Raw genomic sequence first — 57,671 nt, 5'->3', positions numbered from 1 at the left:
CAGATGATTGATCATGCCGGAAATAGAGGCAACCTTGGAGCCTTCTTTGTCGATATGGTCGTGAAGACCTTTAATCGGCGGAAGCAGAGGATTGGATCCTGTGGCGTTGACGATGATATTCGGGTGCAGAGCCTTGATCATCGGCAGTGTGGCTTCCTGTCCCTTGAAAATAAACAGGTTGTTTAATTTAGAAGCTCTTACCTGAAGGTAGTGAGGGAAATCAGCCAGACGTTTCTTGTCAGGAATCTTAGAGATTTCTACAGAAAGTCCTCCCAAATGATCTTCTTTTTCCAATAAGAATGTTGTACATCCTACTTCCGCAGCCGTACATGCGGCTTCCAGACCGGCAGTACCGCCTCCGATCACGACAACGTTGCATGGTTTGTTGATTTTATGCTTTTTATAATCGGCACCGTCGTTTACTGTAGGATTGATCGTACAGCGGATCGGACGGTTGACACCGATACGGTTTCCTGCGCATCCGATGTTGCAGGAGATGCATTTTCTTAATTCATCTTCGTGCCCTGTGGCAACCTTTTTCACCCAGCACGGATCTGCGATGAGACCGCGTCCCATACCGATGATGTCAGCGTCTCCGCGGGCAAGAATATCGTCAGCAACACGAGGATCACGAATATTACCCATCGTCACACACGGTTTTCCGTATTTTTCTTTGACGGCCTTTGCCATATAAGATCTCCAGCCGTCCTCTAAGTAATTGGCATCGATCTGATACTGGATGGAACCGTTTAATCCCGCAGAAACATCGAAAACATCGGCTTCTTCCTGGAAATACTGGAGGTAGTCCAAAGTATCATCCAGGGTATTTCCATGTTCCATAAACTCGTCGGCACTTAAGCGTACGAAAATCGGGAACATCGGTCCAACCTGTTTTCTGACTTCCTCTAAGACCAGTCTTGCGAATCTGGCTCTGTTTTCCGGAGAACCTCCGAATTCATCGGTTCTGACGTTTGTCGTAGGAGATAAGAACTGACTGATCAGGTAGGAATGTCCCGCATGAATCTCAATGCAGTCAAATCCTGAAGCCTGTGCGCGTGCAGCGGCCTCTCCATATTTTTTAACAATCGCGTAAATCTCATCTTTTGTGAGCGGACGAGGAATTTCTCCGCCTGCCTTAGACGGAATATCTGAAGCAGACACCGGCTGCATATTCGTACGCTTAGACTGAGCGGACGCACCTGCATGGTTTAGCTGTAATCCGATACATGCACCGTGAGAATGAACGGTCTCACAGAGCTTAAAGAAGCGGGGCATGTAATTGTCATGGTCGATTCTGATCTGAGTTGTACCGTTTGAGCCGAGAGGGGAATCTACGCTGGCATTTTCCACCATAATAAGGCCGACACCGCCTTTTGCCCTCTGTTCGTAATAATTGATATGGAGAAAACTCATCTCTCCGGTCTGTTCTCCATAGTTAGTTCCCATCGGTGTCATCATGATGCGGTTTTTCATCGTCATGTTTTTGATTGTCAGCGGACTGAAAATATTTTTATAATTGCACTTCATTGTGTACCCTCCAAAAGATTATCGATTTCTAATTAGGGTTGTTATCATTGCATTTGGGTGATCTGTAATGATAAGTTCATTATAAAGCAAAGATAATTATTTAACAAATTGATATTTTTTAAAGAATTAATAGCTTTTGTCTATTGTTTTTTTTACGAAGCCGATAAATTTCTCTACCGCAGGAATCATAATGTTATTTTTCAGGTACGCCATGTAGACGGTGTGATAAGGTTTGACGTTGCTTAAGTGAAGAATTTCCACGTCATATTCCCTCAGCGATTCCACATGGGCCACAAAGCCGACACCGAAGTTTTCGGCTACGAGAGCAGCAATGGCATTTTCGTCGGAGGTTTCAAATGCAATCTCAGGTTCCATCCGGTTCTGCCGGTAGATGGAATTTGTATACTGCCCCAGACCGGAGGTGCGGTCATATCCTATAACAGGATAGGACAGAAGATCTTCCAGCAGAACTTCTTTTTTATGCTTCAAGGGGTGCTCCAGCGGCGTGATGACAACCATCTCCTGATTAATGACCGGGACGAATTCGATCTCAGGCTCATTGGATACGTACGAGCCGAAGATGACGTCATATTTTTCGGATTTCAGATCACGGAGCATTTTGTTGGTGATTTCCTGCGTCATAGAAAAGGTGATATTGCTGGAATCTTCCGAATCCAGGAAACTGCGTACGAGGTGGGGAATATACGATTTGGCGAGGGGAAACACGTAGGCCAGGTCGATGTGGCCTCCTTTGGCGTTGGCCAGAGCCTTCATTTTGTCCTCGGCAATCTTTACTTCTTCGAGTATTTTATTAACATGTTCTAAAAAGATCTTGCCGTACTTGGTCAGCTCGATGTTTCTTCCGTTTTTCCGAAAGAGAGGAAGCCCCAGTTCCTCTTCTAAATTGGCGATGGAGCGGCTCAGACTGGGCTGGGATACATTCAATTCTCTGGCTGCCTGGTGATAATGCTGCAGGGTTGCGATTTTTTGAAAATATGAAAGCTGGTTTAGATTCATAGAGATTACCTCATTTCTGTGGAAAGTGCAGTGCTATTTATATAAGGAAGCATAACATGAATGATAGCAAAATACTATTAAAAAGTATTAAAAGATGTATTAGAAGTATCAATAAGATCCGTGTATAATAGTTTTTGTAAGGTTGTTAAAAAATTAACTTTTGGGTGAAGAAACAACAGGGTAAGTAAAAAAGGAGAATGACACATGGCAGAGAGAATTACAGGACATACAGAATTGATCGGGCTGATGGCATATCCGATCAGACATTCCAGCTCACCGGCAATGCACAATGAAGCATTTGCCACATTAGGACTTGACTATGCATATTTGGCGTTTGAAGTTGACAATGACACATTAGAGGATGCGGTAAAAGGACTGCGCGCCTTGAAACTGAAAGGTTCCAACGTTTCTATGCCGAACAAGACAGTCGTAGGCAAATACTTAGATAAGCTTTCACCGGCAGCAGAAATGGCCGGAGCAGTCAACACGATCGTCAATGAAGACGGAGTTTTGACAGGACATATCACCGACGGAATCGGCTACATGCAGTCATTGAAAGACAATGACATCGATGTGATCGGTAAAAAAATGACAATCACAGGGGCAGGCGGAGCAGCAACGGCAATCGAAATCCAGGCGGCATTAGACGGTGTCAAAGAAATGTCAATCTTTAATATTAAAGATAAGTTCTGGGAGAACGCGGAGAAAACTGTTGAGAAGATCCGTGCAAACACAGACTGCATCGTAAATCTTTACGACCTTGATGATAAAGATAAATTAAAAGAAGAGATCGCAGACAGCTATCTGTTCGCACAGGCAACAGGTGTGGGAATGAAACCTTTAGAGGGACAATCAGTAATTCCTGACGCGTCATTCTTACGTCCGGACTTGATTGTCACTGATACAATTTATGCACCGAGAGAGACTGCACTTTTAAAGATGGCAAAAGAAGCCGGATGCAAGACAATGAACGGTCTTGGTATGATGCTGTTCCAGGGAGACGCTGCATTCCACCTGTGGACCGGAAAACATATGCCGATCGATCACATGAAAGAAGTATTGGATATTAAATACGACTAAACTTAGAGAGGAAATTTGAGAGGAATCAATTATGAACAAAAAATATTATCCCAGTGCGTTTATCTTATATTTAAATTATTTTATCCATGGTATCGGAGCATCTGTCTTAGGACAGGTGGCAGTAAAAGAAACCCTGGTAAAACAGTGGGGAGCATCAGACATCGGTCTTGTTACAATGGTAGCTGCCGCATTAGGATTGGGAAGGCTGATTGCCCTTCCGTTTGCAGGACCTCTTTCTGATAAGCTGGGAAGAAAAGTTGCATCCATTATCGGCGCAGGCTCCTATGCGATCTTTTTCTTAGGACTTGCCATGTCACCGAATATGACCGTTGCATATATCGCGGCAATTCTGGGAGGTATCGCAAACTCTTTCCTTGACACAGGCGTTATTCCGGCATGTGTTGAGATTCTCGCACCGAGATCCAGTATGGCAACGATGCTTACCAAGTTTTCAATCTCCTGTTCACAGCTGTTAATGCCGTTTATGATCGGTGCTATCGTTGGAGCAAACCTTTCCTTAAATGTATTATTATACGTATGCGGTGCTGCCATCGCTATCATCGGAGTGCTCGTTTTATTCGCGCCTCTTCCGAAAATGGAAACAGCAGGCGGAGCAAAATCTTCTCTGATCCAGGATATCAAACACGCAAACTTCTCACTGGAAAGCATTGCGCTGATCATCATCGGATTTACAGGAACAGCAACATTCCAGCTCTGGCTGAACTGTGCTCAGGATTTCGCGAAGGAATATGCAAAGATTGGTGATCCTTCTGTCATGCAGACTTACTACAGCACAGGATCTCTCGTAGCTATTGTCGTTACAACTGTTTTAGTTAATAAGATAAAAGGGGTAAGATTCTTATTTGTATATCCTCTGATCGCAACGATTATGATTGCGCTTGTTTATCTGCTGAGAACTCCTTCTATCTGCTACATCGGATCAGCAGTTGTCGGATATTCCGCAGGAGCCGTTGTACTTCAGCTTGTGACAGCGACCGCCAACGATCTGTTCCCGAAAATCAAAGGAACCATCACGAGTATCGTTATGATCGCGTCCAGCTTATCGAACTATACAATCCTTTCTCTGGCTGGTACAATGGATAAAGCAGACATTTTATTAATGAACATTGGAATCACTGTTGTCGGAGTATTGTTGGCTCTGTTTGTCAATGTGAGATACAAGGCAATGGAAGAGAAAGCTTAATAAGGAGTAAAGAATGAATCCAGTAAAAGTTAGAAATGTAGAGATTGGAACGGGTGTTCCCAAGATTTGTGTGCCGATTGTCGGCGTGACAAAGGAAGAGATCATCGCCGAGGCAAAGTCTTTCGGGGAGATCCCGATAGATGTTGTGGAATGGCGCGTGGACTGGTTTGAGGGAGTCTTCGATTTTGCCAAAGTAGAAGATGTGTTAAAAGATCTGAGAGAAGCTCTCGGGGAGACACCGATTCTCTTTACCTTCCGTACATCCAAAGAAGGCGGAGAGAAAGCCATCGAAGCGGGTCCATATGCAGAACTGAATAAAAACGCAGCGAAAAGCGGATATGTAGATCTTGTAGATGTGGAAGTATTTACGGGAGATGATATCGTAAAAGATATCGTGGCGGCAGCGCACGAGTGCGGTGTGAAGGTTGTAGCTTCCAATCACGATTTTGACAAGACTCCGGCAAAAGAAGAGATTGTCAGCAGGCTTGTCAAAATGCAGGAATTAGGAGCTGATATTCCTAAGATTGCTGTGATGCCGACCTGCAGAAGAGATGTGCTTACATTGCTCTCGGCTACGGAAGAAATGTATACAGATCATGCAGACCGTCCGATCATCACCATGTCAATGGCCGGAACAGGACTGATCAGCCGTCTCTGCGGAGAAGTCTTTGGTTCAGCGCTCACATTCGGCGCAGCGAAAAAAGCGTCCGCTCCGGGTCAGGCAGCAGTCAATGAATTAAATGATATGCTTCAGTTCCTCCACGCAAATCAGGGACTGTAGAATTATAAAAACAAAACGACAGTAAGATAAAAGCGGATAATCTGAAACCAGGTTATCTGCTTTTTATGTGGGAGAATTGCGGCTGATTCACAACTGCAGGGCATTTGGGTTCAAAGAAAATCTGCAAAATTGATAGATAAAAATTATTAATTCTATTTGAAAAATCTATTTGTGGAATCAATTATTTCCATGTATAATATAGTGGATTGGTTGTTAAAAAATTAACTTTTGGATGCTGTAATAATTACAGGCGGGGAAGCATGTTCAAATAGATAGAATTATGCTGAGAACAGCAGGGCTCCGCTTACAAAAGAGAGGTATGAAGATGCTAAAGTGGTTAGATGAGAATTTAGAAGAGTTTTTAATGGGAGTTTTCCTGGTGGGAATGGTCCTGATCATGGGTATTCAGGTTTTGGCGCGTTATGTTCTGGGAGCATCCCTTTCCTGGTCGGAGGAGATCACAAGATACCTGTTCATCTGGTCGGGATTTATCAGTGTCAGCTACTGCACAAAAAAGTGTATTTCCATTAAAATTGAACAGTTTGTGGCAATGTTTCCTAAAAGGGGAAGGGCCATCTTTAAAGTGGTGAACCATACCATTGAACTGGCGTTGTTCCTGTATCTGATCCCGTACTCTGTCCTGTATTTAAAAAGTGCATTTGAGAGCGGACAAGTCAGCCCTGCATGCCATATTCCAATGTACTACATACAGGCAGCACCGCTGGTGAGTTTCCTGCTGGTGACAATCCGTATTTTACAGAGATGGCTGATTGAGTTTAAAATCGCAGTTGGAAAGGATCAGGAGGTGTAGGTATGTCAGCGTTATCAGTTTTTATTATTTTCTTTTTGTGTTTGATCATCGCGATCCCGATTTCCATTGGACTCGGTATTGTGTCAGTACTTCCGGGAATTTTTGATTCTTCTTTTACCGCAAGCGGTCAGTTTGTCATCCGATCTATGCTTGGGGGAATCGACAGTTTTCCGCTGCTGGCGGTGCCGATGTTTGTATTATCAGGCATGGTGATGGCAAAGGGCGGAATTTCAAAAAAGATTTTTGATGTTTTTGTATATTTTATTGGAAAATTTACAGCGGGAATGCCATGTGCAGTTATTGTTACGTGTCTTTTTTATGGAGCAATTTCAGGTTCAGCGCCGGCGACGGTGGCTGCAGTGGGCAGTATGACGATCCCGATTTTAATTAAGCTCGGTTATGATAAAAAATTTGCCACAGCGATCGTTGCGGTTTCAGGAGGACTGGGTGTCATTATCCCTCCAAGTATTCCTTTTATTATGTACGGAATGGCATCCGGACAGTCTGTCAGTGACCTGTTTATCGCCGGGATTCTTCCCGGGATTTCTATCGGTCTGCTGCTGATGGTATATGCTGTTTTTTACTGCAGAAAACATGGGGAAGATAAAGAAAAGATACGAAAAGAAGTACAGGCGCTTCATGACAAAGGTCTGCTTACTGTGCTGAAAGACAGTTTTTTTGCGCTGCTCAGTCCGGTTATTATCCTCGGCTGTATTTATACTGGTGTGGCTTCCCCTACAGAAGCGGCGGTGATTTCTGTTTTTTATTCTGTATTCGTAAGCTTATTTGTCTACAAGAGTATCCATATAAAAGATTTATGGGGAGTAATGATCGAGGGAATCCGTACCTACGCGCCTATCTTATTTATACTTGCAGCATCCGTCGCATTTTCAAGAGTCCTGACTCTGATGCAGGTTCCTCAGACAGTCAGCGAGTGGATTCTCGGAACATTCCACAATGAAATTGTCATTCTGCTGGTAATCAACGTCTTCTTACTGCTTGTGGGTATGGTTATGGATACGACACCGGCTATTTTGATTCTGACACCGATTCTGATGCCGATTGCAGTAGGCGTTGGAATGAATCCAATTCATTTCGGTGTGATGATGGTGGTCAATCTGGCGATCGGTTTTGTTACCCCGCCGATTGGAGTGAATCTGTTTGTGGCTTCTTCACTGACACAGATTCCTGTAGTGGATATTGCCAAAAAAGCCATGCCTCTGATTGCATGTTTCCTGGTGGCTCTGTTACTGATTACATTTATACCGCAGATCAGCCTTGCGCTGTTATAGGAGGGGGATACAGATGAAAAGACTTAGAAGATTTACCATTGCAGCATTATGTATCATCTCTGCGTTTGTGCTGGGAGGATGCGGGAAAAAAAGTTCCGATGGAGTGCAGCGGTATGCCTGGCCGCTGGGGACCTCCAGTCCTGAGGACACAGTGACTCAGCTTTATTCACAAAAGTTTGCCGATGAGGTGAACCGGCTGAGCAAAGGAAAAATGAAGATTGAAGTTTATCCCAACAGTACGCTGGGAGGAGACAGAGAACTGCTTGAGAGCTGTTCTGACGGTGATATTCCTTTCGTCGTGCAGAATACAGCACCGCAGGTTACTTTTATGCCGGATACCGCTGTCTTTGACCTGCCAAGTGCCTTTGCTACGATTGCCGAGGCAAGAGCTGCCGTGGACAATCCTGTATTTTATAAGAAGATGGAAAAGGTCTATGAAAAAGGCGGATTTAAGCTGCTCGGTTATGCGGACCAGGGATTCCGTGTCATGTCTACCAACAAAGAGGTGAAGTCAATCGATGACTTTAAAGGACAGAAAATCCGTACCATGGAAAACAGCTATCATATGGATTTCTGGAAGGCACTGAAAGCCAATCCGACACCGATGACATTCAGTGAGGTATATATCGGTCTCCAGCAGAAGACGATAGACGCACAGGAAAATCCATACGAGGTCATTGTGTCAAGCAAACTTTATGAACAGCAGGATTATGTGGTGGAAACAAATCACCTGCCCCATTATATTTCTCTGATTGTAAGTGATGAATTTTATAAAGACCTTCCGAAAGATCAGCAGAAGATTATTTCTGAGGCGGCAGAGACAGCAAAGGAATATGCAAGGAAAGCTTCGGATGAACGGATCGAAGACCGGATGAAGGTCATAAAAGACAGTGGTACGAAGATTGTGAGGCTGGATAAGAAAACTCAGGAGGACGTAAGGAAAGCGTCTTCCGACATATATAAAAGCATTGAGGAAAATGTATCAAAAGATGTTTTTGATGCATATTTGAACCAGAAGTAAGATCAGCAGGCACTTTTATTGGAAAACAGTAAAAGTGCCTGTTCTTTATTGCTTAAGAAAATTTAAAACACAGGATAATTTATGAAAAAAGCAAAATACCTGCTTGAAAATCGCGACAGAGTTCCTATTCTCAGATGTAAGGACGAAAAATGGACAAGATAGTTCAGCAGAAGTGAAATATCGATGCTTTTAGGATCAGCTTATTTTGACTATAATGATATCATATTCAGAAATGATAGGAGGATATTATGGCAGAAAGAATTACAGGACATACGGAATTGATCGGGCTGATGGCGTATCCGATCAGACACTCCAGTTCGCCGGCAATGCACAACGAGGCATTTGCACAGCTGGGACTTGATTATGCGTATCTTGCATTTGAGGTGACCAATGAGACCCTTGAAGATGCAGTAAAAGGGATCCGTGCTCTGCAGCTGAAGGGCTCCAATGTTTCCATGCCGAATAAAACGGTAGTAGGACAATATTTGGATGAACTTTCACCCGCAGCTAAACTTTGCGGTGCGGTAAACACCATTGTGAACGAGAATGGAAAGCTGACCGGACATATAACGGACGGAATAGGCTATATGGCATCATTAAAGGACAACGGAATTGACGTCATCGGAAAGAAAATGACCATTGCCGGAGCCGGTGGTGCTGCCACAGCTATTGAGATCCAGGCCGCGCTGGACGGAGTAAAAGAAATGTCGATCTTTAATATCAAAGATAAGTTTTGGGAAAACGCTGAGAAGACCATTGAAAAGATTCGAGCAAATACAGACTGTGTGGTAAATCTCTATGATCTGGATGACAAAGATAAGCTGAAGGAAGAAATCGCTGACAGCTATCTTTTCGCACAGGCAACAGGGGTGGGAATGAAACCTCTGGAGGGACAGTCTGTAATACCAGACACCTCATTTTTGAGACCGGATCTGATTGTGACAGATACTGTATATGCACCGCGGCAGACAAAGCTCTTGGAGCAGGCAGAAGAAGCCGGATGCAAATGTATGAACGGACTGGGAATGATGCTGTTCCAAGGGGACGCAGCTTTTCATCTATGGACAGGAAAACATATGCCGTTAGAACATATGAAAAAAGTTTTGGATATTCAGTATTAAATACAAGAGTTTAGAAAAGAGCATCTCAAGATGAGGTGCTCTTTTTGTGCTGATACAGTTCCCGGAATTTGAGCGGCGGATACTGCATTCTCTTCTGGAAGAGTTTTGAAAAATGATTGGTGTTCTCGTAGCCGATTTTTTTTGCAATGGAGACCAGAGAATCGGAAGTGTTGATCAGCATCCATTTTGCCTCATTCAGTCTGCGGTCAATCACATAATTAATCGGTGAGATTCCATATACCTTAGAAAATTCATGACTGATATGATCTGTGCTGATGTGAAATTGTTCAGCCAGTTTTTTCAAAGTGATTTGTGAGGCGTAATTTTCGTTGATATAAATTAAAATATCACGGGCAAAAGAGGAATCTTTATGACGCTCCGTTTTCGGATCGGCAAGGAAAAGTTCAAAATAAATGCTTGCCAGTGAAACGGCTAAGGCGTCACAGGCTGCCATATGAGTATCGGAAGAAAATTTTCTCAGCAAGTCTAATTCCTCAAACAGACGGTGGATATAGTTTTCATGGATACCGGAATCCATGGCAGGGCATACATTGGCAGGAAGCATAAATCCGTGATCGGACCGGCAGCATAATTTGTAATCTGAAATGGCACAGGTCCAGCAGTTCAGGGGATCATGTTCATCAGAAAAAAGGGAATGGATGGCACCCTGTTCTACAATGAGAATCATTCCTTTCTTCAGCTGATAGGAATTGGTATTGATGACATAAGTCCCGCTTCCTTTTGAAATATAGACCAGTTCGGTCTCGTTTTTATGTAAATGGTACTGGTAATTCCAGGTGGGATTATTATAGCTGTGTGATAAACGGCAGATTTTTGGAGAATGATCCGGCTCAAATATTGGCCTCCGTACTTTCTCGCGATATTCCTCTAAGAACATAATGGCACTCCTTTGACTACAAGATAATTATTACATAATACAAGATAGTTGACTAAAAAATAAGAAAATCTGAAATAATCATACAGAATATTGGATAGAAAAGCAAGATAATTTTTATAATCTACAATTTACGTTGTAGAAAAATACAGGATAATTGATATAATTTCTGTAGTAAGTTATGCAGATGAATTACTGACAGTTTTGTGAAAAAAATAACATGTAATAGTTTTCAGGAGGAGAAAAATGAAACAGGAAAAACGTTATAAGCATTTGTACCCAACAGCATTTATGCTGTACGTTACATTCTTTGTCCATGGTTTTGGAGCAGCGATCATAGGACAGAATGTAACTTCCCTTCAGCAGCAGTGGGGGACCACAGCGGCCGGAGTTGTTGCCGTGACATCAGCGCTTGGAATCGGACGTCTGATTACATATCCATTTTCAGGAGCATTGTCTGACCGGTTCGGAAGAAGACCAATCACTTTGATCGGAAGTTTTGTCTACGTCTTGTTCTTTGCCGGAATCCTTGTATCTCCGAATGCTCAGGTCGGCTACTTTGTTGCAATGCTCTGCGGTGTTGCCAATGGATTTTTAGACTCCGGCGTTATTCCGGGAGCGATGGAAATCCTGGAGGATTCAGGACTTGCAAGTATTCTTACGAAGCTGGTCATCTCCATTGCTCAGTATATTCTGCCAATGATGATTGCCTATCTGCTGGCAAATGACATGTGGTATGGCTGGACATTTGTCTTTTGTATTATTATCCTGATCGTCAATGCACTGCTGCTGACAAGAGCCAAATTTGCGCCGCAGCCGAAAGTAGAGACAGAAAACGGAGAGAAAGTAAAAGGTTTCGTGGGAGTTTCCAAGGCATCAAAATTTGCAGTGGAAGGAATTGCACTGATCGTTATCGGTTATACCTGTACAGCAACATTCCAGATCTTTTTGGCTGTAAATAAAAGTTATGGAATGGACGTGCTGGGAATGACAGAAGGGGCTGCCGGGCAGATTCAGTCTATGTATTCTTTAGGTTCTATCCTTATGGTCGTAGCTACAACATTTCTGCTGAAATGGATCAAACCTGTCAAATTTATTTTGATCTGCCCGATCATCGCAGGAGCGACAGAATTTTTAATGTTTGTTTCGAGAAATACGACGCTGGCAGTGGCAGGCGGTTTCATTGTCGGCGCAACGGCAGCAGGGGGTGTGCTTCAGCTGGTGACAGCTACAATGACAGACCTGTTTCCGGCTTCCAAGGCGAAATGTGTCAGCGCAGTTATGATTGCAGGAGCTCTTTCCCAGTTTTCAGCGACGGTAATGGCAAGTAAACTGGCTGAAATGTTCGGTATGGAATATTCCCTGCTGGTAGCTGTAGGATTTACCGTTTTAGGAATTGTTTTGGCGGTTGTTGTAAATATCCGCTATTCAATCATTGAAAAGTCTTTGGCAGCAGAGGGAAAGAGTCTGTAATCAATATGATAAACAAAAAGTATTATTTCAACAGGAGGTCTGAGTATGCGTAAGCCAGAAAAGAAAGGTACAAAAGTGCAGATAATGACTGCAAGAGAGGCCGTAGAATTAATAGATGACGGAGATACTCTGGCGGTTTGCGGAGCCGGAGGAGGCATTGTAGATCCGTCTTCATTGGTCGAAGCTCTGAAAGACAGATATGTGGAGACAAAGGAGCCCAAAAATTTGACGCTGTGGCATTCCAGCGGATTGGGAGACCGTGGGGACCGCGGAATGTCACCACTGGCTCAAAAAGGCATGGTGAAGCGTGCGATCGGAGGACACTGGGGGCAGTCACCGCGTCTGGCTGAGATGGCAGAGAGAAATGAGATCGAAGCCTATAATTTTCCGCAGGGAGTCATGGCGCAGCTGGTCAGAAGCGCAGCCGCCGGCCATCCCGGTATTTTATCTCATGTGGGGCTTGGAACCTTTGTGGATCCTAGAAACGAAGGCGGTAAATTAAATGACGTGACACAAGAAGATCTCATCCGTCTGATGGAGATAGAAGGGAAGGAGTGGCTGTTTTATCCGGCAGTTCCTTTGGATGTATGTTTTATACGTGCTACAACTGTGGACACAGAAGGATATGCTTCTCTGGAAGATGAGATCACTTATATGGATATTCTGGCAACGGCCCAGGCAGTCCATAACAACGGAGGTCTTGTGATTCTGCAGGCAAAACGTGTCGTAAAAGCCGGGAGCATCCATCCGAAAAAAGTGACCATTCCCGGATATCTTGTAGATGTTGTCGTTGTAAATCCGGAGCAGGAACAGCTTTACAATGGCTCTGACCGGTTCTTTTCCGGAGACTATACTGCAGAGGATGGAGAAGCAGAACCTCTTGTGCTGGACCAGAGGAAAGTTGTTGCACGGCGTGCTCTGATGGAGATCGCACCGGGCAACGTGGGCAATGTAGGTGTAGGAATCGCCGATGGTATCGGAACAGTTGCAAGAGAAGAAGGTGTAGGAGATAAATTTACACTGACCGTAGAGACCGGCCCGGTGGGAGGTGCTACTGCCCAGGGGATTTTCTTTGGAGCAAGTATCAATTCAAAGGCGCTGATGTCGATGCCGGCACAGTTCGACTTCTATGACGGAGGCGGACTGGAGGTAGCGTTCTTAAGCTTTGCTGAGCTGGATGCGAAAGGAAATGTCAACGTACATAAATTTAACGGAAAGATCATGGGAACCGGAGGGTTTGTAAACATTTGTGCGGGTTCTAAAAAAGTGGTACTGTGCGGAACCCTGCGTGCCGGAGGACTGAAGACAGAAGTCGGTGACGGAAAAATACAGATCAAACAGGAAGGAAAATTTGAAAAAATGGTTCCTGAATGTTCCGAGATTACGTTCAGCGGAGAACAGGCATTAAAACAGGGGCAGGAAGTCGTATTTATTACAGAACGGGCCGTATTCACTCTCACAGAAGAAGGTGTGGTTCTTACAGAGGCTGCTCCGGGTGTGGATGTCAAAAAAGATATCATCGATCAGATGGGATTTGAACCAATTATTTCAGAAAATCTGAAACAGATGGATCAAAGAATCTTCACCGATGGAGTCATGGGGATCTATGATGAATTTATGAAAGGTTCTTTTTAGAAAAACAGTAGTTAAAGAAACAATCAAGTACATATAAAAAAGGAGATTATGATGAGTAAAATTGCAAAAGTTGAAATTCCACTGCACGTTGGCGATACAGCAGAATTTACAAAGACAGTGACAGAAACCGATGTTTATTTATTTGGCGGTATTACAGCAGATTACAGCCAGATGCATTTCAATGAAGAATATATGAAAAAGACAATGTACGGAACAAGGATTGTTCATGGAATCCTTACATTTGCCATTGGCTGTACGGCATCTACGAAAATACAGGAACAGGTAAAATCACCAGTGCCGAGTGCTTCCTATGGATATGACAGACTCCGTTTTATCAAACCGGTATTTTTTGGTGATACCTTGACATGCAGATATACAGTCGATAGAGTGGAAGAAGAGACAAATAAAACATTCTCTAAACTGGAGATATTTAACCAGCACGGCGAGATCGTCGTTGCCGCGGTACATATTCTTAAGTTCTTCCCGCTGGAAGACGACAAATAATTATATTTACAAGAAAAGGAGAATATCAATGAAAATTTGTATGTTGGGAACCGGTTCTCTTGGAAGCACAATTGGAGGCACTTTAGCACAGGGCGGGTCTGAAGTTTATTTTGTGGACCAGTGGAAGGAACACATAGATAAGATCAATGAAAACGGTCTGAAAATGACAGATGAAAAGGAAGAATGGTTTGTAAAGGTGGATGCCCGGACTTCAGCGGAAGGGATAGGACCAGTGGATCTGGTAATCGTACTTGTAAAATCATTTGCAACCAAAGAAGCAGTGGCACAGCTGAAAAAGACGAATGTGATCGGATCAGAGACTCTTGTTATGTCCCTTCAGAACGGTCTGGGCAATGAGGAGACGATTGCAGAAGTCGTTGGGGAAGACAATGTCATCAGCGGAAAAACTTATGTAGGAGGACGCCTGCTGGAACCTGGATATGTCAGTGCGGGAGTGAAAGGCAAATATACTTATATAGGTGAGCTGACAGGAAAGATCACAGACAGAATTCAGGCAGTATGTGAGGAATTTAATAAAGCCGGACTGCTGTGTGAAGTCAGTGACAATATCAAAGGTCTGATTTGGGATAAGCTGCTGATCAATGTGGCTGCCGGGGCTCTCTGCGGCATTACCAGACTTCCTTACGGGCCATTATATGAAGAAGATTATATAAAGGATACAGCGGTCGAAGCCATCCAGGAAGGAATTAACGTGGCCAAAGCCGCCGGAGTAAAATTAAAATCCGAAGATCCTGAATACGCATGGTATGCTGCCAGTGAGGGACTTCCCGGAACATTCAAGACTTCCATTTTACAGAGCCTTGAAATGAAACGCCCGACCGAAATTGATTTCATTAACGGATCTGTTGTAGAGTGGGGTAAAAAATTCGGTATTGCTACACCAGTAAACAAAACCCTTGTGACATGCGTCAAAGGAATTGAGAAATTTTTGCTGGAATACGAACCGAGTCTGAAAAAATAGGAGGATCATATGGCTTCATATTTAGAACACATGGCTCTCCGCGTAAAAGATCTGGACTGGCATATCCGTTTTTTTGAAGATGTATTTGATATGCCTGTGCGCATGGAACTGGGAGAGGCGCCTAACAGAAAAGTATGGCTGCATGCCGGAATACAGCTCAATGAGGCGGTCGACTATGAAGGACCGGAAGGACGCGCGGATCATATGGGGATTATGACCGAAGATGTGGATGCGGTTTTGGAAAAGGCTTATCGTTTAGGAGTAAAAGAACTGCCGCAGGGACACAACTGGTTTGAACTTCCGAGCGGACTGTGTATTGAGGTGATTGCCGGAAAAACAGATGTATTGAAAGAAATAATAGAGAAAAAGCCCTGGATAGAATAACGGAGGAATTTGAAAATGAAAAAAGTAATGATGCTTCACTGTGTCAATCACAATATGTATGGAAAACGTGACCCAAAACAGTATGGAACGATCACTTTGGATGAGATTAATGAGCTGATTGAAAAAACCGCAAAAGAGACCGGGATTCAGGTGGACACGTTTCAAAGCAATCATGAAGGTGAAATGGTAGACAAGATTCACCAGGTATTCTACGAAAAATATGACGGTGTCATCATCAATCCGGGCGCATGGACTCATTATAACTATGCCATCCATGATGCGCTGGAAATATTAGAGTGCCCGATTCTTGAGGTTCATATGTCAAATATCTTTAACAGAGAAGATTTTCGTTCCCACTCCGTCATAGCTCCTGTTGCGGCAGGGATGATAGCAGGTATGGGCGAATCTGCTTATACTCTTGCAGTAAAAGCCTTTGCTGAAATGTTTGAAAGATCAAGTAAATAAAACTTGACCACAGCAGGCGGTCAGCCTGATTCCCCTGAAAGAGAAGCGCTTTAAGTCAAGAAACTTGCACCTGCTGGAGTTATACTATATAATAAAAGAAAATATTGCCTGCAAAATCATTGGCAAATGCTGGTCAGGGGGAGTATATACCAGATGATGAATAAAAAGTGCAAAGCGGCTGTTTTACTTCTGCTGTGTGTCTTGTTTCTGGCCTCGTGCAGGGGAAACCGTGACAAGGACAAAAAACAGATAAAAGAAGAGTCATATACAGTGATAAAAGATTCCACCGGGCGAAAAGTAAAGATAAAAAAGGAACCGAAAAAAGTAGTAGCGTTATCGGCGTCCCTGTCGGATGTATGGCTGCTCTCCGGAGGGGAATTATGCGGAGCTACTGCAGATGTGCTGGAAGAAGAGGTAGTCCACGAAAATCTTAACAAAAAAAAGATTAAAAATGTTGGTTCTGTCAAACATCCGGATCTGGATGCTGTTCTTTCCCTGAAACCGGATTTGGTTCTGATTTCAGGAAATATTGAGGAGCAGATGGATACAGCTGAGACTCTAAAGAAAGAAGATATTCCATATTATATCGTCAGGATGAATACTCTGGACGATTTCCTGACCGTTTTAAAACAAATGACGGAAGTAACCGGAGAAGAAGATAATTATGAGGAGTATGGAGAGAAAGCAAGGAAGGAAGCGGATTACCTGCTGAAGCAAGTACCAAAAGGAAGGAAAACGACTGCACTGGTGCTCAGAGCTTATTCTGCAGACATCAAGGTAAAGACAGAGGAAAATGTCGTCTGCAATATCCTGCAGGACATCGGAGTAAAAAATGCAGCCGCGAACAATACAAATCTTTCGGAAAATAAAACTCCTTCACTGGAGGCCATATCAGAGAGTGATCCGGATTATATTTTTGTCACAACCATGGGAGACAGAAAGCTTGCCCTGAAAAAACTTCATGATACTCTGGAAACGGGATCCGGCTGGGAAGATCTGAAGGCTGTGAAGCAGAAGCATATTGTTATTCTTCCGAAAGAATTGTATCAGTATAAGCCAAACAGCCGGTGGAGCGAAGCCTATGAGTATATTCTGTCGATTGTATATCCTGATACTTTTCATTCGTCAGTGGAAGAGAGCAAATAAACAATAAAAAGATTGTACATTTAAGAGAAAACAAAAGAAAGAGACCCCATTGGAATCAATGCTTTTAACATGTTCCAATGGGGTCGTTTTTATTTTGTGAATGTTTGAATGATTACTTTCAGGGCATCCGGATTTTCTTGTATCCAGTCAGAATATGAATTGTGTTTTTCCTGCACTGCATGTCCGATTTCTATTAAGAAGTCCGGAATATCTGCTTCAAGAATGGTTCCGGCATCCTCACCGAACTGTGCATTGCCCTGCGTTTCCTCTCCGCCGATATACAGCTGGAAGGCTGGAAGAGGTTTTTTGTCAATAACCTTTGTGGCTCCGCGAAAGCCAAGCGTCCCAATCTGGTGAGTTCCGCAGGAAGACGGACAGCCGGAGATATGAATCTTTGGGAGCACGCCATCCGCAAAATCTAAAGGCCGGATCTTGTCCATAATGGTGTTATATAATTTCTGGGAATCTCTGAGACCTACCTGGCAGATTCCGCTTCCAATACACGCTACCGAAGTCTCAAATAAATTGGAGGCACTGTCTTTTGTAAGCTCCAGAAGTTCGAGGGCTTCGTCCTTATTGCAGTTTATAAAGTACAGGCTCTCATCTGGAGAGATTCTTAAAACCACCTGGTCCATCTTCTGGACAGCTTTATTGATCGGTGCGATCAGCTCCGGCGGGATATTGCCTCCAAACGGATGATACAAAACGCTGTAAAGACCGTCCTGTTTCTGGGCGGTGATGCGGAAGTTTTCCTCGAGGTAGCCGCAGCCCTCTTTTATTATAGGAACTTCCTGTACATTGAGGTCCAGGGAATCTTCAGCCATTACCTTGCTGAGATTCTCAAGGAAAGCAGTCCTGTAGCCTTCCGGGCCCAAAGTGTCCTGCATATACCGTGTTCTGGCCTTTCCGCGGTTTTCGTAGTTGCCATACTGTACAAATGTCAGAATCATGGCTTTAATATAGTACAGTACTTTCGAGGGATCTATTCCTTCGTCTACGAGTACACCCATTTTAGGGTTGTTTCCAAGGCCGCCGGCGCTGTAAACGTCGAAGGTGTGATCCCTGCGGGCAACAAATCCAAGATCACGGAAGGTGGCGTGCGTCACATTCTTTGGAGAATTAGAGAAACAGACCTTCAGCTTTCTGGGCATTTTCACCTGTTTAATGAAAGTCAGGAGAAAATCGGCGGCTTCCCTTGCATATGGAAGCACGTCAAAGTACTCTTCTTTTTCTACTCCGGAGAGAGGGGAAACCATGACATTTCTGGGAAAGTCACCGCCGCCTCCTCTGGTGATAATATCATGCTCAAACGCTTCCTCGATAAGAGAGGAGACGGTAACATCACTTAGATTGTGTACCTGTACGGTTTGACAGGTGGTCAGATGGAGTTTGTCAATCTTATACTTTTCAACACTGTCTGCAATAAACTGAAGTTTGTCTTTCGTGATTTCTCCGCCGGTAAACCGAAGTCTCAGCATACTGGAACCGCCGCCTCTCTGTGCGTAGCTTCCAAAGCCTCCTGAAAAACCTTTGTATTCTTTCACGCTGATTTCTTTTTGATAAAACTTTCTTGTCATTAAATGAAATTCGGCCAGATCGGCCTGAAATTCTTTTTTTAGTTCCTGATCCATGTGATTCTCCTTTGCCATGTAGTTTGCATTGCTATAATTATAGCATTTCTTCTAGTGCACGTCCATATTCAGAGGAATTTGGATTTTTTTTAGTTATATGCTAGAATAGGACAAAAGAAAAATAAAGGATGGATACACAGAAGATGTTTGAGAAATTTTACCCGAATGAATATATGGACAGTACTTATTCCATTGACTTTAAAGCATATTATGACAGAGGATACCGGGGGATTTTATTTGATGTAGATAATACCCTGGTGCCTCACAATGCACCTGCAGATGACCGGGCAGTCCGTTTTTTCAGGGAACTGAAGGACATCGGCTTTGATTTTTGTTTTATGTCCAATAACAAGGAACCCAGAGTGAAGAAGTTTTGTGAGGCAGTGGAGGGGACTCATTATATTTACAAAGCAAATAAACCCATGGTTGGAAGCTATGAAAAAGGTATGAGATTAATGGGGACGGACCGGACCAATACATTGTTTGTGGGGGATCAGCTGTTTACGGATGTCTATGGTGCCAATCGCGCGAAAGTTTACAGTATTCTCGTAAAACCTATGAATCCTAAAGAAGAGATACAGATTGTACTAAAAAGATATATTGAGAAGATTGTCCTGCATTTTTACAAGAAAAAATAAGAGGCATAGATTATGAAATATGAGAAATTGTCAAAGAGGGCATTGTATTGCATGTATGCTGCGGGTGCGGCGGTTGGAGCAGCTGCGCTGGCGGTAATTGGGGCGGTGAATTACTTCTGGCTCTTTCCGGCTGACATCGGGACTGGAAAACTGATATCATTAATTTTGGTGATCCTGACCTTGTTTGACATGCTGCTCAGCCCGGTATTCAGATTTTACAGATACCGTTACAGCATCAATGAGGAATGTATTGACATTAAGGAAGGGTATCTGTTTGTAAAGAGAGATATCGTTCCCATTGAAAGGCTGCATAAACTCCAGACGGCAAAGGGCCCGATTGATCAGATCTTTAAGGTGGCAAAGGTCGTCGTGACAACGGCAGGCGGTGATGTGACGATCCGGTTTCTGGATGAGGAGAAAGCAGAACAGATTGCAGAGAGCCTTAGAAACCGTATTAATGAAATTGTGACAGAGCAAAGGGAAGAGGTGTATGGAGAATAAGATCAGGTTCCGCAATCATATTTCAATTGTGGCAGAGCGGATGGGAAGCATATTCCTCTTTTTGTTTTTTGCCCTTATGGGCGGATTTGCCCAGAATCTGAAGACGATTGCAAAAAAAGATATCAGGCTGGATGCAGACTTTGCAGAAGTACTGCTGCCGATGCTTGGAGTTCTGGCCGTCATTGGGCTGATCATTGTCTGGCAGGTGGTGGTCTGGTCTAAAACATATATATCGATTGCAGAAAATACCATTGTTATAGAGCGGAATACACTGAACCGCCGGAAAAACACCATAGGAATTAAAAATATTTCTAATGTAAATATAGAGCAGAACCTGTTTGAGATGCTTATGGGAACCTGTAAGGTGAAGCTTGACACCAATAGTCTGTCTACGGCGGACAAGACGGATGTCAAGATCGTACTGAAGAAGGCTGATGCGGAAAATTTCCGCCGAACAGTCATGATGCTTCTGCACCAGACGGAAACAGGAGAAGCAGATGAACCGGCGGCTGTGTATGATCTGGAACAAGCCATGGAGTACGATATGACGGCGGGATTGGGTGACATGCTGGTCCACGGACTTTTTTCTGTCAATATCATCTCTGTTCTTGTGCTGCTTGGCTGTATTGTCGGAGCGGCAGATCTGTTCGTCCAGACGTTTGGTTCGGGAATGGCCGGAAAGAGTATAATAGCTGTGCTGGGGAGCGTGACTGTTATCATCTTTGTCTTTTTTTCTTCGCTGTGGGATATCGCTAAGGGGTTTATACAATATTATGATTTCAAGGCGAAGCGGCAGGGAAACAAAATATACTTGAGCTACGGCCTCTTTAAAAAAGTTCATTACACGATACCTGTAGAGAAAATTAATGCAGTGAAACTGACCCAGTCTCTGCAGGCAAGAATTACAGGAAGATATATGGCTGAGGTAATCAATGTGGGGATGGGAGATGACGGAACCGACCAGAAAGCATTTTTAGTTCTTTATTCGTCCAGGAACAGTATGCAGAATTATCTTCAGATGCTCCTGCCTGAGTTTTCTGATATTCTTGCTGCTCCTGCAGAGAAACAGTCCAGGGTGGTATGGGCCGCATGGCTGATTCCTTTTTCAGGATATCTTGTGGCGATTGCGGCAGGACTTTTGACTGTGCTGGAATTCAGGCCTGATTTTTTAAAGCAAACAGTCATTGCTGCCGCAGGAATGACACTATTGTTTTTGCTCTCTGCTGTCTGCAGATTTTTTACTGCCGGGGTATCCGTGAAAGAAGATTATCTGATACTCGTGCGTGGATACATGAGACGTTCTGTTATCTGTGTCAGCTACGATAAGATTCAGCATATAAATACCAAACAGAATTTTATAGCCCAAAAAACGGGCATTCAGAAAGGGAACCTACACCTGCTGGCCTCTGCGCTGAATATGACGCAGTCTGTCCCATATTTCAGAGAAGAGGAATTGGATGTTATCAAAAGCAGGATGCTGAAAACATCTCATGCGCAGTAACCACTGATTTGATTATGCGGGGAAACAAGAATAAAAAGACCTTAGGGGAAGCTATGATAGCTTGTTCCTAAGGTCTTTTACAGTCTGAGGGGATATTTATCAGTTGTTTTTTACAAGAAGTGATGTCTCTCCAGTGCAATCAGGATATCACGTCCCTCTTTGACACCTTCGATCATACGCCTGGTCTTTGCACTGTCACCGATGTTGAGAACTTCAATGCCCTCATCCACAAAATGGTCATACAGAGCCTGCAGAGCCGGTGTGGCAGACTGCATTCCGAGGCAGATAAATCCATAGTCAAAGTCTAATTCCAGATCCTTATAGTCATGGCGTACAATGAAAGATTTTTCTTTCACTTCCAAAAGGTTTGCATTCGGATACTGAGTTACTTTGTATTTTTCCATCAGTTCATTGGCGCCGGTTCTCGTGATCAGATCCAGATCTTCGCCAAAATGAGGTTTTTTCTCTACAATGGTCACATCGGCCTTTCTTGGAGCGAAAAATTCAACGACATCAAGGCCGACATTTCCGCCGCCGATGACAACTACTTTTTTACCGGCGAGATCTGTTTGTTCATATGATTTTACATTGTCAACCAAATCGAAGATGGTAGAGACATTGCCTTTCTCAAGATTTTCTTTGAGACCTTTGATATCCGGAAGCAGAGCATTGGAGCCGGTGGCATTGACTACAATATCCGGCTTGAATCCGTCAACGAACTCAGCGGTAGCTTCTACATTCTTGCAGATAAACAGGTTTTTGAGAGCCATAGCTCTTTTTTCCTGATATGCAGGGAAGTAACCGAGGCGTTTTTTGTTCGGCATACTGCCCACACGTCTGGCCAAACCACCCAGCTGATTGGTCTTTTCAATAAGAACTGTGGAGCACCCTACCTCTGCAGCAGTACATGCTGCTTCAAGGCCAGCAGTCCCGCCGCCGATGACAACGACATTGCAGGGTTTCTTAATGCGTTCTTTTTTATAGTTTTCTCCGCTTACTACAAATGGATTGACGGTACAGCGCATCGGCTTGTTGCTGAGCGTCGCAGTACATCCGTTGTTGCAGGAGATACATTTGTTGATATCATCCGTATTTCCGAACTGAACTTTGTTGACCCATTCAGGATCTGCGATGAGTCCGCGTCCGATACCGATCAGGTCAGACTGGCCGCTTTTCAGGATCTCATTGGCAATCTCAGGTTCACGGATATTTCCTTCTGCTGTACATGGTTTTCCTGTTTTCTTCTTAACAGCTTTTGACATATAAGATTTCCATCCGTCAGGGAGATAATCTGCGTCATGCTGATACTGAATCGTACAGGTAAGACCTGCGGATACGGCAAAGACGTCTACATACTCCTGGAAATATTCTACGATCTCCAAAGTGTCATTCAGTGAGTTACCGCCCTCTGTGAGCTCATCTGCACTGATTCTTAAAAAGATCGGAATGTTTTCGCCTACGACTTCACGGACAGCTTTTAATACAAGAGTCGTGAACCTTGCGCGGTTTTCCTTGGAACCGCCGAACTCATCTGTCCTGTCATTGGTCAGGGGAGATAAGAACTGGTTCAGAAGATAGCCGTGTCCTGCCTGGATCTCAACGGCATCAAAACCGGCTGTGACCGCACGTTTCGCGGCGTCTGCAAACTTCTGGACAATGCCGTGAATCTCTTCAATGGCAAGAGGTCTCGGAATATCTCCGCCTGCTTTTGACGGAATATCGGAAGCAGAAACAGGCTGGATGTTCGTCTCCGCGCCGTCGGAATCGGCACCGCCGTGGTTGAGCAGGATAGAAGCCTTGGAGCCATACTCATGGATAGCTTCACAGAGCTTGTACAGGCCATGGATATAATTGTCATGGTCAATTCTTAACTGGTTGGTGCTTAAAGAGCCCTGAGGGGATGCAACACTGGCACCTTCCACTGTGATGAGGCCAATGCCTCCTTTTGCGTGCTGTTTATAATATGCAATCAGCTTGTCGCTGACTTCTCCTGTTCGCTCAGCAAAATTTGTTCCAATCGGCGTCATGACGATACGGTTTTTCAATGTCATAGACTTTACGGTAAAGGGTTCAAATATATTGCGGAAATTCTTTGCTGCCATAGTTAGTTCCTCCATTTTTCTTTCTTTTTCACTGCAATAATTATATCAAACTGTGTATACAAATGCAATGAATATTATACCCACGGGGCACACCGTATTGAAAATCCTTCGGATGGGCGTGCCCCGCAGGGTAAAGTATGGTATACTCATAACTAAGAAAACCAATTCCGGAGGGATCATATGAATCTGAATCATCTGTATTATTTCAGAACACTGGCGAAAGAACAGCACTACACCAGGGCTGCCCACATTTTAAATATCACGCAGCCCAGTCTGAGTCATGCCATCAATGCTCTGGAAAAGGAGTTAAATGTCAAACTGTTTGAAAAAATCGGAAGGAATGCCAGGCTTACCAAAGAGGGTGAGCTTTTTTGCCGTTATGTGATACAGTCACTGGATATGCTGGATGAAGGAAGACGCGTGGTCGGTGAAGTATCCGGAATGGCCGGCGGATATATCGACATCGGATATATTTATACTCTGGGAAGTCATTTTATTCCGCAGAATATGAGTGACTACATGAAAGAGAATGAGGGCAAGAATATCCGGTTTTCTTTTGGACAGGGGACTACAGAGCAGATGATCGAGGAATTGAAGAAGGGCACCTATGATCTTGTATTTTCATCTTATAAAGAGGGTGAAGACCGGCTGAATTTCACCCCTGTTGTGGAAGAAGAGCTTGTGCTGATCACGCCAAAAGGACATCCTCTGGCAGAGAAAGAGGCCGTTGACCTGGCAAAGACAACGGATTATCCTTATATTATGTTTTCGCGCAAAAGCGGTCTGAGGCCGTTTATCAATAAACTTTTTGCTGAGGTAAAAGCCCAGCCTTTCATCGCATATGAGGGGGAGGAGGACTCCTCTGTTGCAGGCCTTGTGGCCGCCGGGCTCGGGATTTCGATTGTGCCGAGGATTCCCATTCTGGAAACTATGGAGGTGGTGACGATCCCTATTAAGAGGCCTGAAATTAAGAGATATATCTATCTCGTCACACAGAAGGATAAATACCTCTCACCGATTGTTGAAGATTTTATAGGGTTTATTAAATCCCGGCACCAGATGTAAAACGATCTGGTACGGCTGAGCACAATATTGAAAGAAATGCCGGATTATGGTATACTGAACCACATTAGACTACGATTGAAGAAAAGCGAGGAACACAATGGGAAAGTTAGAAGAGATCAGAGAAAGACTGGAAGTCTGTGACAAACAGATTGTGTCGGTTCTGGAAGACCGGATGGACATTATCAAAGAGATTATGGAGTACAAAAAGGAGAACGGACTCCCGATTCTGCAGCCGGAACAGGAAAAGCGGCAGCGCAAAATGCTGAAAGAGCATGTAAAAGAAAATACATACAAAGAAGAGATTCTTGATATTTTTACGTATATTGTAGAAAACAGCCGCAGAATCCAGGCGAGGACATTGTTTACGCACAATATCTTCCTGATTGGATTTATGGGTGTGGGAAAGAGTACAGTATCCGACTATTTAAGCAAGATCCTTGCGTCGCCACAGGTGGAGATGGATCAGGTGATCGTCAATAAAGAACACATGTCGATCAACAAAATTTTCGAAGAGTACGGCGAGGAATATTTCAGAAACTGTGAGACAAACCTTCTGATCGAACTTCAGAAAAAGAATAATCAAATTGTCTCCTGCGGAGGCGGAGTGGCGATGAGGGAGATCAATGTCCGGGAGATGAAGAAGAACGGCAGGGTCGTTCTCCTGACTGCTTCACCGGAGACGATCCTTGAGCGTGTCAAAGACAGTGACGAACGTCCGCTGCTCAGAGGGCGCAAGAATACGGAGTATATTTCGGAACTGATGGAGATCCGGAGACCGAAGTACCGCGCGGCGGCAGATATCATTGTAGATACAGATCATAAAAATGTCGAAGAGATCGCGGAAGAGATTGTTGGAAAATTAACCCATCTATAAACTAGGAGGAATGAAGATGCAGGCATTTACCCATTACACACCGACAGAGATTGTTTTTGGAAAAGCTTCAGAGGACAAAGTGGCAGAACTGGCGAAGAAATATCACGGCTCCAGAGTGTTCGTTGTCTACGGAGGAGGCAGTGTCGTAAAGAGCGGGCTGCTTGAAAGAGTGACCGGGACACTGGAAGCGGCAGGGCTTAAGGTGGAGACCATCGGCGGAGTAAAACCGAATCCAAGACTTGATTTTGCCAGAGAAGCCGTTAAGAAAGCCATTGAATTCCAGGCAGATCTGATTCTTGCTGTGGGAGGCGGAAGTGTGATCGATACCGCGAAGGCAGTTTCCCACGGAGCCGCAAATCCGGATACGGATATCTGGGAGTTCTGGTCACGGAAAAAGAAAGTGGAGAAAACTCTGCCGGTAGGTGTGATTCTGACCCTTGCAGCCGCTGGAAGTGAGACCAGTGATTCAGCTGTCCTCACCAATACGGAGATTCAGGTAAAGAGAGGGCTCAGTACAGATCTGAACCGCCCTGAGTTTGCCATCATGAATCCGGAACTTACGTATACGCTTCCCAAGTATCAGGTGGGCTGCGGTATTGTCGACATTATGATGCATACACTGGACCGTTACTTTACGAAGACAAAGGGCAATCAGCTGACCGACGAGATCGCCGAAGGACTGCTTCGGACCGTGATCGCCAACGGAAGGATTGCGATCCAGGACTCTCATAATTACGAGAGCATGAGCGAGATCATGTGGTGCGGAAGTATTTCACATAACGGCCTGACCGGTCTTGGCGCTGAGAAAGATTTTGCTCCGCACCAGCTGGGACATGAACTGAGCGCCAAATTTGATATCGCCCACGGAGCCAGCCTTTCCGCCGTTTGGGGAGCCTGGGCAGAGTATTCCTGCATGGAAGATGTAGACCGGTTTGTGCGCTTTGCCGATAAGGTATGGGGAATTTCCGGGGACAATAAAGAAGAAGTGGCGCAAAAAGCGATCAACGCCACCGTAAATTACTTTAAGTCACTGGACATGCCGACCTGCTTTTCAGAAGCCAAAGAAATCGGCATTAAGACAGAGGACGAACTGTGGGCTATGGCCGACGGATGCTCCTACAAAGATACGAGGACCATAGGGGCTTTCCGTGTCTTAAATAAAGAAGATATCTTTAATGTATACAAATTGGCAAATAAATAGTTGATAAGAAGTACCATTTATTATAGAATGTTATAGAACAAAATGATTAAGGAGGAAATTACGATATGGTATCCGCAGGAGATTTTAAGAATGGGCTGACCATCGAATACGAAGGCAATATTTATCAGATTATTGAATTTCAGCATGTAAAGCCTGGAAAGGGAGCAGCCTTCGTACGCGCGAAGTTAAAAAATATCAAGAGTGGGGGAGCGATTGAAAAGTCTTTCCGTCCATCAGAGAAGTTTGAGAATGCTCACATCGAACGTAAAGAAATGCAGTATTTATATACAGACGGTGAATTATTCCATTTCATGGATCCGGAGACTTTTGATCAGATCGCATTGGACCCGGACACCATCGGAGATTCATTAAAGTTTGTAAAAGAAAATATGAACGTTACCCTCGTTTCACACAACGGGACTGTTTTCCAGGTGGAGGCTCCTCTGCATGTAGAACTTCTTGTTACCGAGTGTGAACCGGGAGAAAAAGGAAACACAGCTCAGGGCGCTACGAAGCCTTGTACGGTAGAGACGGGTGCGAATGTCAATGTCCCTCTGTTTGTCAACCAGGGTGATACATTGAAGATTGATACAAGAACCGGGGAATATTTATCCAGGGTATAAGCTTGTCAAAAAACCAGAAGATCCGGGGGATCATCTGCATTGTCCTGTCGGCGTTCTGCTTTGCATGGATGAATGCGTTTGTAAAGCTTTCCGGAGATCTTCCGTCGATTGAAAAGAGCTTTTTCAGGAATCTGGTAGCCCTGATCTTTGCATTTGTGATGATCAAAAGAAGCGGCGCCGGATTCCGTTTTCAGATGAAGAATTTACACTGGTTTATCCTAAGGTCCTTAGCAGGGACCTTAGGTATTTTTTGCAATTTTTATGCGGTGGATCATCTGGTGCTTTCGGATGCGTCTACGCTTAATAAATTGTCGCCGTTTTTTGTCATTGTATTTTCTTATCTGATTCTGAGAGAAAAAATTACCGTATTCCAGTTGACTTGTATCACATCCGCATTTATCGGCAGTATGTTTATTGTAAAGCCAAGCTTTGCAGCTGTTTCTGTCCTGCCGGCTTTGATCGGCTTTTTAGGAGGCATGTTTGCAGGCTGTGCCTATGCATGTGTCAGAAAGCTTGGCACAAGAGGGGAGAGGGGACCGTTCATCGTCTTTTTCTTCTCCACATTTTCCTGCATCAGCTGTATCCCCTTTATGATCGGGAATTTTCACCCGATCTCAGGACTTCAGCTTGTTTACCTGCTGCTTGCGGGACTTGCAGCAGCGGGAGGACAGTTTGCCATCACGGCAGCCTACACCTATGCGCCGGGAAAAGAGATATCCATCTATGATTACACCCAGATTATCTTTTCAACTCTGCTGGGGCTTTTTCTGTTCGGGCAGATGCCAGACGGGTTCAGTATCCTTGGATATGTGATCATTATCACGGCAGCCGTTGTCATGTTTTTCTACAACAACCGCAGGAACAAAACAGAATAATATCATATTTTGAAGGGAAGTTCTCCGATTTTGGGAGGCTTCCTTTTTTCTATTCTAAATGACTTGTCTTCCTCATATATTAGGGTTATACAGCTTTACGAAGAAGGGGGAGTCCTATGGAAAATACAAGTGAGATCTATCACATACTCCCGAAGTCTGTCCGGGGTCTGATGCAGAAAAGCGGTCTTAAGCCGAGAGAACTTCAGGAGATCAGACTGCGCATTCATCAGCCTGTGATCGTCCGCTATGAAAATAAAGAATATTTTTTGTCTACGGAAGGGAAGCTGACGGCCAGCCATCATTTTGTACATGTTCTCACGAGAGATGAACTGAAACAGATGATGGAATATATCAGCAATTATTCTCTTTATGCCTATGAAGACCAGTTAAGACAGGGTTTTCTGACCGTGAAAGGGGGACACCGGGTAGGGATCGCAGGAAAAGTGTCCATAGAAGACGGCGAGATCAGGACGATGAAGCATATCACTTTTTTGAACATCCGTGTGGCTCATGAGGTCATCGGCTGTGCAGAGGGGATATTTGAACACTGCACGAAAGATGGACAGCTTCTCCCGGTGCTGATAATTTCGCCTCCGGGGAGAGGAAAAACAACGCTTTTAAGGGATATGATCCGCATCGCTTCCGACGGCGGCGAGACTGTGGGTGTGGTGGATGAGCGCAGTGAGATCGCGGCTTCTTATATGGGAGTCCCCCAGAACAAAGTGGGTATCCGCACGGATGTGATGGACGGGTGTCCGAAGTCGGAAGGAATGATGATGCTTGTGCGCTCTATGGCTCCAAATGTGATAGCAGTAGATGAAATTGGGAAAAAAGAGGACGTGGACGCTATGCTGTACAGTGCTTACTGCGGATGTACTTTGATGGCGACGATCCACGGCAAAGATATGGAGGAATTAAAAAAAGTGCCGTATGTTGGGGAAATGATGGAAAGAAAAGTTTTTAAACGCTATGTTGTTCTGAGTGAACAGGGAAAAGCGGGGACTGTCAAGGAAATTTTAAATGAGGAGGGGGTGAGGCTCTATGGTTAAACTGCTGGGTGCGGCTATTGTCATTATTTCCGGCGGTGTTCTGGGATTTTACCGGGCGTCGAGGGAAAGAAAGAGACTGGAGCAGGGGATTGAATTGAAAAGACTTCTATATCTTCTCCAGGGCGAGATCCGGTACGGACTGACGCCTCTTCCCGATGCCATCGGCACAATAGCAGGGAAGATGAATGCCGAGTTTTCGGTCTTTCTCTCCGACGTGTCAAAAAAACTTTCTTCTTATCAGGAAGAAACATTTTCCCAAGTGTGGAAGAATTCTGTGGAGAAGGATCTCACACCGTATGTCCTGGAGAAAAAGATGCTGGAGCCATTGATCACCATGGGAGATACGATTGGTTATCTGGACAAGGATATGCAGGTGAAGACCATTGATTTTACGATCGAGCAGATCGAGGAGAGAATGTATCAGATTAAAGATCAGGTGATCAAGAACTGTAAACTATATCAGAGCCTTGGATTGTCCTTTGGACTTCTCGTTGTGATTATTTTATTGTAAGGAGGATCTTATGAGCGTAAACATTATCTTTCGGATTGCGGCTGTGGGAATTCTGGTCACGATCCTGGTGCAGGTACTGAAACACTCGGGCAGGGACGAACAGGCGTTTTTGATTACCCTTGCGGGGCTGATCCTTGTACTGTCATGGGTGATCCCTTATATCTATGATCTTTTCGAGAGTGTGCAGACACTGTTCACCATTTCTTAGGAGGCGGGCCTATGGTTAAGATTGCACTTTTTGGCATCATAGCCAGTATACTGACGCTGAAGATTAAATCCATCAGGCCGGAGTACAGCCTGGTGATCGGTCTCGTATCCAGCTTATTTCTGGCAATCTACGCATTGGACGAGATGGGGAAGATCATAGACTTATTTGGCTCTATCGAGTCTTATTCAGGAATCCCGGGAACTTACATACAAATTCTTTTAAAGCTGGTCGGGATTTCTTTTCTGTGTGAGTTTGCCTCAAATATATGCAAAGACGCGGGACAGGCAACCATGGCAAAACAGGTGGAGATGGCGGGAAAGCTGTCCATACTGGTTGTCAGTCTGCCGATCTTTCAATCTCTGCTGACGACGTTAGAAAGGCTGATGGGATGAGAAAACGTATCATGCTGCTGGCATTTATCTTTGTCCTGATGTTCGCGGCAAAGGTGTCGGCGAAGGAAGAGGAAGACTTGAGCGAATATTCGTTTGAACAGGTGGAAAAAACACTGGAGAAGGCAAAAATCAGTTTCTCTTATGAGGAACTGGTGAAAAAGCTTATAACAGGAAATATCAAAGGGGCTTTTTCTATGGTCAGACAGAGCGTTGGGGATCAGCTGTTTTCAATTCTTTCGGAAAACAGGAACTTTATGAGACAGCTGATCGCAGTGGCGATCATTGCGGCAGTGTTCAAAAATTTTTCCGATGCGTTTTTCCAGGGGAATACCGGGGATACGGCCTTTTATGTCACATATATGATTCTGATCGGTCTCATGGCGAATTCTTTTTTCTTTTTGAATTCCATCACGGATCAGGTGATTTCTACGCTCATTGATTTCATGAAAGGACTGATCACAGCCTACTCGATCGCAGTGGTGGCAACTACGGGGGTATCCACATCGGTGGCCCTGTATGAGATGTATCTGTTTGTGATCTATATCATTTCTCTTCTGGTCCAGAGTGTGATCTTTCCGGCGGTAAAGATCCTGTTTGTGCTAAAGATCGTCAATCACATTTCACTGGAGGAGAAACTTTCCAGGCTCTGCGATACACTGGAATGGGCCGTGAGAGCCCTGTTAAAGGCACTGCTGGCCGTGGTTCTGGGAATCCAGATGATTCAGGCCATGCTTCTGCCGGCAGTAGATTCCGTAAAAGACGGTATTTTTAAAAAAGGTGTGTCCATGATCCCCGGAGTGGGACAGGGCGTCAGCACGGTGACAACGACTCTGATCGGATCAGCTGTTGTGATCAAAAACAGTATCGGAGTGGCGGGGATTTTTGTTCTCTGTGTTATCATCCTTGTTCCGCTGATGCAGATCGGCGGAATCCTTCTGTCTTATATTGGAACAGGGATTCTGCTTCAGCCGGTCTCAGACAAACGGATCACAGGATCTCTGGATGCGGTGATCAAGAGCGGAAAACTGCTGCTTCGGACCGTGTTTACTCTGAGCATTTTGTTTATTCTGTCCATTGCCATCGTAGCCTTTTCCACAAATATTAATTACTATACGGGGTGACGGCATATGCAGTATATTAAAGCGATTGTTTTTTTTCTGATTCTTATGACACTGGTAAGCCAGCTTTGTCAGGGGGATAAATACAAGCCCTACATCCGGCTGGTGACCGGATTTATGCTGCTGGCCCTGATGATGAGGCCGATTGCCTATGTTATGAATATAGGGCCGGAAGACCTCACAGTATTTTCTAATGTGAATACGGACAGCACAGAATCTTCTTTCAGGAGCCAGGCTCTTGAAACTTATAAAAACCGCGAAGAGAAGAAAATAAAAAAAATCCTTCAGTCCTATAAGATTCAGGCGAAAGAAGTGGAAGTGGATACGGATGATACAAAGGATGATCCGGAGATCGATGAGATTTCTGTGAAGGTTGAAGATGAAGAATCTGAAGCAAAGAAAGTAAAAACAATACTTTTGAACTTCTATAATGTAGATGAGAGTCATATCAATATAAGTGAGTAGGAAATGTATGATGGACAAAAAGGAACTGATCCAAAAAATTGAATCTCTGGGCACAAAGAAAATTGTTTTGATTTTTGTTCTTGGGATTGCCTTGATCGTATTTTCTTTTCCTTCATCAGGGAAGAAAACGGCCAAAAGCACCAAAGACTCAGAAAGCAGTGAGGATGTGTCATCCACGGATGCCTATGTCAAAAAGCAGGAACAACGGCTTGTAGCCGCGTTGAAAAATGTGGAAGGCGTGGGAAAAGTAAAAGTGATGATCACTCTGAAATCTTCAAAGGAGTCAGTCGTCAACAAGGATACACCTTATGAAGAGAGTACAAAAAAGGACGAAAAAGCGGTGAAGGAAGATGAGGAGACCGTTTTAATTGATAAAAACGGGGAGAAGGTCCCTTACATAGTGAAAGAAGTAGAACCTGAAGTGGAAGGAGTTGTAGTGGTCGCACAAGGCGGAGGAAGCGATATTGTCAACCAGAATATCGTCGATGCGGTGAGTGTGTTGTTTCACATTTCATCTTATAAAATAAAGGTGTTAAAAATGGAGGACTAGGAAATGAAGAAAATCGTGAAAAAAAATCAGTTAATCATCACAACTCTGGCTGTTATTATAGCGGTCGCGGGCTATGTAAATTATACGGGTCAGTACATCACTACAACGAAGGACAAAGCAAAGACGGTCAGCAATACGGCAAAAAATGCCTCTCAGAGCCAGGCAAAAGATGACATCACAGATGTGGGGGAAGCGGTGCTCACGAATGCCCAGGTGGGAAATTATGTGGCAAAGGCGAAGCTTGAGAGAGAACAGACCCACAGCAAGGCAAAGGACACTTTGGAAGAAATCATCAAAGACAAAACAGTCAAAGACAGTGTAAAACAGGATGCAGTAGATAAGCTTGCTACGCTGGCAGAGCAGATGGAGATGGAGACAGCTACCGAAAACCTGCTGGGCGCCAAGGGATTTTTGAATTCCATCGTGACCATTCAAAATGGAAACGTGGATGTCCTGGTGAACCTGAAAGATGTCTCCAAAGTGGAGAGAAGCCAGATTGAAGATATTGTCACGAGAAAGACCGGATGCAAGCTGGAAAATGTCGTGATCACATCCATAAAAACAGAAGATTAAAGGTTTTGTGTGTAAATTCCGGGGACAGGGATTTGCACACTTTCTTTTTTCTTGCATAACATCGATAACTTTTGGTATAATTAACATACTGTATATGAAGAATCATAAAACAGAAGAAAAAGTTTTTAGAAGCAATCAGCAGGAGGCTTTTTATGGAAAATAAAAGTAGTGGTTATAAGATTCACGAAAAAGGGATGCTCGGAGAAGTAAAGATCGCAGATGAAGTGATCGCGATCATCGCAGGGCTTGCAGCGACAGAAGTCAAAGGCGTGGCAGGTATGTGCGGCAATATAACGAATGAGCTTGTGAGCAAACTCGGTATGAAGAACCTTTCCAAGGGTGTGCGTGTTATCGTTGAGGGAAGTCATGTCAGTGTTGATCTGGCCATCGAACTGGACTATGGAGTCAGCATTGCACAGATTTCAAAGAAAGTACAGGAAAAGGTTAAGACAGCCATAGAGAATATGACAGGCCTGACCATCGACGAAGTCAACGTAAGAATTGCCGGCGTAGCGCTGGAAGAAGAATAATCAAAAGATGCGGAGCTGTGAAAAGCAGTTCCGTTCTTACTGTGTAGAGAAAGGACCGTAAGATGACAAGGAGTAAATTAAGAGAGCAGATGTTCCGTCTGTGCTTTTCCATCGATTTTCACACAAGCGAGGAGTTTGAAGCGCAGGCAGACCTGTATTTTTCAAATAATGATTTTTTCAGGAACAAAGAGAAAGACTACATAAAGACAAGGACTCTCGATATGCTTTCCCGTCTTGAAGAAATCGATCAAAAGATCAATGAAAACAGCAAAGGCTGGGATATTAAGAGACTGGGAAAGGCAGAGCTTACGATCTTAAGAATTGCAGTCTATGAAATAATGTTTGATGAGGATATCCCGGATAAAGTGGCGATCAACGAGGCAGTAGAACTTTCAAAGACTTACTGCAATGAAAAGGCTGCCTCATTTATCAATGGGATCTTAGGAAAGATTGGTTAAATGAACAAAGTATTTTCAGTGGCGCAGATCAATGCGTATATCAAAAGAATCTTTCAGAGCGATTATGCCCTGAACCGGATTTATATCAAGGGAGAAGTCTCAAACTGCAAATACCATTCTTCCGGTCATATCTATTTTTCATTAAAGGATGATAAAAGCCAGATTTCCTGTGTGATGTTTGCCAATCAGAGGATCAGCGGGCTGGATTTTGAGATGGAAAACGGACAGACGGTCATTGTTTCGGGAAGCATCAGTGTGTTTGAGAGAAACGGAACCTATCAGCTTTATGCCAACGAAATCTCTCTGGACGGCATCGGACGGCTCTATGTGGAGTTTGAGAAGCTGAAGGAGAAACTTTACAGGGAAGGTTTATTCGATCACGAAAAGAAAAAGCCGATTCCCCAAAATCCGAAAACCATCGGCATCGTGACGGCGAAGACAGGAGCCGCCATCCACGATATTATGAGTGTTGCAAAGCGGAGAAACCCGTATATACAGCTGGTGCTGTATCCGGCACAGGTTCAGGGTGACGGGGCGGCAGAGACGATTGTGAGAGGTATTGAGACACTGGACCGCTATGGAGTTGATACGATCATCATTGGCCGCGGAGGCGGATCGATTGAGGATCTCTGGGCATTCAACGAAGAGAAGGTTGCCAGGGCCATTTATGCAGCCAAAACGCCGATCATCTCCGGGACAGGCCATGAGGTGGATACGACCATCGCAGACTATGCGGCAGATTTAAGGGCAGCCACACCCACGGCGGCGTGTGAACTTGCAGTTCCGGATCTTCGGGAGACACTGGATGCGATTGACGCAAGGAAAAGAAGCCTTTCTGTACAGATCCGCCACATTCTGCGGAATTATGAACTTCGTCTGGAACAGTACAGCGGAAAACTGCGCAGGTTTGATCCCAAGCTTCAATTACAGGAGCAGAGAATGACGCTCGCGGAACTGGAAGACCGCCTGACAAAGAGGATGGATTATCTGCGGAACCGTTATCAGCATCGGCTGGAACTATATGCACAGCGCCTGCACGGACTTTCCCCTACGGCAAAACTGATTGGAGGATATGGATATCTGTCGGATCAGTCCGGACAACCGGTAGTGTCGGCGAAACATATTGCCAAAGGGGATGAAATACAGATTACGATTTCAGATGGATCGCTGAAAACAAAAGTATCGGAAGTTACTTTAAATAAAAAATAAATACAAATGCTGCAGCTGGAGAGATAAATTTATCCGGCTGCAATTTTTTTATTTCGTAGTGAAGGTCTACGGCCCTATATTTCGGGAAAAACCTTGTCACGTTTGTCTGTTTTGTACATAATTTATCTGGAACAAATATTGTATAAAATGTAAAAATATGATATTATAATAAAATACAAAATCGCCAACTATAATATACTTCTCAGGGAAGTCGGCAGGCGGCCAAGCCATCCGTTCCGAGCCTTACGGAAAGGGGTGGTGTTTATGAGTACATATGAGGAATTTATGGTTATCATAAATATGGCGCTTTTGATAGTAGCCATCCTTTCATTCACACATAAAAAATAGTCGCCCTGCTCCCTGGAAAGTGTAGGACGACTATCGTTTGAACTCGCCGGGACGGATGGACTTTAACCATCGTGCCGACTTCCTCGATAAGTATATTATAATCAATTACAGAAAATTTGTAAAGCCGAAAAAACCGGTCAAAATGGACATAAATTCCACTTGAAAAATTCATTGAACAAAAGGTGCCAATCAACGACAGTTTTTTACTGCCATTGGAGGAGCGCATTTCAAAGCGCGACGGAAATGGCAGTAAAAAACTCATGGGTTTCATTTCAAATTAAATATGATATAATGAAGAAAATATTTTTGGAAAGGAAATCAGGTTGTAACTTATGGCAAAAAAGAAGTTTAGTATTGATGAGGGATTCAGCCAGTTAGACGATATATTAAAGAATTTAGAGCAGGAGGACATAAAGCTTGCCGATGCGGTAGAACTTTATACAAAAGGAGTCTCCACTCTAAAAGAATGCAAGGATTCTCTGGACCAGGTGGAAAAAGAGCTGATTATATTAGAACAAAACGGAGAGAACAATGAATGAGTTTGATCAGGAACTTAAAAAGCGCATAAGTCATATTGAGGAAATTCTGGATCATTATCTTCCGAAACCGGAAGGTTTTCAGAAAACAGTGCTGAAGGCGATGAACACAACGGTAAAAGCCGGAGGAAAACGGCTGAGACCGATGCTGATGGAAGAAACCTACAAGATGTTTGGGGGAAAAGAAAAAGTGATTGAGCCCTTTATGGCTGCGATCGAGATGATCCATACCTATTCCCTGATCCATGACGACCTTCCTGCTCTGGACAACGACGATTACAGAAGAGGGCAGAAGACGTGTCATATCGTCTATGGAGAAGACATGGCAATTCTCGCCGGAGATGCTCTACTGAACTACGCATTTGAGACTGCTTCCTCCGCGTTTGCTTTAGAGGATGCAGATCTTCCCAAGGTGGCAGAAGCCATTCGGATTCTTGCCCGGAAACCGGGTATCTACGGAATGATCGGAGGACAGGCGGCAGACGTGGAACTGGAGGGCACTGTGCTTTCGATGGAGCAGATCATGTTTATCCACCACAACAAAACGTCTGCTTTGATTGAAGCGTGCATGATGATCGGGGCGGTGCTTGCCGGTGCATCACCAGAAGACGTAAAAGCCATGGAAGAATGCGGGCGAAAGATCGGTCTTGCCTTTCAGATCCAGGATGACATCCTCGATATCACAGGACAGGAGGAAGTCATCGGAAAACCGGTGGGAAGCGATGAGAAAAATCAGAAGACCACATATGTTTCGATCAAAGGACTGGAGCAGGCTGGGAAAGATGTTGAGAGGATCTCACTGGAGGCAGTGGAGATTCTGAGAACCTATGATACATCCGACGGTTATCTCACAGGTCTGGCAGAATACCTGATTCACAGAACCTGCTAGACTGCAAGGAGTATGTATAAAAAGGACTGCCAAAGGAGTAGACATGTTAGAACAGATCAATCATCCCAATGATATAAAAAAAATAGAAAGAAAAGATTACCGGCTTTTAGCCAAAGAGATTCGGAAATTTCTGCTGATGAATGTCAGCAGAACAGGAGGCCACCTGGCTTCTAACCTGGGGGCAGTGGAGCTTACAATGGCACTTCACACGGTTCTGGATTTTCCGAAAGATCAGCTGGTGTTTGATGTGGGACATCAGTCGTATGTCCACAAGATTTTGACAGGAAGAAAAGACGGCTTTGCATCACTGAGGCAGTTCCACGGCATGAGCGGGTTTCCGAAACCCACGGAGAGTGACTGTGATGCGTTCCACAGCGGACACAGTTCAACCTCCATCGGCGTTGCCCTGGGACTGGCACAGGCCAGGGATTTAAAAGGAACAGATGAAACAATCGTGGCAGTGCTTGGCGACGGAGCGCTTTCAGGAGGCATGGCCTATGAAGCGCTGAATAACATGGCAAGGCTTCGGGAAGAAAAGAGAAAACTAATCGTCATTCTCAATGACAACAAGATGTCTATCTCAGAAAATGTAGGAGGTATGTCCGGCTATCTGAATAAAGTTCGGTCCAAAAAAGAATATGTAGATTTTAAGGGAAACGTAGAGAAATCACTGATGCAGATCCCGGTCGTCGGAGAGCCGATCGCCAAAGGACTGAAACGTTCCAAAGATTCCATCAAGCAGCTGTTCGTTCCGGGCATGATGTTTGAGGACATGGGAATCACTTATATCGGCCCTATCGACGGGCATAATACTCCTCTTCTGATCGATACCTTTGAGAGGGCAAAACAGCTGGATGAGCCGATCATTATTCATGTTGTCACGAAGAAGGGAAAGGGTTACCGCTATGCGGAAAAGGAACCGGCCAGATTTCATGGGGTCGGGCCTTTCTCTGTGCGCACGGGGAAAAATCTGCCCGCGCAGTCTTCCGGGGGGCCTTCCTACACAGATATATTTGCAGATACTGTGACGGAACTTGCAAAAAAAGATGAAACGATCACGGCAGTCACGGCTGCGATGCCGGAGGGAACCGGGCTTGAACGATTTAAGGAACAGTTTCCGGAGCGGTTCTTTGACGTGGGTATTGCAGAACAGCATGCTATAGCGTTCTGTGCGGGAATGGCGGCCAAAGGTCTCAAACCGGCAGCAGCTGTTTATTCCACATTTCTTCAGAGAGCTTATGACCAGATTCTTCATGATGCGGCGATCGGAAGACTGACGATGCTGATCGGAGTAGACCGTTCCGGGCTCGTAGGAGCCGACGGAGAGACACATCAGGGTATTTTTGATGTGTCCTATCTGTCGTCGATACCCAATGTCACGGTCATGGCACCGGTCAACGGCAGAGAGTTAAAAGAAATGGTGACCTATGCCCTCACAAAAGGAGAAGGGCCCATGGCGGTAAAATATGCAAGAGGAACTGCTTCCACACTGTTTGAAGACGAATTTACGCCGATTTTGAGGGGAAAAGGCAGTATTCTCAGACAAGGCAGTGAGATCGCGCTCCTCCCCCTTGGCAATCTGATGGAAGAAGGGGCGGCTGTCTGTGAAAATCTCGTAAAGGAAGGATATAAACCGACACTCGTGAATCCTAGATTTGTGAAGCCTCTGGATGAAGAACTGATCTGTTCTCTTATGAAAAACCACCGCCTGATCGTTACGATGGAAGAGGGCGTGTTAAACGGCGGATTCGGACAGCAGGTAACACAGATTCTGGCAAATCATGATTATAAGGGCAGGGTCCGGAATATCGGAATTGACGACCGGTTTGTGGAACACGGTTCTGTTAAACAGCTGAGGAAGATGCTTGGCATCGACAGTGATTCGATGACAGAAAAAATCAAAGCTTGGATTGGAGATAAAGGATGAAAGAACGATTAGATGTCCTGCTGGTGAAAAAGGGGCTGGCGGCATCCAGGGAAAAGGCGAAGGCGATCATCATGTCAGGTGTGGTTTTTGTAGACGGACAGAGGGAAGACAAGGCCGGTACTATGGTCAAAGAAGAACTTCCCATCGAAATAAAAGGAAAGACCTTAAAGTATGTCAGCCGGGGAGGGCTGAAGCTCGAAAAGGCAATGAAACAGTTCAATATTCAGCTTACGGACAGGGTATGCATGGATGTTGGAGCGTCCACTGGAGGTTTTACCCACTGCATGCTCTTAAACGGTGCCAAAAAGGTATATTCTGTTGACGTGGGGCATGGACAGCTGGACTGGGGCCTGAGGAATGATGAGAGGGTCGTGTGCATGGAGAGAACAAATATGCGCTACGTGACACCGGAAGACATAGAGGAGCCAGCGGGTTTTGTTTCCATCGACGTGTCTTTTATCTCTCTGACCAAAATTCTTCCGGCCGTCTATGGAATTTTGGAAAAAGGCGGGGAGGTAACCGCCCTGATCAAACCGCAGTTTGAAGCAGGCAGAGAAAAGGTCGGGAAAAAAGGCGTTGTGAGAGATCCGTCCGTTCACGGGGAAGTCATAGAAAAAATCACGGATTTTGCAAGCAGCAATGGATTTGAATTGTTACATCTTGATTACTCTCCGATCAAAGGTCCGGAGGGAAACATCGAATATCTCCTTCATATGAAGAAGACTGAAGAAAAGCAGCACGAGAACAACCTGAGAGAAGAGATACCGAAAGTGGTAGCGGCATCTCACGGTGATCTGGAGAAGATAAAATAGCAGAAGAAGGAAGACAATGAAGAATTTTTTGATTATGACCAATGAAGAGAAAGACCCGGGATTTTCCACTTCCAACAAGATAAGGGAGTATATTGAATCAAAAGGCGGAGCCGCTTTTTTGAGAAAAGATTTTACGGAAGATACCCAGTCCTATTCCAATATTCCCGGGGAAGTGGAATGTGTCATTGTACTCGGCGGAGACGGAACCATGCTGCATGCATCCCGCCTCATAGCACCTCATGATCTCCCGGTGGTGGGAGTGAATCTGGGCACCCTGGGATTTTTAACGGAAATTGAAATGTCTCATCTGTCGGAGGGGATTGATGATCTTCTCAATGACCGTTTTCATATCGAGGAGCGGATGATGCTGGAGGGATGTATTTTCCACCGCGACATATCATGTTACAGACTGTCTGCTCTCAACGACATCGTTATCACGAGAAGCGGTTTTTCACGGATCATTTCATTTAAGATCATTGTCAACGGAGAACTTTTAGATGTGTATGCGGCAGACGGAGTCATAATCTCAACGCCTACCGGGTCCACGGGCTATAATCTCTCCGCAGGAGGCCCGATTGTAAATCCGGAGGCAAATGTTATTCTGATCACACCGGTCTGTCCCCATTCTCTCCAGGCAAAGAGCATTGTCCTTGGCGAGTGGGATACCATTGAGATCCATATCCAGAAGGTCAGAAAAACACAGCTTGAGGAAGCACTTGTAACCTTCGACGGCCAGGTGGCAGAGCGGCTGAATCCGGGAGATATCATAAAGATTCATAAATCCCGGAAAGTTGCGAAGGTTGTCAAGGTTCAGGAAAATAGTTTTTATCATACGCTTCGGGTGAAAGTTGGTGGAAAAGCATGAAAAAAAAGAGACAGCAGGCGATCATCGAACTCATCACAAAGCAGCCGGTCGAGACACAGGAAGAATTGACCAGCCTGCTGAATGACCAGGGATTCAGCACGACCCAGGCGACGGTTTCCAGGGACATCAGGGAACTGGAGCTTACGAAGATTCCTCTGCCGGACGGAAGGCAGGCATACGGGCTTTTAAGTGCCAGGGAAAAAGAGGTGGCAAAGTCCTATCAGAGAATTTTAAATGATGCCATTGTTTCCATGGAGACATCCGGCAATCTGCTGGTCATTAAGACAGCATCAGGTATGGCGATGGCCTGCGCCGCGGCGCTGGATGATCTGGATCTTCCCGGACTCATGGGGTCCATCGCCGGAGACGACACGATTTTTTGTGCCGTAAGAGAACAGGAAAACGGCAGTGATGTCATCAGGGAGATCCGTCTGATGATGGAGAGCACAAGTGATAAGTAGGTGAACTATGTTACAGAGTCTGCATGTAAAAAATCTAGCTTTGATTGACGAGATCGAGATTCATTTTGATGAGCACTTAAACATACTGACCGGTGAGACGGGGGCGGGAAAGTCAATCATCATCGGCTCTATTGAAAGTGCCCTTGGAAAGAAGGTTTCCAGGGATATGATCAGGCCGGGGAGCAGTGAGGCGCTGATCGAGCTCTTGTTTTACACGGAAGATGAAGAAATTTTAAATGATCTGAAACAAAGGGATCTTCCCGCAGAAGACGGCATGATCCTTGTCAGGAGGGTGATATCGGAGAAGCGGAATGTAAACCGCATCAATGACTGTACGGTGACGTTAAAGACCCTTCAGGAGGTCTCAGAAAGGCTCATGAACCTTCATGGACAGCAGGAACACCAGTCACTTTTAAATGAAAAAAATCACAAATCAATTTTAGACCATTTTTTAAGCCAAAATGGGAAACAATATAAGAAAGACACAAAGGAAGCATTTGAGGCACTTCAGAAACTTCTGAACCGCAGAGGCGACTTTGAGACAGATGAAGCCCAGAGACTCCGGGAGATGAGTTTTTTAAAACACGAGATTCAGGAAATAGAGGATGCACATCCCGTAAAAAATGAAGATGAACTTCTGGAAGAAACATATCAAAAAATGATGCACAGCCAGGAGATTATGGAAGGCGTGAAAAAGGCTTATGAATGTACCGGAAACGAATCTGAGGTTTCCGTGGGAACTCTGCTTTCAAGCGCCTTAAAAGAGATTCAGGGGATTGTGAACCTGGATTCCGGGCTGACAGATTCCTATGAGCAGCTGCTTCAGGCAGAAGATATTATCAATGGATTTAATCAGCAGATTTCAGATTATATGTCGTTGATGGAATTTGATCCTCAGGAGTTTTCCGAAACAGAAGACAGATTAAATCTCATAAACGGACTGAAAGAAAAGTATGGAAGAACCATTGAGGATGTCTTAAACTACAGGCAGCAGGCCGAGGAAAAGCTTTTAATCTATGAACACTATGAGGAAGAAAAAAAGTGTCTCATGGAAAATATATCCAAAGCTGAAAAGACATTTTATCAGGCGGCCGAAAAGCTTTCAAAAGAGCGGAAAAAAGCCGCAAAAATATTGGAGCAGCAGATTTTTAAGGCGCTCTCAGAGCTTAATTTTCTCTCTGTCTGCTTTCAGATTCAGGTATCGGCGGCAGAAGGAGTTCATGCCGACGGGACTGACAAGGTATCCTTTATGATCTCCACGAATCCCGGACTTCCGGTGAGACCTATCGCGGATGTGGCATCTGGAGGAGAACTTTCAAGGATCATGCTTGCAGTGAAATCTGTCCTTGCGGATGTGGACCGTGTGGGAACGTTGATTTTTGACGAAATTGACACGGGAATCAGCGGGGAGACGGCCAACAAAGTGGCCAGAAAAATGGCTGTCATCGCAAAAGACCATCAGGTACTGGCGATCACACATCTTCCTCAGATTGCGGCCATGGCGGATTCACACTACTATATTGAAAAACGTGCAGACAGGAAGAAGACGACAACGACCATACAAAAACTTACAGAGGCGGATTCTCTCAGGGAATTAAGCCGCATGATCAACGGAGACGACATTACGGAGGCCGTTTTAAAAAATTCAGAAGAAATGAAAAGTTTAGCAAATGACGCAAAATTATACTGAGTGTTTTTCCATGGTTTCAGACATAATAAAAAGGATGTATCACATAACAGGATACGTCCTTTTTTAAATCATTTTTGATTTAATCTGTTTAGGAGGAAACCATGAGAAAATACTATTACCGCAAAATTCTCATTGCTCTGTTTGTCATAAACATCGTTGGAATCTGCGCCGTTTATTTCAAATACTGCAGAAATGTACTGCCCAACGCCATCGAACTGACGATGGGAGAGAAAGCCTGTCTCAAATACGACGTTCCGGCCGTGGGAATGGTCAAGGATCAGAAGATCAAACTGAACCAGCCGTTCGTGCTGACCAAAGATTCGGTGGGGCAGGATGAGATCAAAGCAAAGCTGTTCGGCGCCATACCTTTAAAAGACATTAAGGTGAATGTCGTCAAACAGAAAACATTGGTGCCAAGCGGAAAGATTGTCGGCATTTATGTAGAAACCAATGGGATCCTTGTGCTGGAAACAGATATGATCACCGGAGTGGACGGAGGAAACCATTCCCCAAGCTCCAATAAACTGTATCAGGGTGACTATATTCTGTCAGTGAACGGTTCAAAGGTTGAAACAAAGGTTGATTTTATGAAAAAGATCAACGAATGCAATGGAAAGGAAGTTACCCTGGAAGTGATCCGGAACCATAAAAAAACAAAGATCAAAGTTAAGCCTGTGCAGTCTGTCACAGACAGCCAGTACAAGATCGGCGCCTGGGTCAGAGATAATACACAGGGCATCGGAACTATGACTTATGTGGCCGGAACCGAATTCGGAGGCTTAGGACATGGTATCTGTGATATGGATACCGGAAAGCTGATGGACATCAAGGGCGGATACCTGCTGACTCCGCAGATTGACACGATCCAGAAGGGGAAATCAGGATCTCCGGGAGAGATTGTAGGAAGCATTTTTTACAAGGAGGCAAATCTTCTGGGAACCATCCGCAAGAATACCAAATACGGCATTTACGGTACGACTCAGTCGGATAAGAAAGACAAGGCTTACCGAATCGGCTATAAACAGTCGGTGAAGAAAGGCAAAGCGCAGATCATAAGCTGCATCAGCGGCAGGAGAGAGACTTATGACATTGAAATCAAAAGTGTGGATCAATCCAACCATGATGTGCTGAAAGGGATGGAGATTGAGATTACAGATCCAAAACTTTTAAAGCTGACGAATGGTATCGTTCAGGGAATGAGCGGGACTCCTATCATTCAGAATAACCACATTATAGGTGCAGTGACCCATGTGTTTGTGGATGATTCGACAAAAGGGTACGCAACCTTCATTGAAAACATGCTGAATTCCTCTAAATAAGATGATTTTGCTGTTATTTACAAAAAACTTGCGAAGGATAAGGGGTGTTTGTAAAGTTTGCAAAAATATATAATTATATTGTAAATAAAAACAGAATCGGAGGACTTAACATGAGCAAAATTAATGTGGCAATCGCGGATGATAATCAGAAAATGGTCAGTATGATGACTCAGCTTTTAAACTTAGATCAGGAGATCGAGGTCATCGGAAGTGCCGGCAACGGGGAAGCAGCCGTGGAGATTATCAAAGAGAAAAAGCCGGACGTTGTTCTTTTGGATATTATCATGCCGAAGCTTGACGGAATCGGGGTTTTGGAAAAGCTTCGTGATGAGAGACTTGAAAAACAGCCGACGGTGATTATGGTGACTGCCATGGGTCAGGAAAGTGTTGCCGAAGAAGCGATGGAGCTGGGTGCATCTTATTTTATCCTAAAACCATTTGATTCGGAAATGGTAATCCGAAAAATAAAACAAGCAAAATTAGACAAAAAAGTACAGAAGCCTTTTGTCGCATTAAAGGAGCAGGAAGGTCTGAATAAGAACCAGCTGGAGATCATTATCACAAACATTATCCATGAAATAGGTGTGCCGGCTCACATTAAGGGTTATCAATATTTGAGAGATTCCATCATGCTGGCCATCTACGACATGGATATTCTGAACTCCATCACGAAACAACTATATCCAACAATTGCCAAACAGTTTGGTACTACATCTAGTAGAGTGGAACGGGCGATCCGCCATGCCATCGAGGTAGCCTGGGGACGCGGGAAAATGGATACGATTGATGCGCTGTTCGGATATACGGTCCATGCAGGGAAAGGGAAACCGACAAATTCAGAATTTATTGCACTGATTGCAGATAAAATCAGACTTGAATACGGAGATCGAATCGTGTCGCAAAAAATGTCTGAAAATGATGGAAGATAGTAAATATTGTTTGATTATGCGATTGACAAAGGGGAATATGCTTGATATATTTCTCTCTTAGAATGGTTAGATTTGGATGGAGGGGTATACATAATGTATGATAAACGGAAAATTTTGATCGCCGTCAGCAGTCAAAATGAGGCTAAAGAACTTTGCAGAGAAATGGAGAATGAAATGCAGGTAGTGGGAGTGGCTTATGACGGTGCTTCCGCAGTAAAGCTGATTAAGGAACATGAGCCCGATGTGGTAGTGATCGATATTGTACTTCCGGTCTTAGACGGACTGGGTGTAATCGAACAGTGCAACGGGACGATGGACGACGACAAGATACCTTCTTTTATTGCAATTACCTCCATCGGCAATCAGAGACTGATCGAGTGTATCAGCCTTATGGGTGTCGACTACTGTATGATGAAGCCGTTTCATACGAATGTCTTAATGGACAGAATTAATCAGATGATGAGAATGAAAAGAGTAAATAATAACTTCCAAAAGACATTTGAGGTGAAAAGCGAGCCGGTCAAAAAAACGTTTACAGAATATGATATCCAGAAAGATGTGACAAAGATCATCAGAGATCTGGGAATTCCTGCTCATATCAAAGGATATCAGTACATTAGGGAAGGCATCATCATGGCGATTCATGATGTCAACATGATGAATTACATAACAAAGCTGCTATACCCAACAATTGCACAAAAATATAAAACAACTTCCAGCAGTGTGGAAAGAGCGATCCGCCACGCCATAGAAGTGGCATGGAGCAGAGGAAAGATCGAACTGCTGGAAGAGATGTTCGGATATACGATCAGTGCCGGCAAAGGGAAGCCGACGAATTCTGAATTTATAGCGCTGATCGCAGATAAACTCAGGCTCGAATATCACATGAACGCCTCTTAAACCAAGAGGAAAACCGCCAGAATGCTTTTTCGGTTACTGTTCTTTGATGCCTGAGATATCCGGGACGCACATCATAGAATAATTCGTATGGTAAATGACAAATCCAGGCTTTGCTTTCGGCGGTTTTTTCAATTCCTTTCTCTGTATATAGTCGACTTCTACTTTTGGTGCCTGACGGCCGCTGGAATAAAAAGCGGCAAGCCGCCCGGCCTCTTCAAAAGTAGCATCCGGCAGAGTGTCCGCCTGCTCTTTTTTTACGATGACATGAGAGCCAGGCATATTTTTTGCGTGAAACCACCAGTCGCCGCCGTTGGCAAATTTAAATGTCAGTTCATCGTTCTGATAATTATTTTTGCCTACATACATATGAAATCCATCAGAGGATACAAAGTGAAGAGGTTTTGATTTTGCCGGTTTTTTCGTTCCCTTAGAACCGCGCTTTTTCAAATATCCATAATCTGAGAGTTCCTGTTTGATGGAGGAAAGATCCTGTTCGTTCTCTGCAAGATTCAGGGAAGACGCGATTGATTCCAGATGCATCAGGTCATCTTTTGTCTCAACCGTAAGTTCGGAGAGGGCTTCATAGGTCCGTTTCAGCTTATTATATCTGGCAAAGTACTTCTGTGCGTTCTCCTGAGGAGTCTTGACAGGGTCAAGGGGGATGGTGACTTCTTTATTGGTGTAATAGTTCAGGCATTTGAGGGATTTGGATTCAGGTTCAAGACCGTATCCATATGCCTGAATTAATTCTCCATATATCTTATACTGATCTCTTTTCTCCGTATCGAGCAGCTGTTTTCTCTGCAGATCATATTTTTTGCTCGTGCGTTCGATGGAAGTCTGGACAATTTTTCTAAGGTCGGCAGACTTCTGTTTCATTCTTGTATATTTTTCCTTCTCAGAGTAATAGATGACCAGAACATCGCTGATGGATGGAAAGACTTTCACTTCATAAGACGTCTTATAAGACGTCATCGGAAAACAGGAAAATTCTTTCGGCTCCCCGTTTTGATAAATGATATTGGGCACATATTCGTGCTTTTCAACGGAAACCGCCAGCTTTTTCAGTTGGGAGTAGAGACCGGAGCACTGGTCCTGAGTCAGGGCATCTGTAGACTGATTGCCGTCGACTCCGGCGCGGTAGCAGATTTCATTTGCCAAAAACGAGCTCATGCCCGTGATGGATGAATAAAGTGCCTTGGTGACCGGTACAGGTTTTGGCTTGATTCCGGTTAAAAAGTCTTCCAGAGTCAGAGAATCTATATCCTTTTTGTGCTGTGTGGGAGGCATAGAGTAAGTCATGCCGGGCAGGACCTCCCGCTTGGAGCTCACGTTGGCTCCCACGTGTCTTATGCTGTCGAGGATCATTCCATCCTGTCCCACGAAGATTAAATTGCTGTGCTTGCCCATCAGTTCGATGATCAGTTTCTTTTGGCAGACATCTCCCAATTCGTCCAGATGTTCCACTGTGATCTCAATGATTCTCTCATAGCCCGGCTGTTCTACGGAGATGATACGCCCGCTGCCCAGATGCTTCCGAAGCAGCATACAAAAGTTGGGGGCCTGTATCGGGTTCTGTTTGCCCTGGTTCGAAAGATAGACGATCGGCAGGCTCGGACTGGCAGAAAGATGGAGCCTTAGATTTTCCCGGTTCTGTTTGATCACAAGGGTGATTTCATCGGCCTCGGGCTGATAAATTTTATAAATTCTTCCGTTTAATATTTTTTCGTTTAGTTCGTTTACGATATTTGAAATGACAAATCCGTCAAATGCCATAGCTGCACCTCCATTTTTTAGTCAATCGTATTATATCACGCCGCGCCCTGTTTTGGTTGATTTTTTGCCGTTAATACAGGTATAATGGAAAGGTAATTTTCAGAATATGGAGGACCGAGCCAATGATAGATGAACAAAATAAAACATGGTCAGACCGCAGTCATCTGCTGTGGTGGCCGATTACCTTTACAAAATACAGAGTTGAGAATCAAAGATTATATACGCAGACCGGACTTTTGTCAACACATGAGGAAGAATGCCTTTTATACAGAATTATGGATGTCTCCTATGAGAGAACTTTCGGAAACCGAATCTTTGGCACCGGAACGATCCGCCTTACCACAAAGGATGCCTCAAATCCAGTGATCGAGCTTAAAAATATTGCTGATTCCAGAAGGGTAAAGGATCTCCTGAGCCGGTGGATCGAGGAAGAACGGATCGCCAAACGGGTTGTGGGACGGGATATGTACGGCGCAAGCAGCCATATGGAGGAAGATTTTACAGACAGAGATATGTAAAACGGTTGACAACGAAAAGACAGACTGGTATGATAACTAAAGTATTTAGCATGGTAGCGAATTATCACTTTAGTGTATTGAAGTAAAAAGGAGAAGAATTATGAATCAGAAGAGGGTCCATACGCCGGAAGGAGTAAGGGATATATACGGATTGGAATGTAAAAAAAGACTCAGGTTAAAGGACAAATTAAATCATGTCTTTGCCCTCTACGGTTACGAGAATATCATTACCCCAACTTTTGAATTTTTCGATATCTTTAACAGTGAGAAAGGAACCGTTTCCTCCAAGGAGATGTACAAATTCTTTGACCGGGAGGGAAATACCCTGGTCCTTAGGCCGGACATCACGCCTTCTGTGGCGAGGTGCGTGGCAAAGTATTATGACAGTGAGGAACGGAACCTGCGGTTTGCCTATACCGGAAATGTCTTTTTGAATAATTCCAGCTATCAGCTGAAATTAAAGGAAACCTGCCAGATGGGCGCAGAGCTCATCAATGATCCTTCCAGTCACGGAGACGGAGAGATCATCGCCATGGCGCTGGACTGCTGCCTGAACGCAGGGCTGAAAGATTTCCGGCTGACCATCGGCCAGGTCGAGTATTTCCAGGGACTTGTAGAGTGCATAGAAGATGAAGACGTAAAAGAGCAGTTAAGAGAGCTGATCATTAATAAAAATTTCTTCGGACTGATCGAATTTGTCGAAAGCCTTGACATTCCCCAGGCTGTAAAAGATGTTTTTATCCAGTTCAATGAGCTCAACGGCGATGTGGACATCTTAGATAAGGCCGATGCCCTTGTGTCCAATGAGACATCAAAGAGAGCCATCCGGAAGCTGAGAAAGGTGTACCGGATGCTTCAGGTATATGGGCTGGAGCAGTACATAAGCTTTGATCTGGGCATGTTAAGCCGCCACAATTACTACACCGGGGTTATTTTTAAAGCCTATACTTACGGAACCGGAGACGCGGTTTTAAAAGGGGGCCGCTATGACAACCTGATCGAACAGTTTGGAAAGAAAGCTCCGTCCATCGGATTTGCCATCGTGCTGGACAGTCTGATGATGGCTATGGAGCGCCAGAAAATCGAAATGGAGGCCGATTCCACAGACATGCTGATCATCTATGAGGAGGCCGCTATGGAAGCCGCCATTCCCGCAGCTGCGGGCTATCGGAAAAAAGGAAAAGCAGTCATACTGGAAAAGAAGGACAGAAACCTGGAAGATTATATAGCAATGGCTTCGGATCAGTCGATCGGATGTGTTTTATATTATGAAACCGGGGATAGCGTCAGGGATTTAACGAAAGGGCAGTGAGATGAGATATATAACATTTGCATTGGCAAAGGGTAGACTTGCCAAGAAGACATTATCTTTGCTGGAACAGATAGGGATTACCTGCGAAGAGATGAAAGATGAAAAGACAAGAAAACTGATTTTTGTAAACGAAGATCTGAAGCTGAAGTTTTTCCTCTCCAAGGCCAGCGACGTGCCCACTTACGTGGAGTACGGGGCGGCAGACATCGGGGTGGTCGGAAAGGATACGATCCTGGAAGAAGGACGGAATCTTTATGAGGTGCTGGACCTGGGATTTGGCAAATGCAGGATGTGCGTGTGCGGACCAAAGGAAGCCAAAAAGTATTTAAACGGCAGTCAGCTGATCCGGGTGGCATCCAAATATCCGAATATCGCGAAAGAGTATTTCTATAATAAAAAACTCCAGACCGTGGAGATCGTAAAGCTCAACGGTTCCGTAGAGCTGGCGCCGATCGTGGGTCTCTCAGAGGTTATCGTGGATATCGTGGAGACAGGTTCTACGCTGAGAGAGAATGGTCTGGAAGTATTGGAAGAGATCTGCCCGCTTTCCGCAAGGATGGTCGTGAACCAGGTCAGCCAGAGAATGGAGCAGGAGCGGATCAGTAAAATTGTGACTGCATTAAAGAAGTTGTTAGACGAGAAGAAACAGGGGTAGTGCCATGAGAATTGTAAAAGTAAATGAAGATTCCATCGCGGATATTTTAAACGATCTGCTGAAGAGAAGCCCGAATCACTACGAGGGCTATGAAGAGCAGGTCAATGCCATCGTCAATGATGTAAAAGCCAGAGGCGATGAGGCGGTGTTTGAGTACACCGAGAAGTTTGACGGAACAAAGCTTACGGCAGATACTGTGCTGGTGACGGAAGCTGAAATTGAGGAAGCTTATGAAAAGGTTGAACCAAAGCTTCTTGATGTCATAAAAAAGGCCATCGTAAATATCCGTGACTTTCATCAAAAGCAGAAGCAGAACAGCTGGTTTGACACACAAGAGAACGGCATTTTGCTTGGACAGAAGGTGACTCCGCTTGCCAGGTGCGGAGTGTATGTGCCGGGAGGGAAGGCGGTCTATCCGTCATCTGTGCTCATGAATATTGTACCGGCCCATGTGGCAGGGGTAAAAGAAATTATCATGGTGACGCCTCCGGGCAGGGACGGCAAAGTGAATCCGAACACTTTGGTGGCAGCGAAAGAGGCAGGTGCGCAAAGAGTATATAAAGTGGGAGGTGCCCAGGCGATAGCGGCTCTGGCTTTCGGTACAGAGACAATTCCGAAGGTGGATAAGATCGTGGGACCGGGAAATATTTACGTGGCGCTGGCGAAAAAAGCAGTGTACGGCAATGTGAGCATCGACTCCATCGCGGGACCGAGCGAGATTCTCGTGCTGGCCGATGACAGCGCCAATCCCCGGTATGTGGCCGCGGACCTGTTATCCCAGGCGGAGCATGACGAGATGGCCAGTGCCATCTTGGTGACGACGAGTGAGACACTGGCCAAACAGGTTTCTGAAGAAGTTGACGGATTCCTGAAAAAGCTTTCACGAACGGAAATCATGCAAAAATCTCTTGATTCTTTTGGATATATACTGATCGCTAAAGATTTAAAAGAGGCAGTGGACGTGGCAAATTCCATCGCCTCAGAGCATTTGGAGATCATGACGGAGAATCCCTTTGACGTTATGACAAGGATCGAGAATGCGGGAGCCATATTTATCGGACAGTACAGCTGTGAACCGCTGGGTGACTATTTTGCAGGACCGAACCATGTACTCCCGACCAACGGAACAGCCAGATTCTTCTCTCCGTTAAGTGTGGACGATTTTATCAAAAAATCCAGTGTGATCTATTATTCCAGGGAAGCTCTGGAACCGGTGCACAGAGACATTGAAACATTTGCGGAACAGGAAGAGTTGACAGCCCATGCCAATTCCATTAAAGTGAGATTTGAAAACGAATAGAGAAAGGAAGCAATATGAGTCGCAGCGCGGAAATTATCCGGAACACAAGTGAAACGAAGATTAAACTGTTTATCGATCTGGACGGCAGCGGAGCCTCTGAGGTGGACACAGGAATCGGTTTTTTCGACCACATGCTGATCAGTTTTGCAAAGCATGGATTTTTTGACCTGAACGTGAAGGTGGACGGCGACCTGCATGTGGACAGCCATCACACCATTGAAGACACGGGGATCGTACTTGGTGAAGCGATCAAACAGGCAGCAGGAGACAAAAAGGGCATAAAAAGGTATGGTTCCTTTGTACTCCCGATGGATGAGACCCTGATTTTGTGCGGCCTGGATTTGTCAGGAAGGCCTTATTTTGACACAGACCTCAGCTTTACTGCGGACAGGGTCGGCGGATTTGACACGGAGATGGTCCGGGAATTTTTCTATGCGGTATCTTACGCAAGTGCCATGAATCTGCATATCAGACAGCTCTCAGGCACCAACAACCATCATCTGATGGAAGGAGCTTTTAAGGCTTTTGCAAAGGCTTTGGATGAGGCCACCGGCATGGACCCGCGCATTACGGACGTGCTTTCTACGAAAGGGGCATTATAGATGGAACGACAGATAAAAATTATTCCCTGCATTTACGGGGGAAAGCCTGCAGAAGCGGCAAAAGCGTATGATCATTCAGGTGCGGATGCCGTCGGCTATTATGACGAGAAAATAACTGCGGAGACCGTAAAAGAGATTGCAAAGGATATTGACATCCCGCTTTATGCCGGAGGAGGCATTGAAGACCTGGAAGACGTAAAAAAGATTTTATATGCCGGAGCGGATAAGGTCTGCCTTGGGAAAACGGTCCTTGTGGATAAGGAAATCGTGAAAAGGGCCGGGGACAGGTTTGGAAAGGATCAGATTATTGTGTCCATGGATCTGGAAAGACAGGAAGATCCCGTATCCTTTGCGAAGGAAATGGCGAGGCTCGGAGCCGGAGAACTGCTTTTGCTTGCAGACAAAGGATATGAAACTTTTGCATCCCTGATCAAAGAAATCAAAGAAGTATCCGGACTTCCGGTGATGGTGAGCATTTCTGACCCGAAAGAAGCTGTACGGATCTTAGAACTTGCAGGTGCTGATGATTTGGCGGTAGCATCCAGAGAAGCGTTTGGAGTCATGGAACTGAAACACGACTGCAGAACTGCGGGATTCGGCGTCAACACCTTTGAAAGTTCCATGAGTTTTGATGAATTTAAATTAAACAGTGATGGAATGCTAACGGTAGTAACTCAGGATTATAAGACCAATGAAGTGCTCATGGTTGCTTATATGACAAAGGAAGCGTTTGAAAAGACCATCGAGACCGGGATCATGACTTATTACAGCCGCAGCAGAAAAGAACTATGGACCAAAGGAGATACCTCGGGACATTACCAGTATGTAAAGTCTCTGACCATTGACTGCGACAAAGACACGCTTTTAGCTAAGGTTGAGCAGGTGGGAAATGCCTGCCACACAGGAAGCTATTCCTGCTTTTTTACGGATCTTGTGAAGAAGGAATACAAAGATGACAACCCGATGGAAGTGTTCCAGTCCGTCTACGATGTGATTATGGACCGCAAAAAGCATCCGAAGGAAGGTTCCTATACGAATTATTTATTTGAAAAGGGAATTGATAAGATCCTTAAAAAAGTAGGGGAAGAAGCCACGGAGATCGTCATTGCGGCGAAAAATCCGGATGTGGAGGAAATGAAGTACGAGATTTCTGATTTTCTGTACCATCTGATGGTCCTGATGGCAGAGCGGGATATGACCTGGGATGAGGTGACCAGGGAATTAATTGAAAGAAAATAATTGTCATTCGCTGTCCGATTTGATATAATTGCCACATGAGCAAACCAAAGAACCGTGGTTTGATAAAGGAGGCAGGACATGCACGCATATTTATCAGAGTTTGTCACATATCTGATCAAGTTTATTTTTTTGCTTGCCGTATCGGTAGGAGGCGTTTTTTTCGGAAAGAAGATGGCTGTCGGCAAGATGCAGAAGAAAGCGCAGCAGAAAGCAAAGAATGAGCAGAAACCGGATCAGGAATAAGATGTGTAAGATAGAATGGAAAGCCTTCTGATGCAGCAGAAGGTTTTTCTTTGCTGTAAAGGAAGCTGCCGTCATAGGCATCTGTCCGGGCAGAATAGTTTCATATTAATTTTTAGGAGGATGGAGATTTGAAATCGTATGGAGTAAATGAATTAAGGAAAATGTTCCTTGATTTTTTTGAGAGCAAGGATCATTTGGTGATGAAGAGTTTTTCTCTGGTGCCTCAGAATGATAAGAGTCTTTTGCTGATCAATGCAGGTATGGCCCCGTTAAAGCCATATTTTACAGGCCAGGAAGTGCCCCCGAAGACCAGAGTTGCGACTTGTCAGAAGTGTATCCGTACCGGAGATATCGAGAATGTCGGAAAGACAGCGCGTCACGGAACATTTTTTGAGATGCTCGGAAACTTTTCTTTCGGGGATTATTTTAAGAAGGAAGCAATCCGCTGGTCATGGGAGTTTTTGACTGAGGTTGTGGGACTTGATCCGGAACGTTTGTATCCTTCTGTCTATCTGGATGACGACGAGGCATTTGAGATCTGGGAGAAGGAAATCGGCATTGCTCCTGAGAGGATCTTCCGTTTCGGAAAAGAGGACAACTTCTGGGAGCACGGTGCAGGTCCATGCGGACCGTGTTCAGAGATTTATTATGACCGGGGAGAGAAGTACGGATGCGGAAGCCCTGATTGTACGGTGGGCTGTGAATGCGACCGCTACATGGAAGTATGGAACAATGTCTTCACACAGTTTGAAAATGACGGAAACGGCAATTACGAAGAATTAGACAATAAAAATATTGATACTGGAATGGGGCTTGAGCGTCTGGCTGTCGTAGTCCAGGAAGTGGATTCTATCTTCGATGTGGATACGATCAAAGCGATCCGTGACAGGATCTGTGAACTGGCAGGCGTGACTTATGGCGCTGATGAGAAGAATGACATTTCTATCCGAGTGATTACAGACCATATCCGGTCTGCGTCCTTTATGATTTCCGACGGTGTCATGCCGTCCAATGAAGGCCGCGGATATGTGCTGCGCCGTCTGATCCGCCGTGCGGCAAGACACGGAAGGATGCTTGGCATGAAGGAGCTGTTTTTGGCCGGACTCAGTAAGACCGTGATCGCAGAGTCCAAAGACGGATATCCGGAACTGAAAGAAAAAGAAGAATTTATTTACAAGGTTCTTACAACAGAGGAAGAACAGTTCAACAGGACCATCGACCAGGGGCTTCAGATTCTTGCGGACATGGAAGAAGCCATGTCCAGAGAAGGAAAGAAGGAGCTTGCAGGCAAGGATGCCTTTAAGCTCTATGATACTTATGGGTTCCCTCTGGATCTGACAAAGGAGATTCTTGAGGAAAAGGGCATTTCCGTGGACGAAACAGGATTCCAGAAAGCCATGGAACAGCAGAGAAAGCAGGCGAGAGAGGCCCGGGAGACGACCAACTACATGGGAGCTGACGCAACGGTCTATGAACAGCTGGACCCTGCCATGACCTCTGAGTTTGTCGGCTATGACACACTGACCTGCGAGTCAGAGATCATTGCCATGACCACCGATAAAAATCTGACCGACTCTTTAGTTGAAGGCCAGAGGGGAACGATCATCTGTTCCAGGACGCCGTTTTATGCCACAAGCGGAGGACAGGAAGCGGATCAGGGCGTGATCCTGAGTGAAAATTCTTCTTTTGCCGTGGAAGATGTGATCAAGCTTTCCGGTGGAAAGTTTGGACATGTCGGATATGTAAATGAAGGAAATTTAAGTGTCGGCGAAAAGGTTCTCTTAAATGTCAATGAGAGAAATCGACGTCAGACAGAGAAGAACCACAGTGCTACCCATCTTCTGCAGAAGGCGCTGCGCACCGTGCTGGGAAGCCATGTGGAACAGGCCGGTTCCAGCAACAACGCGAAGCATTTGAGATTTGACTTTACTCATTTCTCTCCGATGACATCGGAGGAGATCAAAAAGGTGGAAGATATCGTAAATGAGGAGATTGCCGCGAATCGGCCGGTAGAGACAAAGCTGATGTCCATGGACGAGGCTAAGAATACCGGAGCTATGGCTTTGTTTGGCGAAAAATACGGGGATGAAGTGCGTGTCGTTTCTATGGGAGATTTTTCTGTGGAATTGTGTGGAGGAACCCATGTGGCTAACACGGGATCCATCACTGTATTTAAGATCCTTTCAGAGACCGGTGTTGCGGCTGGTGTCCGCAGGATCGAGGCGATCACGGACAAAGCGGTCTTTGAGTATTATGAAAAGATGGAAGAAGAACTCATGGAAGCCGCAAAGGTTGTAAAATCAACGCCTGCCAAACTGATGGCACGCCTGGAAGCCCTGATGACTGAACTGAAAGAACTTCACAGCGAAAACGAGTCCCTAAAGAGCAAACTGGCAAAGGATGCTCTTGGAGACGTGATGGATCAGGTGCAGGATGTAAACGGAGTGAAACTTCTGGCAGCGAAAGTGGCGGACGTAGACATGAACGGCCTGCGGGAACTCGGCGATTCCCTGAAAGAAAAACTTGGAGAGGGCGTGATTGTACTGGCATCTTCTCTGGGCGGAAAAGTGTTCCTTGTGGCTATGGCTACCGACGGGGCACAAAAAGCTGGAGCTCATGCGGGAAATCTGATCAAAGGCATCGCAGGATGCGTCGGAGGAGGCGGAGGAGGCCGTCCGAATATGGCCCAGGCCGGAGGAAAGAAGCCGGAAGGAATCGATGATGCGATCGCTAAGGCTAAGGAAGAATTGGCCGGACAGCTGAAATAAATCAAAACGAATGAAGTACCATTTCAAACCGTGAGGAAAACGGAAGAAAAAAACCTTCAAACTGAGTTATTTTAAATTTTCTCAGTTTGAAGGCTTTTCATTTTTATGCCGCAAAAACAGGCGGTTTGAACATAAAGATTAGTTTAGTATGCTTTTACAGATTTACTCTTTGAGTATGCTCCGTATACTTTCTGGTTTGTTGAATCGTAATAGTAATATCTCACCTGAACGTAGTATCTTGCGTTTTTCTTTAATCCTGTTTTTGTATATGTGTTTTTACCTAATCCTGTTGTTTTATAAGTGGCTTTTTTCATACTGCTGCTTCTGGAATAGCGGAAACGGAATCCACGTCTTGTTCCGTCTGCTTTTGTGTAAGTCTTTGACTTTGCTGTGAATCCAACACCTTTGCCGGATTTGCCTTTGACAGACAAAGCAGAGGCCCTGCCAACACTTAACTTTGAGAATTTTGCAGTGAGTGTTACATTTAATCTGTCATCCGGAACTGTGGTCACTGTTTTTCCGTTGTAGGTCCATCCGACAAACTCATAACCTTTCCTCCCGGCTGCCTTGTAGCTTTTTTTGTTCCATCCGGGAAGTTTACTGCCGGCGGTTCTGTTTGATAATGTCGTAATGGATTTATCTTTATATCCTTTTAAAATCAGGTTTGTATTTTTTGAGGATTTTATGATATTGACTTGACAGATCGGATCACTGCCTTCATCGAAATCAAACGTTAAATGCTGTTTTCCTACGGCAAATTGATTGAAATAACTTTTGTAGATTCTTACAGACTCGTTTCCGAGAATATAATCTTTTCCGCTAGTTAAGGTTTGGGAACCGTTTTTGATGGCTTTTAAGGTGCGACCGTTACTAACGATTCCTATGACTATATCGCCTTGTTTCGATAAATCGAATGTCTGTGGAGTCTTAACAGATGCATTTACCATCGGTGTTATTTTGATGGTTCCGAGGGTGACAGCGGCTATTGCATTGTTAAAGTCATTTCCGGCAGAAGTCACGGTAATCGTGTAATCACCTTCCAGTAATGTATTTAAGTCGGCCTGCGTAAAAGTAAAGGATACCTCACCATTTTTAGTGGCTGTGACTTTTTCTGTGATTGATATTGTCAATATTGGTTTACACTTTTTTCTCAAGAATGTTCGACCTTAT

The 57,671-nt window shown here is 44.7% G+C and carries 58 protein-coding genes (1 of these 58 running past the window's edge); 51 read left to right on the top strand and 7 right to left on the bottom strand.

Features of this window, described 5'->3' with window-relative positions; translation table 11 throughout:
* Positions 1–1,527, bottom strand: partial view of an oxidoreductase gene (locus tag DWV34_RS10325; RefSeq protein WP_009289835.1) — the 5' portion only. 471 nt of this gene lie to the left of the window's left edge; 1,527 of the gene's 1,998 nt are visible here — the first part of the coding sequence; it begins with the start codon at positions 1,525–1,527; the stop codon falls past the left edge of the window.
* Between the two features lie 126 nt (positions 1,528–1,653).
* Positions 1,654–2,544, bottom strand: coding sequence for a LysR family transcriptional regulator (locus tag DWV34_RS10320; RefSeq protein ID WP_006567235.1), 891 nt, complete (start codon positions 2,542–2,544; stop codon positions 1,654–1,656).
* A 204-nt stretch (positions 2,545–2,748) separates the two neighbouring features.
* Here DWV34_RS10320 and DWV34_RS10315 point away from each other — a divergent pair, with 204 nt between their 5' ends.
* The 7 genes from DWV34_RS10315 to DWV34_RS10285 all read left to right on the top strand — a co-directional run bounded on the left by DWV34_RS10315 (position 2,749) and on the right by DWV34_RS10285 (position 9,854).
* Positions 2,749–3,624 (top strand): shikimate dehydrogenase, encoded by an 876-nt coding sequence (locus DWV34_RS10315; RefSeq protein ID WP_006567234.1) that lies wholly within the window; start codon positions 2,749–2,751, stop codon positions 3,622–3,624.
* Positions 3,625–3,655: 31 nt separating this feature from the next.
* Positions 3,656–4,828 (top strand): MFS transporter, encoded by a 1,173-nt coding sequence (locus DWV34_RS10310; protein ID WP_006567233.1) that lies wholly within the window; start codon positions 3,656–3,658, stop codon positions 4,826–4,828.
* Positions 4,829–4,841: 13 nt separating this feature from the next.
* A complete protein-coding gene (gene aroD / locus DWV34_RS10305) occupies positions 4,842–5,609 on the top strand; it encodes a type I 3-dehydroquinate dehydratase (protein WP_118476202.1) in 768 nt (255 codons plus the stop codon).
* Positions 5,610–5,934: 325 nt separating this feature from the next.
* Positions 5,935–6,420 carry a TRAP transporter small permease gene (locus tag DWV34_RS10300; RefSeq protein ID WP_009289833.1) on the top strand — a complete coding sequence of 162 codons (486 nt, stop codon included), beginning with the start codon at positions 5,935–5,937 and terminating at the stop codon, positions 6,418–6,420.
* 2 nt (positions 6,421–6,422) lie between these two features.
* Positions 6,423–7,712: a TRAP transporter large permease gene (locus DWV34_RS10295; protein ID WP_009289832.1), complete on the top strand. Its 1,290-nt coding sequence runs from the start codon at positions 6,423–6,425 to the stop codon at positions 7,710–7,712.
* A gap of 13 nt (positions 7,713–7,725) precedes the next feature.
* The gene (locus tag DWV34_RS10290; protein WP_006567229.1) at positions 7,726–8,733 is read left to right on the top strand and encodes a TRAP transporter substrate-binding protein; all 1,008 of its coding nucleotides are present in this window, start codon (positions 7,726–7,728) and stop codon (positions 8,731–8,733) included.
* Positions 8,734–8,981: 248 nt separating this feature from the next.
* Positions 8,982–9,854: a shikimate dehydrogenase gene (locus tag DWV34_RS10285; protein ID WP_009289831.1), complete on the top strand. Its 873-nt coding sequence runs from the start codon at positions 8,982–8,984 to the stop codon at positions 9,852–9,854.
* Between the two features lie 25 nt (positions 9,855–9,879).
* Here DWV34_RS10285 and DWV34_RS10280 read toward each other — a convergent pair whose 3' ends face one another.
* Positions 9,880–10,752, bottom strand: coding sequence for an AraC family transcriptional regulator (locus DWV34_RS10280; protein ID WP_006567227.1), 873 nt, complete (start codon positions 10,750–10,752; stop codon positions 9,880–9,882).
* Positions 10,753–10,995: 243 nt separating this feature from the next.
* Between DWV34_RS10280 and DWV34_RS10275 the strand changes: the two genes are divergently transcribed.
* The 7 genes from DWV34_RS10275 to DWV34_RS10245 all read left to right on the top strand — a co-directional run bounded on the left by DWV34_RS10275 (position 10,996) and on the right by DWV34_RS10245 (position 17,338).
* Complete coding sequence (locus tag DWV34_RS10275; protein ID WP_006567226.1) at positions 10,996–12,222, top strand: MFS transporter; 1,227 nt, start codon at positions 10,996–10,998, stop codon at positions 12,220–12,222.
* Between the two features lie 45 nt (positions 12,223–12,267).
* Entirely contained in the window at positions 12,268–13,857 is a 1,590-nt protein-coding gene (locus tag DWV34_RS10270) for an acyl CoA:acetate/3-ketoacid CoA transferase (protein WP_118476200.1), read from the top strand.
* A 51-nt stretch (positions 13,858–13,908) separates the two neighbouring features.
* Positions 13,909–14,361 carry a MaoC family dehydratase gene (locus DWV34_RS10265; RefSeq protein WP_009289829.1) on the top strand — a complete coding sequence of 151 codons (453 nt, stop codon included), beginning with the start codon at positions 13,909–13,911 and terminating at the stop codon, positions 14,359–14,361.
* Between the two features lie 28 nt (positions 14,362–14,389).
* The gene (locus DWV34_RS10260; RefSeq protein WP_006567223.1) at positions 14,390–15,343 is read left to right on the top strand and encodes a ketopantoate reductase family protein; all 954 of its coding nucleotides are present in this window, start codon (positions 14,390–14,392) and stop codon (positions 15,341–15,343) included.
* A 9-nt stretch (positions 15,344–15,352) separates the two neighbouring features.
* Positions 15,353–15,727, top strand: coding sequence for a VOC family protein (locus DWV34_RS10255; RefSeq protein ID WP_006567222.1), 375 nt, complete (start codon positions 15,353–15,355; stop codon positions 15,725–15,727).
* A gap of 15 nt (positions 15,728–15,742) precedes the next feature.
* Positions 15,743–16,192 carry a type II 3-dehydroquinate dehydratase gene (gene aroQ, locus DWV34_RS10250; RefSeq protein ID WP_006567221.1) on the top strand — a complete coding sequence of 150 codons (450 nt, stop codon included), beginning with the start codon at positions 15,743–15,745 and terminating at the stop codon, positions 16,190–16,192.
* Positions 16,193–16,345: 153 nt separating this feature from the next.
* Positions 16,346–17,338 (top strand): ABC transporter substrate-binding protein, encoded by a 993-nt coding sequence (locus tag DWV34_RS10245; protein WP_022260668.1) that lies wholly within the window; start codon positions 16,346–16,348, stop codon positions 17,336–17,338.
* 89 nt (positions 17,339–17,427) lie between these two features.
* Here the strand turns inward: DWV34_RS10245 and DWV34_RS10240 are convergent, their stop codons facing one another.
* Positions 17,428–18,969, bottom strand: coding sequence for a nitrite/sulfite reductase (locus DWV34_RS10240; protein WP_009289827.1), 1,542 nt, complete (start codon positions 18,967–18,969; stop codon positions 17,428–17,430).
* A gap of 143 nt (positions 18,970–19,112) precedes the next feature.
* On the opposite strand from DWV34_RS10240, the gene DWV34_RS10235 reads away from it, so the two are divergent.
* From DWV34_RS10235 to DWV34_RS10225, 3 genes are read left to right on the top strand one after another with little or no spacing between them, the layout of a single operon-like run.
* On the top strand, positions 19,113–19,607 hold the full coding sequence (locus DWV34_RS10235) for a YqeG family HAD IIIA-type phosphatase (protein ID WP_009289826.1): 495 nt from the start codon (positions 19,113–19,115) through the stop codon (positions 19,605–19,607).
* 12 nt (positions 19,608–19,619) lie between these two features.
* A complete protein-coding gene (locus DWV34_RS10230) occupies positions 19,620–20,108 on the top strand; it encodes a PH domain-containing protein (protein ID WP_006567217.1) in 489 nt (162 codons plus the stop codon).
* Positions 20,098–21,609, top strand: a complete 1,512-nt coding sequence (locus DWV34_RS10225; protein WP_118476198.1) for a PH domain-containing protein — start codon at positions 20,098–20,100, stop codon at positions 21,607–21,609. The genes DWV34_RS10230 and DWV34_RS10225 overlap by 11 nt, the downstream gene beginning before the upstream one ends.
* Positions 21,610–21,719: 110 nt before the next feature.
* Here DWV34_RS10225 and DWV34_RS10220 read toward each other — a convergent pair whose 3' ends face one another.
* Positions 21,720–23,711 carry an oxidoreductase gene (locus DWV34_RS10220; protein ID WP_009289824.1) on the bottom strand — a complete coding sequence of 664 codons (1,992 nt, stop codon included), beginning with the start codon at positions 23,709–23,711 and terminating at the stop codon, positions 21,720–21,722.
* A 180-nt stretch (positions 23,712–23,891) separates the two neighbouring features.
* Between DWV34_RS10220 and DWV34_RS10215 the strand changes: the two genes are divergently transcribed.
* From DWV34_RS10215 to spo0A (DWV34_RS10090), 26 genes are all read left to right on the top strand, one after another.
* Positions 23,892–24,776: a LysR family transcriptional regulator gene (locus DWV34_RS10215; RefSeq protein ID WP_009289823.1), complete on the top strand. Its 885-nt coding sequence runs from the start codon at positions 23,892–23,894 to the stop codon at positions 24,774–24,776.
* A gap of 97 nt (positions 24,777–24,873) precedes the next feature.
* The gene (locus DWV34_RS10210) at positions 24,874–25,650 is read left to right on the top strand and encodes a shikimate kinase (protein ID WP_006567212.1); all 777 of its coding nucleotides are present in this window, start codon (positions 24,874–24,876) and stop codon (positions 25,648–25,650) included.
* A 10-nt stretch (positions 25,651–25,660) separates the two neighbouring features.
* A complete protein-coding gene (locus DWV34_RS10205; protein WP_009289822.1) occupies positions 25,661–26,851 on the top strand; it encodes an iron-containing alcohol dehydrogenase in 1,191 nt (396 codons plus the stop codon).
* 65 nt (positions 26,852–26,916) lie between these two features.
* Positions 26,917–27,474 (top strand): elongation factor P, encoded by a 558-nt coding sequence (gene efp, locus DWV34_RS10200; protein WP_006567210.1) that lies wholly within the window; start codon positions 26,917–26,919, stop codon positions 27,472–27,474.
* 2 nt (positions 27,475–27,476) lie between these two features.
* Positions 27,477–28,349: a DMT family transporter gene (locus DWV34_RS10195; protein WP_009289821.1), complete on the top strand. Its 873-nt coding sequence runs from the start codon at positions 27,477–27,479 to the stop codon at positions 28,347–28,349.
* Between the two features lie 116 nt (positions 28,350–28,465).
* Positions 28,466–29,398, top strand: a complete 933-nt coding sequence (gene spoIIIAA, locus DWV34_RS10190; protein ID WP_006567208.1) for a stage III sporulation protein AA — start codon at positions 28,466–28,468, stop codon at positions 29,396–29,398.
* Entirely contained in the window at positions 29,391–29,909 is a 519-nt protein-coding gene (locus DWV34_RS10185) for a stage III sporulation protein AB (protein ID WP_006567207.1), read from the top strand. The genes spoIIIAA and DWV34_RS10185 overlap by 8 nt, the downstream gene beginning before the upstream one ends.
* 10 nt (positions 29,910–29,919) lie before the next feature.
* A complete protein-coding gene (gene spoIIIAC / locus DWV34_RS10180; RefSeq protein ID WP_006567206.1) occupies positions 29,920–30,117 on the top strand; it encodes a stage III sporulation protein AC in 198 nt (65 codons plus the stop codon).
* A gap of 11 nt (positions 30,118–30,128) precedes the next feature.
* On the top strand, positions 30,129–30,509 hold the full coding sequence (locus tag DWV34_RS10175) for a SpoIIIAC/SpoIIIAD family protein (RefSeq protein ID WP_009289818.1): 381 nt from the start codon (positions 30,129–30,131) through the stop codon (positions 30,507–30,509).
* On the top strand, positions 30,506–31,630 hold the full coding sequence (locus DWV34_RS10170; protein WP_118476196.1) for a stage III sporulation protein AE: 1,125 nt from the start codon (positions 30,506–30,508) through the stop codon (positions 31,628–31,630). Before DWV34_RS10175 ends, DWV34_RS10170 begins: the two co-directional genes overlap by 4 nt.
* Positions 31,631–31,636: 6 nt before the next feature.
* Positions 31,637–32,092 carry a stage III sporulation protein AF gene (locus tag DWV34_RS10165; protein WP_006567203.1) on the top strand — a complete coding sequence of 152 codons (456 nt, stop codon included), beginning with the start codon at positions 31,637–31,639 and terminating at the stop codon, positions 32,090–32,092.
* Between the two features lie 7 nt (positions 32,093–32,099).
* A complete protein-coding gene (locus tag DWV34_RS10160) occupies positions 32,100–32,642 on the top strand; it encodes a hypothetical protein (protein WP_006567202.1) in 543 nt (180 codons plus the stop codon).
* A 3-nt stretch (positions 32,643–32,645) separates the two neighbouring features.
* Positions 32,646–33,215, top strand: coding sequence for a SpoIIIAH-like family protein (locus tag DWV34_RS10155; protein WP_006567201.1), 570 nt, complete (start codon positions 32,646–32,648; stop codon positions 33,213–33,215).
* A gap of 152 nt (positions 33,216–33,367) precedes the next feature.
* Positions 33,368–33,745: an Asp23/Gls24 family envelope stress response protein gene (locus DWV34_RS10150; protein WP_006567199.1), complete on the top strand. Its 378-nt coding sequence runs from the start codon at positions 33,368–33,370 to the stop codon at positions 33,743–33,745.
* Positions 33,746–33,807: 62 nt separating this feature from the next.
* The gene (gene nusB / locus DWV34_RS10145; RefSeq protein ID WP_006567198.1) at positions 33,808–34,203 is read left to right on the top strand and encodes a transcription antitermination factor NusB; all 396 of its coding nucleotides are present in this window, start codon (positions 33,808–33,810) and stop codon (positions 34,201–34,203) included.
* Positions 34,204–35,412: an exodeoxyribonuclease VII large subunit gene (xseA, locus tag DWV34_RS10140; protein WP_009289813.1), complete on the top strand. Its 1,209-nt coding sequence runs from the start codon at positions 34,204–34,206 to the stop codon at positions 35,410–35,412.
* Between the two features lie 680 nt (positions 35,413–36,092).
* Positions 36,093–36,299, top strand: coding sequence for an exodeoxyribonuclease VII small subunit (xseB, locus tag DWV34_RS10135; protein WP_006567195.1), 207 nt, complete (start codon positions 36,093–36,095; stop codon positions 36,297–36,299).
* The gene (locus DWV34_RS10130; RefSeq protein ID WP_009289812.1) at positions 36,292–37,185 is read left to right on the top strand and encodes a polyprenyl synthetase family protein; all 894 of its coding nucleotides are present in this window, start codon (positions 36,292–36,294) and stop codon (positions 37,183–37,185) included. Before xseB ends, DWV34_RS10130 begins: the two co-directional genes overlap by 8 nt.
* 43 nt (positions 37,186–37,228) lie before the next feature.
* Positions 37,229–39,112 (top strand): 1-deoxy-D-xylulose-5-phosphate synthase, encoded by a 1,884-nt coding sequence (dxs, locus tag DWV34_RS10125; RefSeq protein ID WP_009289811.1) that lies wholly within the window; start codon positions 37,229–37,231, stop codon positions 39,110–39,112.
* The gene (locus DWV34_RS10120; RefSeq protein ID WP_009289810.1) at positions 39,109–39,924 is read left to right on the top strand and encodes a TlyA family RNA methyltransferase; all 816 of its coding nucleotides are present in this window, start codon (positions 39,109–39,111) and stop codon (positions 39,922–39,924) included. The genes dxs and DWV34_RS10120 overlap by 4 nt, the downstream gene beginning before the upstream one ends.
* 16 nt (positions 39,925–39,940) lie before the next feature.
* Complete coding sequence (locus tag DWV34_RS10115; RefSeq protein WP_006567191.1) at positions 39,941–40,789, top strand: NAD(+)/NADH kinase; 849 nt, start codon at positions 39,941–39,943, stop codon at positions 40,787–40,789.
* Positions 40,786–41,250 carry an arginine repressor gene (gene argR / locus DWV34_RS10110; RefSeq protein WP_006567190.1) on the top strand — a complete coding sequence of 155 codons (465 nt, stop codon included), beginning with the start codon at positions 40,786–40,788 and terminating at the stop codon, positions 41,248–41,250. Before DWV34_RS10115 ends, argR begins: the two co-directional genes overlap by 4 nt.
* A 7-nt stretch (positions 41,251–41,257) precedes the next feature.
* A complete protein-coding gene (gene recN / locus DWV34_RS10105) occupies positions 41,258–42,940 on the top strand; it encodes a DNA repair protein RecN (RefSeq protein ID WP_022260672.1) in 1,683 nt (560 codons plus the stop codon).
* A 101-nt stretch (positions 42,941–43,041) separates the two neighbouring features.
* Positions 43,042–44,259, top strand: a complete 1,218-nt coding sequence (gene spoIVB / locus DWV34_RS10100; protein WP_006567188.1) for a SpoIVB peptidase — start codon at positions 43,042–43,044, stop codon at positions 44,257–44,259.
* Positions 44,260–44,369: 110 nt separating this feature from the next.
* On the top strand, positions 44,370–45,188 hold the full coding sequence (spo0A, locus tag DWV34_RS10095; RefSeq protein ID WP_022260673.1) for a sporulation transcription factor Spo0A: 819 nt from the start codon (positions 44,370–44,372) through the stop codon (positions 45,186–45,188).
* Positions 45,189–45,281: 93 nt separating this feature from the next.
* On the top strand, positions 45,282–46,088 hold the full coding sequence (gene spo0A / locus DWV34_RS10090; protein ID WP_006567186.1) for a sporulation transcription factor Spo0A: 807 nt from the start codon (positions 45,282–45,284) through the stop codon (positions 46,086–46,088).
* A gap of 33 nt (positions 46,089–46,121) precedes the next feature.
* Here spo0A (DWV34_RS10090) and DWV34_RS10085 read toward each other — a convergent pair whose 3' ends face one another.
* A complete protein-coding gene (locus tag DWV34_RS10085; RefSeq protein ID WP_009289804.1) occupies positions 46,122–47,864 on the bottom strand; it encodes an Rqc2 family fibronectin-binding protein in 1,743 nt (580 codons plus the stop codon).
* Between the two features lie 122 nt (positions 47,865–47,986).
* On the opposite strand from DWV34_RS10085, the gene DWV34_RS10080 reads away from it, so the two are divergent.
* From DWV34_RS10080 to alaS, 8 genes are all read left to right on the top strand, one after another.
* On the top strand, positions 47,987–48,382 hold the full coding sequence (locus tag DWV34_RS10080; protein WP_006567184.1) for a PH domain-containing protein: 396 nt from the start codon (positions 47,987–47,989) through the stop codon (positions 48,380–48,382).
* Between the two features lie 100 nt (positions 48,383–48,482).
* A complete protein-coding gene (gene hisZ / locus DWV34_RS10075) occupies positions 48,483–49,694 on the top strand; it encodes an ATP phosphoribosyltransferase regulatory subunit (protein ID WP_009289803.1) in 1,212 nt (403 codons plus the stop codon).
* 1 nt (position 49,695) lies between these two features.
* Positions 49,696–50,349, top strand: a complete 654-nt coding sequence (gene hisG / locus DWV34_RS10070) for an ATP phosphoribosyltransferase (protein ID WP_006567182.1) — start codon at positions 49,696–49,698, stop codon at positions 50,347–50,349.
* Positions 50,350–50,353: 4 nt separating this feature from the next.
* Positions 50,354–51,649 (top strand): histidinol dehydrogenase, encoded by a 1,296-nt coding sequence (gene hisD / locus DWV34_RS10065; RefSeq protein WP_009289801.1) that lies wholly within the window; start codon positions 50,354–50,356, stop codon positions 51,647–51,649.
* Positions 51,650–51,663: 14 nt separating this feature from the next.
* Entirely contained in the window at positions 51,664–52,251 is a 588-nt protein-coding gene (hisB, locus tag DWV34_RS10060; RefSeq protein ID WP_009289800.1) for an imidazoleglycerol-phosphate dehydratase HisB, read from the top strand.
* Positions 52,252–53,490 carry a bifunctional phosphoribosyl-AMP cyclohydrolase/phosphoribosyl-ATP diphosphatase HisIE gene (hisIE, locus tag DWV34_RS10055; RefSeq protein WP_009289799.1) on the top strand — a complete coding sequence of 413 codons (1,239 nt, stop codon included), beginning with the start codon at positions 52,252–52,254 and terminating at the stop codon, positions 53,488–53,490.
* Between the two features lie 78 nt (positions 53,491–53,568).
* Positions 53,569–53,733 carry a hypothetical protein gene (locus tag DWV34_RS17400; protein WP_009289798.1) on the top strand — a complete coding sequence of 55 codons (165 nt, stop codon included), beginning with the start codon at positions 53,569–53,571 and terminating at the stop codon, positions 53,731–53,733.
* A gap of 128 nt (positions 53,734–53,861) precedes the next feature.
* Entirely contained in the window at positions 53,862–56,501 is a 2,640-nt protein-coding gene (gene alaS, locus DWV34_RS10050) for an alanine--tRNA ligase (RefSeq protein ID WP_009289797.1), read from the top strand.
* Positions 56,502–56,644: 143 nt separating this feature from the next.
* Here alaS and DWV34_RS10045 read toward each other — a convergent pair whose 3' ends face one another.
* On the bottom strand, positions 56,645–57,655 hold the full coding sequence (locus DWV34_RS10045) for a X2-like carbohydrate binding domain-containing protein (protein ID WP_243000847.1): 1,011 nt from the start codon (positions 57,653–57,655) through the stop codon (positions 56,645–56,647).
* Positions 57,656–57,671: the final 16 nt, after the last annotated feature.

This window comes from Anaerostipes sp. AF04-45 (genome assembly GCF_003461725.1).
GTDB lineage: Bacteria > Bacillota > Clostridia > Lachnospirales > Lachnospiraceae > Anaerostipes > Anaerostipes caccae.
Note: the sequence above shows the minus strand (reverse complement) of the source record. Positions and strands in the feature narration are given on the sequence as shown.

What these genes read in the sequence shown, in the direction of transcription:
- DWV34_RS10290 (WP_006567229.1), top strand. Translation starts at nt 7,726, where the DNA reads ATGAAAAGACTTAGAAGATTTACCATTGCAGCATTATGTATCATCTCT.
- DWV34_RS10280 (WP_006567227.1), bottom strand. Translation starts at nt 10,752, where the DNA reads ATGTTCTTAGAGGAATATCGCGAGAAAGTACGGAGGCCAATATTTGAG.
- DWV34_RS10080 (WP_006567184.1), top strand. Translation starts at nt 47,987, where the DNA reads ATGATAGATGAACAAAATAAAACATGGTCAGACCGCAGTCATCTGCTG.
- DWV34_RS10320 (WP_006567235.1), bottom strand. Translation starts at nt 2,544, where the DNA reads ATGAATCTAAACCAGCTTTCATATTTTCAAAAAATCGCAACCCTGCAG.
- DWV34_RS10185 (WP_006567207.1), top strand. Translation starts at nt 29,391, where the DNA reads ATGGTTAAACTGCTGGGTGCGGCTATTGTCATTATTTCCGGCGGTGTT.
- hisIE (WP_009289799.1), top strand. Translation starts at nt 52,252, where the DNA reads ATGGAACGACAGATAAAAATTATTCCCTGCATTTACGGGGGAAAGCCT.
- DWV34_RS10310 (WP_006567233.1), top strand. Translation starts at nt 3,656, where the DNA reads ATGAACAAAAAATATTATCCCAGTGCGTTTATCTTATATTTAAATTAT.
- xseB (WP_006567195.1), top strand. Translation starts at nt 36,093, where the DNA reads ATGGCAAAAAAGAAGTTTAGTATTGATGAGGGATTCAGCCAGTTAGAC.
- DWV34_RS10285 (WP_009289831.1), top strand. Translation starts at nt 8,982, where the DNA reads ATGGCAGAAAGAATTACAGGACATACGGAATTGATCGGGCTGATGGCG.
- aroD (WP_118476202.1), top strand. Translation starts at nt 4,842, where the DNA reads ATGAATCCAGTAAAAGTTAGAAATGTAGAGATTGGAACGGGTGTTCCC.
- hisG (WP_006567182.1), top strand. Translation starts at nt 49,696, where the DNA reads ATGAGATATATAACATTTGCATTGGCAAAGGGTAGACTTGCCAAGAAG.
- DWV34_RS10295 (WP_009289832.1), top strand. Translation starts at nt 6,423, where the DNA reads ATGTCAGCGTTATCAGTTTTTATTATTTTCTTTTTGTGTTTGATCATC.
- DWV34_RS10220 (WP_009289824.1), bottom strand. Translation starts at nt 23,711, where the DNA reads ATGGCAGCAAAGAATTTCCGCAATATATTTGAACCCTTTACCGTAAAG.
- hisB (WP_009289800.1), top strand. Translation starts at nt 51,664, where the DNA reads ATGAGTCGCAGCGCGGAAATTATCCGGAACACAAGTGAAACGAAGATT.
- DWV34_RS10160 (WP_006567202.1), top strand. Translation starts at nt 32,100, where the DNA reads ATGATGGACAAAAAGGAACTGATCCAAAAAATTGAATCTCTGGGCACA.
- aroQ (WP_006567221.1), top strand. Translation starts at nt 15,743, where the DNA reads ATGAAAAAAGTAATGATGCTTCACTGTGTCAATCACAATATGTATGGA.
- DWV34_RS10120 (WP_009289810.1), top strand. Translation starts at nt 39,109, where the DNA reads ATGAAAGAACGATTAGATGTCCTGCTGGTGAAAAAGGGGCTGGCGGCA.
- DWV34_RS10255 (WP_006567222.1), top strand. Translation starts at nt 15,353, where the DNA reads ATGGCTTCATATTTAGAACACATGGCTCTCCGCGTAAAAGATCTGGAC.
- DWV34_RS10315 (WP_006567234.1), top strand. Translation starts at nt 2,749, where the DNA reads ATGGCAGAGAGAATTACAGGACATACAGAATTGATCGGGCTGATGGCA.
- DWV34_RS10300 (WP_009289833.1), top strand. Translation starts at nt 5,935, where the DNA reads ATGCTAAAGTGGTTAGATGAGAATTTAGAAGAGTTTTTAATGGGAGTT.
- DWV34_RS10225 (WP_118476198.1), top strand. Translation starts at nt 20,098, where the DNA reads ATGGAGAATAAGATCAGGTTCCGCAATCATATTTCAATTGTGGCAGAG.
- spo0A (WP_022260673.1), top strand. Translation starts at nt 44,370, where the DNA reads ATGAGCAAAATTAATGTGGCAATCGCGGATGATAATCAGAAAATGGTC.
- spo0A (WP_006567186.1), top strand. Translation starts at nt 45,282, where the DNA reads ATGTATGATAAACGGAAAATTTTGATCGCCGTCAGCAGTCAAAATGAG.
- DWV34_RS10260 (WP_006567223.1), top strand. Translation starts at nt 14,390, where the DNA reads ATGAAAATTTGTATGTTGGGAACCGGTTCTCTTGGAAGCACAATTGGA.
- DWV34_RS10150 (WP_006567199.1), top strand. Translation starts at nt 33,368, where the DNA reads ATGGAAAATAAAAGTAGTGGTTATAAGATTCACGAAAAAGGGATGCTC.
- DWV34_RS10170 (WP_118476196.1), top strand. Translation starts at nt 30,506, where the DNA reads ATGAGAAAACGTATCATGCTGCTGGCATTTATCTTTGTCCTGATGTTC.
- spoIIIAA (WP_006567208.1), top strand. Translation starts at nt 28,466, where the DNA reads ATGGAAAATACAAGTGAGATCTATCACATACTCCCGAAGTCTGTCCGG.
- DWV34_RS10155 (WP_006567201.1), top strand. Translation starts at nt 32,646, where the DNA reads ATGAAGAAAATCGTGAAAAAAAATCAGTTAATCATCACAACTCTGGCT.
- xseA (WP_009289813.1), top strand. Translation starts at nt 34,204, where the DNA reads ATGAACAAAGTATTTTCAGTGGCGCAGATCAATGCGTATATCAAAAGA.
- DWV34_RS10275 (WP_006567226.1), top strand. Translation starts at nt 10,996, where the DNA reads ATGAAACAGGAAAAACGTTATAAGCATTTGTACCCAACAGCATTTATG.
- hisD (WP_009289801.1), top strand. Translation starts at nt 50,354, where the DNA reads ATGAGAATTGTAAAAGTAAATGAAGATTCCATCGCGGATATTTTAAAC.
- DWV34_RS10115 (WP_006567191.1), top strand. Translation starts at nt 39,941, where the DNA reads ATGAAGAATTTTTTGATTATGACCAATGAAGAGAAAGACCCGGGATTT.
- DWV34_RS10230 (WP_006567217.1), top strand. Translation starts at nt 19,620, where the DNA reads ATGAAATATGAGAAATTGTCAAAGAGGGCATTGTATTGCATGTATGCT.
- DWV34_RS10205 (WP_009289822.1), top strand. Translation starts at nt 25,661, where the DNA reads ATGAAGATGCAGGCATTTACCCATTACACACCGACAGAGATTGTTTTT.
- DWV34_RS10240 (WP_009289827.1), bottom strand. Translation starts at nt 18,969, where the DNA reads ATGGATCAGGAACTAAAAAAAGAATTTCAGGCCGATCTGGCCGAATTT.
- argR (WP_006567190.1), top strand. Translation starts at nt 40,786, where the DNA reads ATGAAAAAAAAGAGACAGCAGGCGATCATCGAACTCATCACAAAGCAG.
- DWV34_RS10270 (WP_118476200.1), top strand. Translation starts at nt 12,268, where the DNA reads ATGCGTAAGCCAGAAAAGAAAGGTACAAAAGTGCAGATAATGACTGCA.
- recN (WP_022260672.1), top strand. Translation starts at nt 41,258, where the DNA reads ATGTTACAGAGTCTGCATGTAAAAAATCTAGCTTTGATTGACGAGATC.
- nusB (WP_006567198.1), top strand. Translation starts at nt 33,808, where the DNA reads ATGACAAGGAGTAAATTAAGAGAGCAGATGTTCCGTCTGTGCTTTTCC.
- efp (WP_006567210.1), top strand. Translation starts at nt 26,917, where the DNA reads ATGGTATCCGCAGGAGATTTTAAGAATGGGCTGACCATCGAATACGAA.
- DWV34_RS10175 (WP_009289818.1), top strand. Translation starts at nt 30,129, where the DNA reads ATGGTTAAGATTGCACTTTTTGGCATCATAGCCAGTATACTGACGCTG.
- DWV34_RS10130 (WP_009289812.1), top strand. Translation starts at nt 36,292, where the DNA reads ATGAATGAGTTTGATCAGGAACTTAAAAAGCGCATAAGTCATATTGAG.
- DWV34_RS10245 (WP_022260668.1), top strand. Translation starts at nt 16,346, where the DNA reads ATGATGAATAAAAAGTGCAAAGCGGCTGTTTTACTTCTGCTGTGTGTC.
- DWV34_RS17400 (WP_009289798.1), top strand. Translation starts at nt 53,569, where the DNA reads ATGCACGCATATTTATCAGAGTTTGTCACATATCTGATCAAGTTTATT.
- DWV34_RS10215 (WP_009289823.1), top strand. Translation starts at nt 23,892, where the DNA reads ATGAATCTGAATCATCTGTATTATTTCAGAACACTGGCGAAAGAACAG.
- DWV34_RS10210 (WP_006567212.1), top strand. Translation starts at nt 24,874, where the DNA reads ATGGGAAAGTTAGAAGAGATCAGAGAAAGACTGGAAGTCTGTGACAAA.
- dxs (WP_009289811.1), top strand. Translation starts at nt 37,229, where the DNA reads ATGTTAGAACAGATCAATCATCCCAATGATATAAAAAAAATAGAAAGA.
- DWV34_RS10265 (WP_009289829.1), top strand. Translation starts at nt 13,909, where the DNA reads ATGAGTAAAATTGCAAAAGTTGAAATTCCACTGCACGTTGGCGATACA.
- spoIVB (WP_006567188.1), top strand. Translation starts at nt 43,042, where the DNA reads ATGAGAAAATACTATTACCGCAAAATTCTCATTGCTCTGTTTGTCATA.
- DWV34_RS10085 (WP_009289804.1), bottom strand. Translation starts at nt 47,864, where the DNA reads ATGGCATTTGACGGATTTGTCATTTCAAATATCGTAAACGAACTAAAC.
- DWV34_RS10235 (WP_009289826.1), top strand. Translation starts at nt 19,113, where the DNA reads ATGTTTGAGAAATTTTACCCGAATGAATATATGGACAGTACTTATTCC.
- spoIIIAC (WP_006567206.1), top strand. Translation starts at nt 29,920, where the DNA reads ATGAGCGTAAACATTATCTTTCGGATTGCGGCTGTGGGAATTCTGGTC.
- DWV34_RS10165 (WP_006567203.1), top strand. Translation starts at nt 31,637, where the DNA reads ATGCAGTATATTAAAGCGATTGTTTTTTTTCTGATTCTTATGACACTG.
- hisZ (WP_009289803.1), top strand. Translation starts at nt 48,483, where the DNA reads ATGAATCAGAAGAGGGTCCATACGCCGGAAGGAGTAAGGGATATATAC.